The organism is Adlercreutzia sp. (assembly GCF_056795635.1).
In genome coordinates this window covers 115,343-173,013 of sequence record NZ_JBQIIT010000003.1, presented here as the reverse complement: position 1 = coordinate 173,013, position 57,671 = coordinate 115,343, and the positions used below count along the sequence as shown (strand labels likewise).

Annotated in this window: 31 protein-coding genes, 1 tRNA gene and 2 pseudogenes (2 of these 34 running past the window's edge); 24 read left to right on the top strand and 10 right to left on the bottom strand. The window is 65.5% G+C overall.

The window, feature by feature from the left end:
* Nucleotides 1-623, top strand: the 3' portion of a protein-coding gene (locus ACTOXK_RS02910) for a helix-turn-helix domain-containing protein (RefSeq protein WP_482279217.1). It extends 247 nt beyond the left edge of the window; the window shows 623 of its 870 coding nt (coding positions 248-870); the start codon falls outside the window, past its left edge; its stop codon occupies nucleotides 621-623.
* Nucleotides 613-1,545, top strand: a complete 933-nt coding sequence (locus ACTOXK_RS02905) for a DUF4097 family beta strand repeat-containing protein (RefSeq protein ID WP_482277082.1) — start codon at nucleotides 613-615, stop codon at nucleotides 1,543-1,545. Before ACTOXK_RS02910 ends, ACTOXK_RS02905 begins: the two co-directional genes overlap by 11 nt.
* Before the next feature lie 261 nt (nucleotides 1,546-1,806).
* Here the strand turns inward: ACTOXK_RS02905 and ACTOXK_RS02900 are convergent, their stop codons facing one another.
* Nucleotides 1,807-3,216 (bottom strand): S1C family serine protease, encoded by a 1,410-nt coding sequence (locus tag ACTOXK_RS02900; protein ID WP_482277083.1) that lies wholly within the window; start codon nucleotides 3,214-3,216, stop codon nucleotides 1,807-1,809.
* Between the two features lie 267 nt (nucleotides 3,217-3,483).
* Nucleotides 3,484-5,124, bottom strand: a complete 1,641-nt coding sequence (locus ACTOXK_RS02895; protein WP_482277084.1) for a LuxR C-terminal-related transcriptional regulator — start codon at nucleotides 5,122-5,124, stop codon at nucleotides 3,484-3,486.
* Between the two features lie 154 nt (nucleotides 5,125-5,278).
* Between ACTOXK_RS02895 and ACTOXK_RS02890 the strand changes: the two genes are divergently transcribed.
* From ACTOXK_RS02890 to nrfD, 4 genes are read left to right on the top strand one after another with little or no spacing between them, the layout of a single operon-like run.
* Nucleotides 5,279-5,908: a molecular chaperone TorD family protein gene (locus ACTOXK_RS02890; RefSeq protein WP_482277085.1), complete on the top strand. Its 630-nt coding sequence runs from the start codon at nucleotides 5,279-5,281 to the stop codon at nucleotides 5,906-5,908.
* 58 nt (nucleotides 5,909-5,966) lie between these two features.
* Nucleotides 5,967-8,150, top strand: a complete 2,184-nt coding sequence (locus tag ACTOXK_RS02885; protein ID WP_482277086.1) for a molybdopterin-containing oxidoreductase family protein — start codon at nucleotides 5,967-5,969, stop codon at nucleotides 8,148-8,150.
* Nucleotides 8,150-8,686 carry a 4Fe-4S dicluster domain-containing protein gene (locus ACTOXK_RS02880; RefSeq protein ID WP_482277087.1) on the top strand — a complete coding sequence of 179 codons (537 nt, stop codon included), beginning with the start codon at nucleotides 8,150-8,152 and terminating at the stop codon, nucleotides 8,684-8,686. The genes ACTOXK_RS02885 and ACTOXK_RS02880 overlap by 1 nt, the downstream gene beginning before the upstream one ends.
* A gap of 6 nt (nucleotides 8,687-8,692) precedes the next feature.
* On the top strand, nucleotides 8,693-9,559 hold the full coding sequence (nrfD, locus tag ACTOXK_RS02875) for an NrfD/PsrC family molybdoenzyme membrane anchor subunit (protein WP_482277088.1): 867 nt from the start codon (nucleotides 8,693-8,695) through the stop codon (nucleotides 9,557-9,559).
* A 141-nt stretch (nucleotides 9,560-9,700) separates the two neighbouring features.
* Here the strand turns inward: nrfD and ACTOXK_RS02870 are convergent, their stop codons facing one another.
* Complete coding sequence (locus ACTOXK_RS02870; protein ID WP_482277089.1) at nucleotides 9,701-11,224, bottom strand: ATP-binding protein; 1,524 nt, start codon at nucleotides 11,222-11,224, stop codon at nucleotides 9,701-9,703.
* A gap of 13 nt (nucleotides 11,225-11,237) precedes the next feature.
* The gene (locus tag ACTOXK_RS02865; protein ID WP_482277090.1) at nucleotides 11,238-12,779 is read right to left on the bottom strand and encodes a vWA domain-containing protein; all 1,542 of its coding nucleotides are present in this window, start codon (nucleotides 12,777-12,779) and stop codon (nucleotides 11,238-11,240) included.
* Nucleotides 12,780-12,879: 100 nt separating this feature from the next.
* Between ACTOXK_RS02865 and ACTOXK_RS02860 the strand changes: the two genes are divergently transcribed.
* Nucleotides 12,880-15,291: a hypothetical protein gene (locus ACTOXK_RS02860; protein ID WP_482277091.1), complete on the top strand. Its 2,412-nt coding sequence runs from the start codon at nucleotides 12,880-12,882 to the stop codon at nucleotides 15,289-15,291.
* Between the two features lie 32 nt (nucleotides 15,292-15,323).
* Here the strand turns inward: ACTOXK_RS02860 and ACTOXK_RS02855 are convergent, their stop codons facing one another.
* Nucleotides 15,324-16,850, bottom strand: coding sequence for a response regulator transcription factor (locus ACTOXK_RS02855; protein ID WP_482277092.1), 1,527 nt, complete (start codon nucleotides 16,848-16,850; stop codon nucleotides 15,324-15,326).
* A gap of 277 nt (nucleotides 16,851-17,127) precedes the next feature.
* On the opposite strand from ACTOXK_RS02855, the gene ACTOXK_RS02850 reads away from it, so the two are divergent.
* From ACTOXK_RS02850 to ACTOXK_RS02835, 4 genes are all read left to right on the top strand, one after another.
* The gene (locus ACTOXK_RS02850; protein WP_482277093.1) at nucleotides 17,128-18,849 is read left to right on the top strand and encodes an FAD-dependent oxidoreductase; all 1,722 of its coding nucleotides are present in this window, start codon (nucleotides 17,128-17,130) and stop codon (nucleotides 18,847-18,849) included.
* 299 nt (nucleotides 18,850-19,148) lie between these two features.
* A complete protein-coding gene (locus ACTOXK_RS02845; protein ID WP_482277094.1) occupies nucleotides 19,149-20,417 on the top strand; it encodes a chloride channel protein in 1,269 nt (422 codons plus the stop codon).
* 89 nt (nucleotides 20,418-20,506) lie between these two features.
* Nucleotides 20,507-20,857: a DUF6788 family protein gene (locus ACTOXK_RS02840; protein ID WP_482277095.1), complete on the top strand. Its 351-nt coding sequence runs from the start codon at nucleotides 20,507-20,509 to the stop codon at nucleotides 20,855-20,857.
* On the top strand, nucleotides 20,847-21,305 hold the full coding sequence (locus tag ACTOXK_RS02835; RefSeq protein WP_482277096.1) for a GSU2403 family nucleotidyltransferase fold protein: 459 nt from the start codon (nucleotides 20,847-20,849) through the stop codon (nucleotides 21,303-21,305). The genes ACTOXK_RS02840 and ACTOXK_RS02835 overlap by 11 nt, the downstream gene beginning before the upstream one ends.
* Here the strand turns inward: ACTOXK_RS02835 and glsA are convergent.
* On the bottom strand, nucleotides 21,287-22,252 hold the full coding sequence (gene glsA, locus ACTOXK_RS02830) for a glutaminase A (protein WP_482277097.1): 966 nt from the start codon (nucleotides 22,250-22,252) through the stop codon (nucleotides 21,287-21,289). The genes ACTOXK_RS02835 and glsA overlap by 19 nt on opposite strands.
* Before the next feature lie 243 nt (nucleotides 22,253-22,495).
* Here glsA and ACTOXK_RS02825 point away from each other — a divergent pair, with 243 nt between their 5' ends.
* Nucleotides 22,496-23,041, top strand: a complete 546-nt coding sequence (locus ACTOXK_RS02825; RefSeq protein ID WP_482277119.1) for a GNAT family N-acetyltransferase — start codon at nucleotides 22,496-22,498, stop codon at nucleotides 23,039-23,041.
* 45 nt (nucleotides 23,042-23,086) lie between these two features.
* Here the strand turns inward: ACTOXK_RS02825 and ACTOXK_RS02820 are convergent, their stop codons facing one another.
* Together ACTOXK_RS02820 and ACTOXK_RS02815 are read right to left on the bottom strand one after the other, a co-directional pair.
* The gene (locus tag ACTOXK_RS02820) at nucleotides 23,087-23,794 is read right to left on the bottom strand and encodes a response regulator transcription factor (RefSeq protein ID WP_482277098.1); all 708 of its coding nucleotides are present in this window, start codon (nucleotides 23,792-23,794) and stop codon (nucleotides 23,087-23,089) included.
* Nucleotides 23,795-23,881: 87 nt separating this feature from the next.
* On the bottom strand, nucleotides 23,882-25,639 hold the full coding sequence (locus ACTOXK_RS02815; protein WP_482277099.1) for an ATP-binding protein: 1,758 nt from the start codon (nucleotides 25,637-25,639) through the stop codon (nucleotides 23,882-23,884).
* A 304-nt stretch (nucleotides 25,640-25,943) separates the two neighbouring features.
* Here ACTOXK_RS02815 and ACTOXK_RS02810 point away from each other — a divergent pair, with 304 nt between their 5' ends.
* Nucleotides 25,944-28,307: a molybdopterin-containing oxidoreductase family protein gene (locus tag ACTOXK_RS02810; RefSeq protein WP_482277100.1), complete on the top strand. Its 2,364-nt coding sequence runs from the start codon at nucleotides 25,944-25,946 to the stop codon at nucleotides 28,305-28,307.
* Nucleotides 28,308-28,311: 4 nt separating this feature from the next.
* Nucleotides 28,312-28,884 (top strand): 4Fe-4S dicluster domain-containing protein, encoded by a 573-nt coding sequence (locus tag ACTOXK_RS02805; RefSeq protein WP_482277101.1) that lies wholly within the window; start codon nucleotides 28,312-28,314, stop codon nucleotides 28,882-28,884.
* Between the two features lie 119 nt (nucleotides 28,885-29,003).
* Here the strand turns inward: ACTOXK_RS02805 and ACTOXK_RS02800 are convergent.
* Nucleotides 29,004-29,207, bottom strand: a pseudogene (locus tag ACTOXK_RS02800) (helix-turn-helix domain-containing protein); the annotation flags it as partial.
* A 146-nt stretch (nucleotides 29,208-29,353) separates the two neighbouring features.
* Here ACTOXK_RS02800 and ACTOXK_RS02795 point away from each other — a divergent pair.
* The 4 genes and pseudogenes from ACTOXK_RS02795 to ACTOXK_RS02780 all read left to right on the top strand — a co-directional run bounded on the left by ACTOXK_RS02795 (nucleotide 29,354) and on the right by ACTOXK_RS02780 (nucleotide 32,406).
* Nucleotides 29,354-30,280: a molybdopterin dinucleotide binding domain-containing protein gene (locus ACTOXK_RS02795; RefSeq protein ID WP_482279222.1), complete on the top strand. Its 927-nt coding sequence runs from the start codon at nucleotides 29,354-29,356 to the stop codon at nucleotides 30,278-30,280.
* Between the two features lie 598 nt (nucleotides 30,281-30,878).
* Nucleotides 30,879-31,526 (top strand): Tat proofreading chaperone DmsD, encoded by a 648-nt coding sequence (dmsD, locus tag ACTOXK_RS02790; RefSeq protein ID WP_482277104.1) that lies wholly within the window; start codon nucleotides 30,879-30,881, stop codon nucleotides 31,524-31,526.
* A 15-nt stretch (nucleotides 31,527-31,541) separates the two neighbouring features.
* Nucleotides 31,542-31,990, top strand: a pseudogene (locus ACTOXK_RS02785) (dimethyl sulfoxide reductase anchor subunit family protein); the annotation flags it as partial.
* A gap of 107 nt (nucleotides 31,991-32,097) precedes the next feature.
* Entirely contained in the window at nucleotides 32,098-32,406 is a 309-nt protein-coding gene (locus ACTOXK_RS02780) for a hypothetical protein (RefSeq protein ID WP_482277120.1), read from the top strand.
* Nucleotides 32,407-32,411: 5 nt separating this feature from the next.
* On the opposite strand, the gene ACTOXK_RS02775 is transcribed toward ACTOXK_RS02780, so the two are convergent.
* Entirely contained in the window at nucleotides 32,412-32,930 is a 519-nt protein-coding gene (locus ACTOXK_RS02775; RefSeq protein WP_482277105.1) for a metallophosphoesterase family protein, read from the bottom strand.
* Nucleotides 32,931-33,342: 412 nt separating this feature from the next.
* Here ACTOXK_RS02775 and ACTOXK_RS02770 point away from each other — a divergent pair, with 412 nt between their 5' ends.
* From ACTOXK_RS02770 to ACTOXK_RS02745, 6 genes are all read left to right on the top strand, one after another.
* Nucleotides 33,343-33,693 carry a CDP-alcohol phosphatidyltransferase gene (locus tag ACTOXK_RS02770; RefSeq protein WP_482277106.1) on the top strand — a complete coding sequence of 117 codons (351 nt, stop codon included), beginning with the start codon at nucleotides 33,343-33,345 and terminating at the stop codon, nucleotides 33,691-33,693.
* A 38-nt stretch (nucleotides 33,694-33,731) separates the two neighbouring features.
* Nucleotides 33,732-34,049, top strand: coding sequence for a CDP-alcohol phosphatidyltransferase (locus ACTOXK_RS02765; protein WP_482277107.1), 318 nt, complete (start codon nucleotides 33,732-33,734; stop codon nucleotides 34,047-34,049).
* Between the two features lie 238 nt (nucleotides 34,050-34,287).
* Nucleotides 34,288-35,160 (top strand): P-loop NTPase, encoded by an 873-nt coding sequence (locus ACTOXK_RS02760; RefSeq protein WP_482277108.1) that lies wholly within the window; start codon nucleotides 34,288-34,290, stop codon nucleotides 35,158-35,160.
* A gap of 120 nt (nucleotides 35,161-35,280) precedes the next feature.
* Nucleotides 35,281-35,356, top strand: a tRNA-Ala gene (locus ACTOXK_RS02755).
* Between the two features lie 402 nt (nucleotides 35,357-35,758).
* Entirely contained in the window at nucleotides 35,759-37,174 is a 1,416-nt protein-coding gene (locus tag ACTOXK_RS02750) for a peptidylprolyl isomerase (RefSeq protein WP_482277109.1), read from the top strand.
* Between the two features lie 381 nt (nucleotides 37,175-37,555).
* A protein-coding gene (locus ACTOXK_RS02745) for a hypothetical protein (protein ID WP_482279221.1) crosses the window boundary here: on the top strand, nucleotides 37,556-57,671 show its 5' portion. 17,825 nt of this gene lie beyond the right edge of the window; 20,116 of the gene's 37,941 nt are visible here — the first part of the coding sequence; it begins with the start codon at nucleotides 37,556-37,558; its stop codon lies off the right edge, out of view.

Genomic DNA, 57,671 nt, shown 5'->3' with positions numbered 1-57,671 from the left:
CCGAATCGGCCGAGGCCCAGGCGGCGGAAGCGGCCGAGGAAGCGCGCGAGGCTGCGGCCCGTGCCGAAGCGGCGGCCGTGGCGGTGACTGCGCCCGAAGCCTCCCGTCCGGCGAAGGTGGTCGTGGAAGTGAACGCGCCGGCGGCCGCGATGCCGGCGGCCGCAGCAGCCGCGGCGCCGGGAGCGGCGGGGGCTCCCGTGCCGCCAGCGGCGATGCCCGGCCCCGGCGCCCCCGTTCCCCCGATGACGGCTGTTCCCGTAGGTGGAGCTGTTCGGCCGCCCATGCCGGGTGGCGCGCCTGCTGCTCCGGGTTATCCCATCCCGCAGGCTCCGATGGGTGCTCCCGTGCCTATGCCCCCGGCTCCCATGGCGGCTAGTCCCATAGTTCCGCCGCCTCCGGCCAAGCCGAACGATCCTCTGCGGTCGTTTCCCTATGCGGTGCTGTGCGCAGCCATCTACCTGCTCATAGGATTCTGCTTCGGGTGGTGGCATCCGGGCTGGGTCATTTTCTTCACCATTCCGTTCTATTACTGGATTGTGAGCACGCTGGAGGCTGACCCGGCCTACCAGACCTGGCTTGTCGAGCGCGAGCGCAGTGCCCGGGAGGTGCGCGATGAGGCTTAGGACGAATACCTACGTGAAGGTCGCGCTCATCTTGTTGCTCTGCCTGTTGGTGTGCAGCTTCTTCGGCGGCTGTATGCGCACGAGCCTTCCGTTCAACAGCCCGTTGTTCATGCCCGGTGGTGTGGTGAGCTGCATGGGCCAGCAGGCGCTGGAAGACGTGGCCGATGGTATGCGCAGCGGCAGCTACGAGACCACCACCGAGGGGAGCCATTTCGAGGTAGACGCCGACGAGGTGAGCTTCATCGAGCTGAATTGGCTGGCCGGGGAAGTGTCTGTGAATGTGGTGCCCGACGGCGATACGGGCGGAAAGATCCTCGTGGATGAGGTGGTGGAAGGCGGCTCGGCCCCGGTTATGGTGTGCGGTACGGGCGGGGATGTGCTGGCCATCGATTATATGGAAGGGCGGCAGGGTCTTGCCGGCTGTTCGGCCAATCACTTCGGGCACAAGAACCTCACGGTTCAGCTTCCCGCGTCGCTGGCTGATCGCTTGGGGGTCTTCGAGCTGGAGGCCGCATCGGGCCGCTACGACCTGACGGGCCTTGCCTGCGAGGCGTTGGAGCTGGGCGTGGCGTCGGGCGAGGTGAATGTGGCCGGTCTTACGGCCGAGCGCGCTGACCTCAGCGTGGCGAGCGGTCGGGTGCACGTTCAGGGTGCTATTGCCAATAAAATTGGTCTTGACCAGGCATCGGGCGATGTGAGTTTCTCGCTGCCCGATACCGCGCCCGCCGAAGTGATGGGCAGCATGGCTTCGGGCTCTCTTGTCTTGGAGTTGCCTGCCGACACGCGCCTGTCGGTTGATATGGACAAGACGAGCGGTAGCTTCAACAACGAGCTGGCATCTCCCGTGACGGGCGAGGGCCAACCGTGCGACCTTTCCTTCGACATGATCAGCGGCAATTTCACGGCGCGCCCTGCGGCCTAGGGAGGGTGGGGACAGCGATTCGTTCCGGTGCCAGGACGCGCGGGCTCGGATTGCGAGGAAAACGACGGTTCTCGTAGTTCCGGCGAGAGAGATGTGGATGTTTTCCCAGATCGCTTCTTCGACTTGCGACTCTCTCGACGAAAAAAGCTACGAGAAACGGCATTTTCGGCGCATTTCAGCAAGCCGAGCATATGAGGAAGCGCCCTCCGCGGAGGGCGCTTCTGCGTTTCGGCTTTGGTTGGTGAGCGTTGGCTGTGTGGCTTAGCGCTGGCCGAAGAGGTCGTCCAGGTTCAGGCCGCGGCCGTCCTGGCCGTAGGGGTCGCCGTAGCCGTAGCCGTTGCCACCGTCCTGCCCGTAGCCGTAGCCGTCGCCCTGCTCGGGCATCGACTGCTCTCGTTGCTTCTTGGCCTCGGCCGCGGCCTTCTGGCTGGCAGCGTCGTCACCGAGGGTCACGGACACCTCCTGCTCCTGACCGTTGCGGTTCACGGTCAGCGTCACGGTGTCGCCCGGCTTCTCGCCGCGCACGGCCAGCATGAGGTCGCTCGCGCCCTCCACCTTCTCGCCGTTGAGGGCCGTGATGATGTCGCCCTCCTGCAGGCCCGCGGCCTCGGCGCCGGAACCTTGGGCCACGCTGGCCACATAGGCGCCGCTCTCGGCAGGCAGGTTGTAGCTACCGGCCATCTGGTCGTTCACGGTGGACAGGCTCACGCCGAGCTGGGCATGGGTCGGGGTCTCGCCGGCGATGATCTGCTGGGCGAGGTTCACCGCGTAGTTCGCGGGAATGGCGAAGCCGACGCCGGAGTAGTTGCCGGAATAGGAGGTGATGAGCGTGTTGATGCCGATGAGCTTGCCGTCGGAATCAACCATGGCGCCGCCGGAATTGCCCGGGTTGATGGCCGCGTCGGTTTGGATCATGTTCGGGTAGATGGTGGTCTCGCCCGATCCGCCGGCCTGGGCCGAAGTGCTGGCATCCATGATCTGGGAACGGCTCGTGGCCGACACGATGCCCGTGGCCACGGACTGCTCCAGGCCGAAGGGGGCGCCCAGGGTCATGACCCACTCGCCCACGGTGAGGTCGTCGGAATTGCCGATCTCCATGGGGGTCAGGCCGTTGGCATCCTTGGCCTTCAGCACGGCCACATCGGAGGACGGGTCGGCGCCCACCAGTTCGGCGTCGTAGGTCTCACCTTCAATAGTCACCTTGAAAGCCTGGCCGCCATCCACCACATGGTTGTTGGTGATGAGGTAGCCGTCCTGGGTCATGACGACACCGGAACCGGTGCCCATGGCCTGGAGCTGGTCGCCCGCGTTGGCATACGTCTCCACGAACACCACCGACGGCAGGCACTTGGCCGCCACGGCCTCGGCGAGGGTCTCGCCATTCTGGGGCGTGAGGGCGGCCTGGCTGATGGGGGCGGGCTCGTTTGCGGCCTCGGCGGTGGCGGGGTTGATGACAGCGCCGTTGATGCCGAGGGCCAGCATGCAGGCCATGGCCGCACCGGCGAAGCCCGTGAGGAAGGTGCGGCTGCGCTTCGGCTGGACGCCGGGCACGGTCTCAGCCACGGAAGCGGCCACCGAGCGGTCGATGTCGAAGGCGGCGCCGTCCGCGATGAGCTCGGCGGGACGAGCATGGTTGCCGCGAGAAGAGGGATTCGTGTTGAAGTTCGTCATGATGGCTCCTTTTGGAAGGGGTCTGTCTTGTGCTGGGGCGAACTCTAACACGGCACAACACGCCAAAACGGCCATGGCAACCCCGCGTCACCGTTGCGACACGCAGATACACCAACGGGAGTAGTCCGCAGGGATGAGGGGGCCTCCCTTCCCCGGTGAGCATGGTCCACTGTTCCGAAAAAGGGACACCTGATAGCGCAAGGGATCGAGACGCACCTGGGACACCTTACCCGGTAAAAGCGTCCCAGGCCACCCGATGGCGATCGCCTAGTATTTGTCCACGAGGTCGATAAGTTCCTGTTTGGAATGAATGCACGTTTTCTCGAAGATGCGGCGGGTGTGGGTGCGGATAGTGGACTCCGACACGAACAGCGCCTCGGCAATGACCTTGGCGGAGCGGCCGCGGGCCAGGTAGGGGAGCACCTCGGCTTCCCGGCGCGTCAGTCCGTAGTCTTCGGCGATGAGAGCGAAGACGGTCTCATCGGGAGCATCTTCGGCCGGAGGCTCGTCGCCCGCGATGGCTGCCGTGACGGCTTTGGGACTCTCGATGACAGTCTCGGTATTCTCGGTCGAAGGGGTATCCTTGGCTGTGGGAGCGCCGATGGCGTCGCTTCCCTTGTCGGTCTCGCCATGCAGGCTCACGGAGCCGTATATGACGGCGGCAGCGGCGAGGGGCTCGGGCTCCGCGTCGTCATCGTCCTCGGGAACTTCGAAGGGCGGGTGCTTGGCGCTGTGCCAGAGGAACCACAAGAGCATGACCAGGAGATACAGGGCCGCAATGCAGACGCCCACGATGGCACCGCTGGCCACCTCGGGCACGAGCATGACCAAATAGCCGATGCCGATGCCGATGAGTCGCGCCAGAATGGAGAGGGCGCGCACCAGACCGCCCACCACAAAGCCAGACACGGCGAAGTCGTAGGCCGTAGCCGCCACCATATACCAAATAATGACGTCGAAGATACCGTGGATGGCGCTCATGATAGCGTTCAGAATCACCGGATGCACGGTCCAGAAGAAGGGAACGACGGCGAAGAGCACGATGGAAATGGGAATGAGCAGCTGATAGGTCCAGGACAGATTAATGTGGCGCCGTGAGGCGATGACGAAGATAAACAGACCGAGGGCCGCGATCAGGTTCAGTACGAGGGGAAAGCCGTGGGCATCGGTGGCCGAATCCACGCTGAGCACGGCGGTTTCCCACATGAACCCGAACAGGCAGGAGAAAACGAGGGCGGCGATGATAAGCGGTACGAGGGACGTGAGGGCGGTCAGATAGCGCTTGCCCCCTGCTTGGGGTTCGGGCTCGCAGGCGCTATCGGTGCGACAGCGTGTAAGGCAGAGCATCGAGATGACGGGCAGGGGAGCCATGAGCAGTACCGGCGGTACGGCGGCCAGCGATGCCGCCAGGCTGATGCCGAGGAAGAGGACGGTGGTGAGAAGGAACGCTGCGGGCGCGTACAGCACGGTGCGCGAGGGGTGCATGCGCCCGAGCACGTCGGCCCAGCTTCCCCAGAAGTAGCCGTAGCCCACGCCGGTGAGGGCCGATCCGCCCACGAGCACGCCTACGAAGGCCTCGTCCTTAAAGCCCGTGCCCGCAAAGTGTATAAGGGCGATGCCGACGATGATGGCGCCGCAGAATAGCCACGGGGAGAACTTCGCTAGGTTTTCCGGTGTGCGTTCCACGAGGGCCGAGATGCTGAACAAAGTGGTCATGTTCGCGAGGAACGAGACGACCACGACCAGTGTGTTGAATTCCGGTGTGTCGGCGCTGCCGGTCAGCAAAATGGCGCTGCGGAAGGTGAGCATGCTGCACGCCCAGAAGAAGGCGAGTCCGAGATAGCGCAGGCGCAAAGAGCGCGGGGACGAGACATCCCCCGTGCGGGAGAATTCAATCAGCGTTGCCATCGGCCCCCCTCTCCTCATACCACGATCGAACTGGGCATTTGCTGCTGTGTCATCTATTATGACCGACTTGCTTTCAGACAAATCATCAGAAACTGATGATATAGAGCGAGGCCGACGATTCTAGCATGGGTCGCCATCGAGAGGAGGTGCAGTCATGCAGAAGCGAGCAAATTACGTGAGAGCCCTTGGGGCGCTGTTCGCCCTCTGGGGTGCCGACTATCCCGCGGCCTATGAAGAGGCCCGGGCGGGGGCTATCGAAGGGCTTTCCGTTCCCGCAGTCCCTTCGGCGCCAGTGCGCCGTCGGCTTGAGAACGAGGTGCTCACGTTGGGGTCCTTGGCCGCGACCCTTCCCGTGGAATCTCTCTATAAGCCGTGGGCCTCTGCGTCGGGCGGCGACGGGGGCGAGCCGGCCCAGTTCGGCGCTGCGCGGAACCTGCTGCTCGGAGACAGCGCCCAGCACATGCGCGTGCTCTACGATGGACTGGAGCTGGATGTTCCCCCCGCCTACGAGGCCATGCCCGACCATGTGGCCCTGCTGACCGAAGTAGCGTGCCTGTACGCGGAGGCGGGCAACGGCGAGGCGGTGCGCGATCTGGTGGCTGACCACCTCGATTGGCTCGATGCCTACGAGGAAGCCCTGGCAGCCCGACTGGCGGCTTTGGAGGCACGCCCGTTGCCCGGAGCGCAGCACCACGATGAGTTGGCCGCCGCCCTGGCCCACGGCTGCGAACTGGCAGGGGCCCTGACCCGGGCGATTCACGATCTTTCCCAGAGCCTTCGGTAAAACGCCGAAGGGCTTCAGAGACAAGGAGAATGCAGACATGCAAGAGAAGGAGGCTTTAATGCGCTGCAATCCCACCAGGCGGACCTTCCTGAAGGGCACCGCCGCCACCGCTGCGCTGGCTGCTGTGGGCACCTGCTCGGTGACCGCATGGCAGGCCGAGCGGGCCGAGGCTGCCGGGGCGAAGACCCAGGGGGCGTCGCTGTGCAACGGCTGCTCGAGCAAGTGCGGCCTGGTCGCCACCACCCTGGACGGGCGCCTGTGGACCGTGGAGGGCATGGAGGCACACCCCTATTCCAAGGGAACGCTGTGCGGCCGCGGTCACGGTACGGCTCAATGGGCCTATTCCGACGGTCGTTTGACCCAGCCCATGAAGCGGGCCGAGGACGGTAGCTTCGCGCCCATCAGCTGGGACGATGCCTTTGCTGAGATCGGGGCCAAGGTGCAGGAGATTCTGGCCGAGGCAGGACCTGAGGCCCTGGCCATCGTTCAGGATCCCCGTCCCTCGGGCAAGTACTACAGCAAGCGCTTCATGAATGCGCTCGGCTCGGCCAATGTGTACACCCATGCTGCCGCCTGCAACCTGTCCAAGGAAAGTGGCATCCAGGAGGCCACGGGCGCGTCGAACTACTCCGTGGACTTCCCGAATACCAAGATGGTGGTCTTCATCGGCCGCAGCTACGGCGACGGCATCCGCCCCTCTTCGGTGAAGAGCCTGGCCGGCGCCGCCGATAAGGGCGCTCGCGTGGTCATCGTGGACCCGCGTCTGAACAACACCGGCATCTTCGCCACCGATTGGGTGCCCATCAAGCCCGGCACCGACATCGCCCTTCTGCTGGGCATCGCCAACGTGCTGGTGGCGAACGATCTGTACGATCACGAGTTCGTCGAGCAGTTCACCGTGGGCTTCCCGGAGTTCGCGGCCCAGGTGGCCGAGTACACGCCGGCGTGGGCCGAGGGCGTCTGCGACGTGCCGGCCGACACCATTGTGGAGCTGGCCGAGGCCCTGGCCGCCGCGGCGCCGGCCTGCGCCATCGAGCCCTCCTGGCGCGCGGCCTTCGGGTGCGCCTACCAGAACTCCTTCGAGACGGCCCGCGTGGTGTGCGCGGTGAACGCGCTTCTGGGCTGCTGGGGACAGAAGGGCGGCGCGCTCATCACCTCCTCGCCGAAGGTCGGCGACGTGGATCCGGCGAAGTTCCCCGAGGTGCCCAAGCCCACGGCCAAGCGCGTGGGCGATGCCGAGTTCCCTCTGGCGCTATCGGGCACCGGCACCAATTTGGCCGTGCTGAACGGCTGCAACGACGGTACCGTGCAAGGCGTGTTCTTCTACAACTCCAACGCGGTGCAGGGCTATGCCCAGCCGGCGAAGTGGCGCGAGGCCTTGGCCAAGGCCAAGCTCGTGGTGACCATCGACGTGCAGATGAGCGAGACGGCCCTCGCCTCCGATTACGTGCTGCCCGAGTGCACCGTGCTCGAGCGCATGGAGCTGCCCGAGTTCATCGGCGGCAAGAAGCACTATGTGGCGCTGCGCACGCCGGTGATCGATCGCGTGCATCCCGAGACCAAGTCCTGCGACGAGATCTTCGTCGGTTTGGCCGAGGCCTGTGGCGTGGGACAGTACTTCCCCTTCACGGTGGAAGAGTTGGCCGATGCCCAGTTGGCCACGGTGGGCACCTCTCTCGATGCGGTACGCGAGGCCGGCATCGTGGAGCTGGCCGATCCGGGCTTCCAGTTCGGCACGCCCGCGTTCAAGACCCCCACGGAGAAATTCCAGTTCACCTCGGCGAAGGTGGCCGAAGCGGGCCTGAACCCGGTCATCGGCTACGTGCCGCGGCTGGTGGAGCCGGCGGCGGGGGAGTTCTCCCTTATCGGCGGCAAGCAGGGCATTCACTCCCACACTATGACGCTGAATCTGGAGGCTCTGAACGCCATCTCCCGCGAGTACCAGCTCGAGCGCTTGTGGATGGCGGCCTCCGATGCCGCTGAGTTGGGCATTGCCGATGGCGACACGGTGGAACTGTCTTCGAGCGAGGCTTCGGGCCGTGTGGCCGTCAAGGTGACCGAGCGCTTGAAGCCCGGCGTGCTGTTCCTGCCCACGCACTACGGCAGCACCTCGCCCTATCTCACCCGCGCCCAGGGCTTCGGCCTGAACATGATGGATTTCATTCCGCTGCACCTCGAGCCCGCCGTGGGCTCCACCATGAGCCAGGAAGTGGCGGTTACGGTTAGGAAGGTGGAAGACTGATGACTCGCTATGGCATGCTCATCAATACGAAGAAGTGCGTCGGCTGCTATGCCTGCCGCATCGCCTGCCAGATGGTGAACGGCCTCGATCACGAGGAGGCGTTCATCAAGTTCGACGAGGTGGAACAAGGTACGTATCCCAATGTGTACGCGGAAGTGGTGCCGGTGCAGTGCATGCACTGCGAGGACGCTCCCTGCGAGGCCGTGTGCCCCACCCATGCCACCTACACCACCGATTCCGGTGTGGTGCTGGTGGACGAGGGCAAGTGCATCGGCTGCAAGTACTGCATGGCCGCCTGCCCCTACGGCGTGCGCGTGCAGATCGAGCAGACCGGCGTGATCGAGAAGTGCCGCTTCTGCTGGTACGAGGGGGAGCCGGGCAACCCGCCGCGCTGTGTGAACACCTGTGTGTCCGGCGCCCGCATCTTCGGCGACCTGGATGATCCCGAGAGCGAGATCTGTCAGGAGATCGCCCGCACGAACGCTCAGCCCCTGGCGAGCGACTTGACCGCCGCGAAAATCTACTACGTGAGGTGATGACCAATGGTTTGGGGATCTATGATCGCATGGTACCTGTTCTTGGCGGGCGCATCCGCCGGTGCCTTCCTCACTTCGGCCTTTGTGGAGGCGAAGTACCCCGATAGTGTGAAGATGCGCGTCGCGGGCCGCATTATTGCGCCGATCTTTCTCGGCATCGGGCTGCTCATGCTCATGCTGGACGCGGAAGCAGGACTGCACAATCCGCTGCGCTTCTTCTACTTGGTGATGAACCCGGGCTCCGTGATGACCCTCGGCGTGTACTTCATCTGCGTGTTCATGCCGGTGTCGGTGATTGCCGCCCTGCTTGAGGTGCTGCGCCGCCCCGTGCCCAAATGGCTGACGTGGGTGGGTATCGTGTCCGCGTTCTGCGTGGCCGCCTACACGGGCTTCCTGCTGGGCGTGGTGAAAGCCTATCCGCTGTGGAACAACGCCATTCTGCCGGTGCTGTTCGTGGTATCGGCTCTCTCGGCCGGCCTTGCCGCCACGAGTTTGGTGGGCCTGGTGACCGACCGCGAGCGCTTCGAGCGCATGTGGCTCATCAAGAAGAGCCATGTGATTCTGTCGGCCATCGAGATGGTGGTGCTCGTGACCATGCTCATCATCGTGAGTTCGGGCAGCGCCGAGGGCGCCGCGTCGGTGGCCTCGCTGGTGTCGGGCCAGTACGCGCCGATGTTCTGGGGCGGCCTGGTGCTGCTTGGCCTGGTGGCGCCCTTCGCCATCGAGGGCTACCCCGTGTTCATCACGCGCAAGGTGGAAACGTCCACCACGTCCATGGTGGTGAGCGTTATCGGCGAGGGCGGCGTGCTCGTAGGCGGCTTCATGCTGCGCCTGCTGGTCATCCTCGCGGCCCTACCGGTGATGTACCTGTAAGTTGAAGCTCGGGCGCCCGCTTGATGCGGGCGCCTTTCTGGGCCGGGACACTCTTACCGGGTAAGAGTGTCCCGGCCCGCGAATCCTGCACAGTGGGACACCTTACCCGGTAAGGTGTCCCACTTCTATCGGGGTGCGGCTCTATGCCTCTTCCAGGGTGATGCGGTCGATGCGGGCGGCCAGGTCGCTGCCGCGCTCGTAGAACTGGAGGTTCTGGTTGTGGGCGAAGTAGCGGTCGCAGCCGTGGTCGTTGATGAAGGCCATGCCGGCGCGATTGACGGACAGGTCGGTTACCAGCATGAGCATCTCCTGGCCCTCGCCAAAGGCCTCTTCCACGAACTTGAACACGTTGTCCAGGGCAGTTGCGGCGCCGTCGATGCTGCTGTCTAGCGCGTCCAGCCGCTCGTTGAAGCGTTCCCGCAGCAGGTTGAACGTGGGTCCCTCCAGTCGTTCGGTCCCGGTGCGCAGCACCTCGTCCAGCAGGCCGATGGTCCGCTCGAAGGAGCGGTAGCGCTCCTCGGTAAGCAGGCTCGCGGCCCGTTCCGTGTCACGGTCGTGGGCGAGGGCCGTGGAGGTGGCGCGGATGAGTTCGGCGCCGTTGCCGTCCTCGGCCACGCCCGCCGCAGCCAGACGCTCCTTCAGGTCGGCCAGCACGCCGTGGGTGAACGCCGCGGCCTTCTCTTCCATAACGGCCTGGCGCAAACGGCCCACCGTGGCATCCACGATGAGCCCCATGACGGCCACGCGCTCGTCGAAGGGCGCCCGCCGCGCCCGCTCGGCCAGGCCCGTATCGGCCGTGCCCGCGAGGATGCGATCGATCTGGTAATCGCTGCGGTACTTCGTGAACAGGTCGTAGTACATCGCGAATCGCTTTGCGATGTCGCCGTTCTGCACGTACTGTTCCACGAGCAACTCGTCCACGGCTAAGCCCTGGGCCTCGTAGAGCTTGATCATGGCCGACAGGTCGTCCCAGCCGCGGGCCGTGACGAAGGACGCGCCGTCGGGGGTGGCCTCCACGGCGTAGAAATGGTTGCGCTCGATATCGAGGTAGGTGATGACGGCCGGGTGCACCTCGGCCGACAGGGCGAACTCGCGCCACACGTCGTAGTCGGGTTCTACCTCGATGCGCTTCAGGCGGTCCCACGTGGTGATGTCGAAATCGTGGGCCGTGCGGTTGTACTCGGGCGGGTTGCCCGCGGTCACTACAATCCACCCATCGGGCACGGCGTGGCGGCCGAACACCTTGTACTGCAAGAATTGCAGCATGGCCGGGGTGAGGGTCTCCGACACGCAGTTGATCTCGTCCAGAAACAGGATGCCCTCGGGACGGCCCGTGGATTCCATGGCCTCGTAGACCGAGGCGATGATCTCGCTCATGGTGTACTCGGACACCTGATATTCCACGCCGCCGTAGGTCTTCGTGGCGATAAAGGGCAGGCCCAAGGCGCTTTGGCGCGTGTGGTGGGTCATGGAGTAGGACACAAAGCCCACTTCCAGCTCCTGGGCGATCTGCTCCATGATGGCCGTCTTGCCGATGCCCGGGGCACCAAGCAGAAACACGGGGCGCTGGCGCTCGGGTGGCAGCAGGTAGTTGCCGAACTCGTCCTTGGTGAAGTAGGCCACCATGGCGTTCTTGATCTGCTGCTTTGCTTCGCGGATGTTCATAGGGGCTCCTGTCCTAGTATTCCTCTTCTAATACGAAGGTCTCGTCCAAAACGACTTTCATGGCCCACGGAGGCACCGGGGCGCTGGCAGCGGCATCGTCGGAATCGAGGAAGACGAAGGCGGTCTCGTAGGCGGGGCGCCGGGTCGGGTAGGTGCCCTGGCCGTCGGTGAAGTAGATGAGACCGCCCAGGTCGTTCAACTCGCCGGCCATGAGGGCTTCATCGACGTAAGCGAACACGGGGCGGAAATCAGTGCCACCGAGACCCTTGATGACGGGGTTTTCCAGGTAGTCTTCCAAATCGCGCAGGCTCGTGATGCGAGCCACGTCGGTCACGGCGGCGTCGCACTGGATGATGAGCACGTTCATCTTCGAGAAGAAGCTCGTCTCGTCGGCGAGGATGGAATAGGTGCGCTCGATGAAGCGGCGCACGAGGCCGTCTTTGGTGGAGGCCGAGGTGTCGATGGCGATGACGAAATCGCGGATGCGCTTCTCCTCGGCGAATTCCACGGGCTCGACGAGGGGCAGGTTGTCGTACAGCTGGAGGCCGTAGGTGTAGAAGACATAATCGAACTCGTCGTCGTTCACGCGAATCTGCTCGCCCATGCGGGAGAACTTGCGCAGGAAGGCGCGGTAGTCGTGCTTCTCGCGGGTGACCTTGCGCAGGTTCATGGCCAAGTTCGAGCCCTCGATGCCCCACAGCTTCGCATAGGCGTCCAGCTGAATGCCCATTTCCAGAGCGGCGTTCTCCCACTGCTCGCGGGAGCGGTCCAGCTGCACCGTGTCAGCGAAGCGCTCGCCGATGGCTCGGGCGGCGTGCTCGGGGGCCTCCTTCTGGGTGATGTCGGCGGAATCCATGGCCCGGTGGGCCTTGTGGCTATAGGGAACGTCGGCGGCCTCGTCGGGAATATCCATATCGGTGCCGGGGGTATCGGCCGCACCGGCGGCGGCACCGCGCTGGCCCTCGCCCTCAGCGGCCTCACCCTCGGCCCGGGCGCTGTCGCTCCCCTCGGCCACGGTGACGGCATGCCAGGGGCGGTGGTCGTCCACATAGAAGCGGGCGCCAAGGCGAGCGAGCTCCTCGGCGCTCGCGCCCGCGGCACGGCGCTCGCGCAGGGCCGCGTAGACGCGCTCGGCGGTCATGAGGCCGGCCTCTTCGGCCATGCGCTCCAGCTCGGGGCGGGAGGCCGTGGCCGTTGCCGTGCGCGTGGCGGGAAGATCCAGCTGGTCGATGACCGATTCCACCACCATGTCGCAGGCGATGTCCCACAGATCGGGCTCCACGTTCGCGCCCGGGTACAGGTGCAGGAACACGTTGTGCAGCACCACGTGCAGGTAGGCGCGGGTGGCCTCGGCGCTGTCGCGGGCGTAAGCGCGGGCCCAGGTGGCGGGGTCGAAGCGCAGATGGGCGCCATCGGTGGCGAAGGTGGCGCCGGGTGCGGGCAGGGGAGTCAGCCGCGCGAAGGCGGCACTCATGAAGCGCAGATTCACCAGAAGGCCGTTGCGCACCAGATCGAGCGCATCACGGGCCAGCGCCTCCATCTCGCGTTCGTGCACCCTGCCTCCTCTCTTGTGCCCTTCTGGGGCGTAGTGTAGCATGGGGCACACACGGGGTAAACAGCCTGCGAGCATCGGAATTGGGAAGGTGCACAAAACTATGGACGGCAATGCTCTGGTCTTTCGCGACGCAACTTCTTCCATCGACAATCTCATTGCGCGGGCGCAAGAAAACCCGCTGGCGCTCTCGCTGGCCGATGTGATTCTAGAGGAGCCGGGCCACGCCATTGAAGGCGAGAACTGGCGCCCGCAGTTGGCCCCCTACAAGCCCTGGGTACACGATGCGGCCCTGGACGAGACTGACGAGCTGGACGGTACCGACGGCGATCTGCTGATCGTAGGCGCCCTCGGCATGGGCATCTCAGACGAGGAGCGTATGGCGCTGATCGGCGACGCGCTGCGCGGGGCTACGACCGGTGTCGGCGGGGAAGGGTCGTCGGGCCTGGTCGCGAGTGCAGAGGGCGTGGTGTCGCCGGGCGCCGGAACGGTGGTCGCGCCGGCCGTCGTGGCGGGGAACGGAACGGCGGGTGCAGCGGGTGCGGCGGGGGTTGGCATCGCCGGTGCTGCCGAACGGCCGCTCACTCCTCACGAGTTGTGGACGCTCGGGCAGACGCCCCGCTGGATTCCGCCCCATGAGCGTGAAACATCGAGAAACCGTGAAACACTTGAAAGCAACCGTGGAACATCAGAAAGAGACCGTGAAACAAATTTGGCAGCCTGTGAAACACCAGAAGCAGCGCGTGAAACATCGTATGAGGCCGATGAAGCGGCAGGGGGCGCCTGCGGAATGGCGGCCGCCGACTATTTCGCCACCATGGTGCCGGTGCAGGTGCGCCGCGACGGCGACGGCTTCGCCCTGTCGGCCGTGCACCTGTCGGCTCTGGCCGAGCATGGGCTTCCCAGCGACCAGCTCGTCGTGGTGGTGCCGGCGTTCATCGATGGGGTGCCCGTGGTGCGCATCGCGTCGGAGGCCTTCGCCCGGCGCTTCACGAGCGGGGCGTTGGTGCGTCTGCTTGTGGTTCCCGACACGGTGGAGGTGATCGGCGCCCAGGCCTTCGGGTCGGTGTGCGCCGAGGTGGTGTACTTGGGCGCGGGCGTGCGCGTGTACGACCCGGCGCCGCTGGACTTGGCGCTGCCCAACCCGCGGCTGGCGGCCCGGCGCTACCGGGTAAGCCCCGCCAACGAGCGCTTCGCCGTAGAGGAGGGCTGCCTGCTGGAGAAGGTGGGCGACGCGCAGCATCTGTTGTTTGCGGAGGCGCCCTATGAGGAGCGACTTGCCCTGCCCGACGGTGTGCAGATCGCGGGGCAGGCCCTTCTGGCGAAGGGAACGACCCCTCCCCACGTCATCGACGCTCCGGCATCGCTGACCCGCGTTGACGGCGCCGTGCCTCCCGAAACCGTGTGGCGCGGCGACGATCCGGCCGCCCTCGCCCGCGTGGTTGCTCGCTGCGGCGGCCGCGTGACTGACTTCCAGGCGGTGGAAGACGCCCAGTGTTGGTACGGTTTCACTGCACCCGACAACGGCGACGCGGTCGTCGCCGGCTCCCCGTCGGCAGTATTCACGGCCGCTTCGGGTTCTCTTCCGCCAACGCCGACGGCGGCCTCGGCGAGCGTCCGTGAGGCCCATCTGGTGGCCGGGCCTCCGGCGCCCGATTCGGTGTCGCGCCAGTTCTCGTCTGCGGCCCACGCGCGGATGCGCGGCGCGTCCGACGTTTCGGCTCGGGAGGCGGCGGCCAGCGCGGCCAGCGCCATGGTGGCACCCGTGTCGGCGGCCGATCGTCTGGCGCTGCCCCGGACGGTAGAGGGCGCGCCGCTCACGGTCATTGCCGAGCGGGCCCTCATCACGGCGCCTGCTACCCTTTCCCTTCCCGACACCGTGCGCACAGTGCGCGACGGCAACGCCTGCAAGGGCACGCGCAAGCTCATGCTGCCCGAGGGTCTGCGTACCATTGGCGCCCACTGCTTCTGCTCGCGCACGCTGGTGGGGCCCGTGCTCATTCCCGCGAGCGTCACCAGCATCGGCGAGGGCAGCTTCGAGTACGCCGTGGTGCGCCTGGCTGCGGCCGATGCGGTGGTGCACATTACATCCGACCAGCTCATGAGCTGCTTTTTGGCCGCACCGGACGACGACATTCCCTTCGACTTCGCCCGCTACGACGATCAGCTGCTTGCAGGCCGCGGTCTGCCCGACCACCTGGGAGCGCTGCTCCATCGCGTGGCCGCACCCTTCCGTTTGAATCCCGCAATGCGCGACCGCATTGTGGAGGCCCTGCGCGAGCGGGCGGCCGAGGCGTGCCAGTACGTGGCCCGCGAGGGGGACATCGCTATGGTGCGGGCTCTGGCCGATGCCGGCTTCCTCGATGACGGCGATCTCTTCGACCGTCAGATCGAGCGCCTCCGTGCCAGCAACCGCACCGACTGCGTCCTGTTCCTCATGAACTGGCAGCACGACCGCACCGAGGCCGCCCGCGCCACGACCCCGAAACGCGCCCGCGACCGCTTCGCGTTGTAGGGGGGCGTGCAGGCCAGAAGCAAGGAACGTCCCTAGCTGCTCTTCCGTTCTAGAAGGTCGAGCAACTCTTGGCGGCTGCTGACGTTGCACTTGCGATAGATGTGCTTGACGTGGGTTTTCACAGTGCCAGTGGTCACGAACAGCGCATCGGCGATGTAGGGAAGGCTGCGGCCGCGCCCGAGCAGGGTGAGCACCTCCGTTTCCCGAGGCGTGAGGCCGAAGGCGGCGGCGAAGATCTCGGCCTCGTTGGCCGATGCGCTTCCCTCGTCTGCTGGATGACCGTCTCCGCCGGCTGGTTGCGGCGGCCGCCCATTCCCCGCTTCTTCCGAACCGGGAAGCCCCTCGGTTTCCTTTGCCGCCTGATTCGCCATCATGAGGAAGAGGATGAGCACACCTGTCCCGCATGCGGCGTGCAGGACAAAGTCGCTCCCGTCCATCAGGGCCAGCTGTTTGCCGAGGACGTTGCCTGCCAACACGATGGCCGACACGAGGGCCTGCCCGATACCGAAGGAGAGCAGCGGTGCCAGGCCCTCTCGCTGAGTGCTTTGGGCGACTACGACGTAAACGAGCGCCTGGAGGAACATCGCGCACCCCTGGACAAGGGCGCCCCCGGCCGCCATCCCCTGATGTCCGAACACGAGAATGCCCAAGAGCCCCGCGGCGGAGAACGTGACGGTGGTGCGGTACAGCTGGGATACCGAGAAGGCGCCCTCGCCGCCGCTCAGGGGTACCAGGGCCATGGTGACTATGCAGGCGCACACAGCCACCCCGCCTGCGTACAGACTGTCGGCCTGATCGTAGCTAAATCCCATGATAGCTGAGGAAACGAGGTTCCCGATAAGGGCCGCCATCATTATGACCCCCATGGCGCGCCAGGGCATAACGCGGGCCTCCCATGAGCCGGCGAGCAGTTCTCCGGGCATGGTGCTTCCGTCGTGCAGGTGATGCCCCGTGCTCCTGGTAGGGAATACCGACGAGGAGAGGCGGTGGCGCTTGACGGCATCGTCGGCCCAAAAGGCCCAAGACAGTATGGGCAGCGCAGTGACAACGAGAGCGCGGAATGGGAAGGGAATGAGGCAGGAGGTTGCCAGGTACAGGCCGTAGGCCAGCAGGAACGAGAGCAGGATCGTCGCTGGGGCGTGGCTCGACCCGAGGGAGTAGCGGGCTCCCCAGGCAATGCCGCACAGCGAGGCCGCAATGCCTGACACGATGCCGAGCCCGATAAGCAGCCCTAAGGCCTCGGCGGCGATGGCAGCGGGAATGGCGAGGGACACTGTGCTCATGGCGCCGGCGGCCACAAGCAAGGTGCCGCGTCCGAAAGTCACGACGATGCGGCGCGAGATGGCGATGAGGAGGACGGCGCTGACGACGACGGTGGCCTGCGAGGCGAAGAAGCCGATTTCGAGCCCGGTGGTCTCAGCCCCTTTGCCGGCGGGGAAGAGAGCGGGGCTCAGGTAAGCGAGGAAGCCCCAGGCCCATAGGGCGGCGGATCCCGCTACGGTGGCGAGGGAGGGGGTCCAGTGCTCCTTGTGATCGTCGGCCCGTTCTCTTGCCGGCATCCGGTTCCCCTGCGCGATTTTTCCCATCGATCCTCCCTCTCCCGTTGCGGTATATCCTATCGCATTATTGAGGTAAATCGGGGCAGACAACTTTCTTCCACCATCGCACTGAACAGGGAAAATGCCAATATCCCCCCTTTCGGAAGATGCGGTGGGGGCCGTAGTCGTGCCACACTTCGGCTCGAAATGTCCCCGCCGCCACGGAGGGCGGAAGGCGCAGGGGTCCGCTTCGCAGAGTGGATGCCGTCGCCGGGGCAACGTGAGGAGGGAGTGCTCCATGACGAACAATGAATCCCCGATGACCAACGACGCGACGATCGGCCTCAGCCGCCGCGGCTTCCTGTCCGGTGCCGCCCTGGCCGCGGGTGCCGCTGCTGTGGCCGGGCTGGCCGGCTGCGCCCCGAAGGCGACGGGGGAGGCCGCGGCGCCTGCCGCGTCCGGCGGAGACGCCGGCGATATGGCCGCTACCGGGACCATGCAGACCACCGATCCGTCCAAGGCCGTGTGGCCCGTGGTGGAAGAGGTGGAAGTCGGCTCCGCCGGCGAGGGCGAGATCGCCTTTGTGGCCGAGCCCATCGCCGATGATGAGATCGTGGCCACCCATGACGTGGACGTGGTGGTGTGCGGTCTGGGGCCGGCTGGCGACGCGGCGGCTCTGGCCTGCGCCGAGCAGGGTTTGAAGACCGTGGCCGTGGAGAAGCAGAACCGCGGCAACTACAACTCCGCCACCATCGGCGGCACGAATTCCAAGCTGCACGAGCATTGGGGCATGACCTACGACACCGACGCCTGGATCGCCGACGCCATGATGGACAACGCCTTCCAGGGCGACATGACCCTGTTCAAGCACTTCCTGGAGAAGAACGGCGAGGCGGTGGACTGGTACATCAGCCACTTCGATAACCAGAACCTGGACGACTACCCGCTTACCTTCGCCGCAGGCGATTTCCCGGACTTCCGCGACGAGTGGGACAAGACCTCGCTCTCGCGTTCGTGGAATACCTCGCTCAACCTGCCCTATCCTCCCGGCGAGCTGGCTGACATTCTTGCCGGCATCCTCACCGATGCGGGCGTGGAGATCCGCTTCGAGACGCCGGCCTGCCAGCTGGTTGTGGACGAGGCGGGCAAGGTGACCGGCGTTATCGTGAAGAGCGCCGATGGCTACGAGCGCTACAACTGCGCCAAGGGCGTGGTGCTCGCCACGGGCGGCTACGAGTTCAACCAGCAGATGCTGAAGGAGCGCTGCCGTCCCCGCGGGGTGCCGGGCGCCTGGCTCACCGGTGCCTTCGGCAACACCGGCGACGGCCTTCAGATGGGCATTGCCGTCGGTGCGGCGGAGGACGAGTTCCCCCAGTCCATCATGCTGGATCCTGAGCAGCTTATGCCCTATGTGCGTGTGAACAAGCTGGGAAAGCGCTTCACGCCGGAATACGAGCCCTACGGGCATTTGGCCATGGCCATCCAAGCCCAGCCCGGCACCTACGACTTCTACGTGGTCGATGGCGCCATCGCCGAGAAGATCGACAAGATCTGGACGCCCAGTTCCTCGTGCTACGGCCCCAAGGAGGCGTGGGTCGGGGCTGCTACCAGCGAGAACGCCCTGAAGGCCGACACGTTGGAAGAGCTGGCCGAGCTCATGGAGGTGCCCGCCGATGCGTTTGTGGCCACCATCAACCGCTGGAACGAGATGGCGGCGGCTGGCAAGGACGAGGACTTCAACTTCCCCGGCGCGATGATGATGACCATTGATACGCCGCCGTTCTACGCCACCAAGGAGCATGCCGACGGCCTGTGCACGACGGGCGGCCTGCTGGTGGATACGGCCTGCCGCGTGCTCGACAAGGAGCGCCAGCCTATCGAGGGCCTGTTCGCAGCCGGCATCGTGTCGGGCGGCATGTTCTACAACACCTATCCGCACAATCTGAACTGCCTGTCCCATACGCGCAACTGCCTGATGGGCTACACCATCGGCCAGGTGCTTGGCGGCAAGGAGGCCTAAAGGCCGGCTGCTCTCGCTTCCACCCATTGGCGCAAGCTGATCGGTCGCTGCCCTCACCAGTGGCTGCCCTCGCCAGTGCCAACCCGTCGGGCGCTCTCCCTCCCCGCGCCCGATCCTGGGGCCCGCATCTCCTTTTGAGGTGCGGGCCTTTTGGCGGCCTCTGTCTTTAAGTCCGGAACGCGAGGAGGGGCGGAGGGCCAACGGCCCTTTTTCGCGTGCTTGGCCGTCTTCTGCTATAGAATGGGCGGCAAGCAACAAGAGCCAAGCGATGCCTGGCATGGGACGGAAGAGGGGCGGTCATGGGGAAGGTGGCGGCGAAAGCGGGGCACGGGGCGCTGTTCGGGGTGCTCACGGTGGCGCTCGGCGGGTTTGCGGGGGCCTTTGCCTGGGCGTTCTTCTTTCTCATGAACCTCGGTATCGACCTTTTGTGGGTGAAGGCCCCAGCTGCCCTGGAGGCTCAGGGGCTTCCCGCCGTCGTGTATCCGCTGGCGTTCTGCCTGGCGGGCGGTGCGATCATCGGGCTCTTCCAAAAGCGATGCGGATCCTATCCCGAAGACATGAACACGGTGATGGCCCAGGTGAAGGCCACGGGCCGCTACGAGTACCGCCATCTGGGCGCATCGTTCACGGGCGCGCTGCTGCCGCTTCTGTTCGGGGGCTCCATCGGCCCCGAGGCGGGGCTCACGGGCGTGATCGCGGGGCTCGCCACCTGGGTGGGCGACAAGATGCGCTTCATGGGGTCACAGGTGCGCGAGCTGTCGCAGGTGGGCGTGGCAGCGGTGGTGTCGGCCACATTTTCGGCGCCCCTGTTCGGCCTGGCCGCGCCCCTGGCGGGGTATGCCGATGAGTCCTCGGGAACGGATCCGTCGACCATCGAGGTGCCCCGGGCGGCGAAGCTGGTCGCCTACCTGCTCGCCATCGCCGGGGCCCTGGGGGCCATGCTCGGCCTCGGGTCTCTGTTCGGCCAGGGAGGGGGCCTGCCCCACTTCTCCGCCATCGCCATCGGCGCTTCGGAGTTGGCCTGGGCGGTGCCTCTCGCCTTGCTGGGGGCTGCGGCCGGCTGGCTCTTTCACGGCAGTGGCCGGGTCGTGCGCGGGCTCGCTGGCCGCCTGGGGGATCGACCGGTGGCGAAGGCAATGGCGGCTGGCGCGCTCCTCGGCGTGGCCGGCATCCTGCTTCCCTTCACGATGTTCGCCGGCGAGGCCCAAACGGAGCAGCTCGCGGCCACATGGACCGCCTTCAGCGCGGCGGCCCTCATTGCCACGGGGTTCCTGAAGGTGGTCGTCACCCAGGTGTGCCTGGGCCTGGGCTGGCGCGGCGGCCACTTCTTCCCGATCATCTTCGCCGGCATCGCCATCGGCTACGGTGCTGCGGCCCTCACGGACATCGACCCCGTCTTCGCCCTGTGCGCCACCACTGCCGGCCTGACGGGCTGCGTCATGCGCCAACCGCTCATGACGGCGCTGCTGCTTTTTCTGGTGTTCCCCGTGAAAGCCGTCTTCGTGCTGCTGGCCGCCGCGGCCATCGGCGCCCTCATCCCCGTGCCGAAGCATTGGCTTGGGCGGTAGCGGCTGTCTCTCTGCGAGAGATGGTCATGGGCACTCGAGTAGGAGTCTTTGCGGGGAAGACAAAGTTGCCCCACAAATGATTGACAAGTATGGTTTTGTGGGGCAACATTCGTGTCATGGATGAAACAAACATCATACGAGATACTCTTGTCGAGGAACTGGAGCGAAACGAGCGCTCTCAGGCTTTGTACGAGCGCGAGATTAGCGCTTTGCCCCGAGGCAGTGTTTCTGTGAGAATGCGCAGGGGTCGTTCCTATTGCTACCTTAAATTCCGCGACGGCGATAAAGTGGTCACAAAATACGTGGGTCCCGAGGACAAGGTGGGCGATGATCTGCGCCGCAGCGTGGAACGCCGGCGATCGCTGCAAGATGTTCTTCGGAGATTGAAGCGCGAGCATGCCTTTATCGAAAGGGCTTTAGGGAGGCAGCATGAGGCATGAGGACGTCTTTTGGGACTTGATGCGCACCTTGGAAGCCTCTCATTTACTGCCTCATGTGATGATTGTGGGAAGTTGGGCGGAATACCTCTATACGTTTTATTTTGACGAAAGCTATCTACCGAACCTGAAATCTCACGACATCGACGTGCTCTACGGCAATCCCTATCTTGAGGTTGACGGCAGCGAATGCTTGACGATGGAAATGGAGCAGGCGGGTTTTCTTGCTCCCACCGAGGGCGGTTGTCTTCGGGCGTTCTACAAAGAGGGTATCGAAGTCGAATTCCTCACTAACCAGCTTGGCATGGGGCCTGGTCTGGTAAGAATTCCAAACACCGAGGTGGTTGCCGAGAAACTTGCCAACATGGATATGCTGCGGCCCGTTTTCGTATCGGCGAACGGCTATGAGGTGAAAGTGCCCTCTCCCGCTTCCTATGCTGCCAGCTCGTAGTGGGTGTTGCTGAAGACGTTGAGGTCGAGGGCTCCCATGATGTGCTTCAGGGCTGCCTGGGCCTTCACGGAGTTACCAGCGTCGTCGAGCGGCGGGGCGAAGGCGCACAGGCCGCACAGGCCCGGCACCACGCCGATGACGGCACCGCCCACGCCGGTCTTTGCCGGCAGGCCCGCGGTGTAGAGCCAGTCGCCGGAGTGCTGGTAGAAGCCCACAGTGGCCATGAGCGATACGATCTTCGGCGCCAGGGCAGCGTCGAACACCGCCTTGCCGGTGACGGGGTTCACACCGTCGGCGGCGATGGTGGCCGCCGATATGGCCAGCTGTTCGGCGGTCACGCCCAGGGAGCACTGGCGCGTGTACAGGTCGAGCGCCATGGCCGGGTCGTCGTAAAGGCGGTCGTAGTCGCGCAAGAGCCACGCGATGGAACGGTTCTCGAAGTTAGTGGCGCTTTCCGACTGGTACAGCTCGTCGATGAGCTGCGGCGCACTGCCCAAAAGGTCGGTCATGTTGTCCACGATAGCCTTCCACTTGGCCTCGGCATTGCCCACGGGCTCCACGAGCGAGCAGGCGGCGATGGCTCCGGCGTTCACGAGCGGCGTGGAGGGATGGTCGTTTTCCAGCAGAATGGCGAAGATGGAGTTGAAGGGCAGGCCCGTGGCGTCGGCGCCGATCTTGTCCAGCAGCTGCTGGGCGCCGAGTTGGCGCAGTACGAGGATGGCCGTGTGCACCTTCGATACCGATTCGATGCCGAGACGGTAGTCGGTGTCGCCCACGGAGATGACGCGCCCGTCGGGCAGGCAAACGCTGATGCCGAACAGGTTGGAATCCACGTTGGCCAGGTAGGGAATGTAATGGGCGTTCTGGCCGCCGGCGAGGTCCTTGCACGCGGCATAGGCATCTTCGACGGCGGCTTGTATCTGGTCGTAGGTGAGCGTCTTGACCATGGCGGGCTCCTTGGAGGCGGCGTGGGGCTGGCATGCGGCAGCCGATATTGTGCTTTCGATTGCCGACAGGCCGCGAGCTTTCAGCAGACACATCATAGGCCGCCGGAGCGGTGCGCATTCTGCTGGTGCAGCCCCCGTTGGCGAACCGTTTCGGAGGGACGGGGTCGGTGCGGGCCGGCGGAGCAGGGAGGCCGTGGTAGGGTAGGAGGAAGACTTTCGTTGAGGTGAAGGAAGGGTGGCGTGATGCTGGAAGTGCGCAAGGCGCGGGTCGATGAACTGGATGCGGTGTTCGACTTCTACGGGCAGATGGCTGACCAGATGGAGGGCACCGATTTCGACGTGCAATGGCGTCGCGGCGGCCATCCGTCCGCAGAGCTTCTGCGAGAGTCGGTGGAAGCCGGCCAGATGATCATCGGCGTGCTCATCGAGGATGCCGAGGGCTCCCATCCCGTCATTGCGAGCGCCATGGTGGTGAACCACGAGGGGTCGCCCGGCTACGAGGCGGTGCCCTGGGCTGTGGATGCGGAACCCGAGTCTGTGGGCGTGCTGCACGTGGTGGCTACGCTGCCGGCCTATCACGGCCGCGGTTTCGCGCGGCAGCTCCTGACCCGGGGCATCGAGATTTCCCGCGCCGACGGGCTCGCGGTTCTGCGCCTGGACACCTTCCCCCACAACAAACGGGCCCGCAGCCTCTACGAATCCTGCGGCTTCGAGGATCGGGGCGACTGGACCGTGTACTACCCGGCTCTCGGCGACATTCAAGTGTCCATGTACGAACGGGCGCTGTAGGCGCTGTAGGTCTAGCAAGGCGGCGCGGGCCCGGGGCCGTACCGCCTACCCGCAGGCCTCGGGGTCCAGGCGGTAGCCGATGCCCCAGACGGTCTCGATGATGCGGGGCTCGGTGGGGTCGGCCTCTATCTTGGCGCGCAGCTTCTTGATAAACACGGTGATGGAACTGGTCTCGCCCACGAACTCCGGTCCCCAGGCGGCTTCCACCAGCTGCTCGCGGGAGAGCACGGTGCCGGGGCTCGCGGCCAGGGTGGCCAGGATCTTGAACTCCTTCGGGGTGAGCGCCACGGGCGTGCCGCCGAGGGCGGCACGGTGCTGGGCCATATCCAGCGAGAGGCGGCCCACGGCGATGGTGCCGGTGGAAGGCATGGCCGTGCTCGGGCGCATGGCCGCGCGGCGCAGGTGGGCCTCGATGTGCATCATAAGCTCGCGCGGGTCGAAGGGCTTCACCATGTAGTCGTCGCCTCCGGCGGCAAACCCCACCCCCTTGTCCACGATGTCGCCCTTGGCCGACAGGAAGATGACCGGCACCGTGATGCCGCGGGCCCGCAGCTCGCGGCAGGCGGTGAAGCCGTCCATCTTCGGCATCATCACGTCCATGATGATGAGGTCGGGCCCGTCGATGCCGACCCGGGCCAGCGCGTCCGCACCGTTCTCGGCGTAGGCGAACTCGTAACCGGCGCCCTCTACCATGTCCCGCACCAGCTTCTCGATGCGCGGCTCGTCGTCAACGAGCAGAATCTTCGCCATCATCGTCCTCCTTCGTCGCGGTCCGCTGCTGTCGGGCGGCAAGGGCCCGGCCCTTGCCCTACCGTGGTCTTGCCCCTGCATCTCGCGTGCCTACGCATCCTCTTCATCCCCGGCCTCCGCCACGGGTATATGGGGAATGCGCACGGTGAAGGTGCTGCCCTCCTTCACGCGGCTCTCCACGGCAACGGTGCCTCCGTGCAGCTCGGTTAGGTCCCGCACCACGGCGAGCCCGAGCCCCGTGCCCCGGTAGCGGCGGTTGGCCGACTGGCCCGCTTGCTTGTACAGCTCGAATATCTGATCCAGGTCCTCGGCGGCAATGCCCATGCCGTCGTCGCTCACGCGCATCACGATCTCGCCGCCCCTCGCGCCGTCTCCCGCACCGCCCTCGCCGGCTTCGCCATCTGCGGGCTTAAACGTGATGGCCAGGTCGACGAAGCCGCCGCGGTGGGTGTATTTGATGGCATTGTCCACGAGGTTCTCCAGCACGCGGCGCAGCTTCTCCCAGTCGGCCATGGCCAGGGGCACGTCGGGGGCCACCGAGCAGGTGAGCCGCACGTCCTTAGCCGCGGCGATGGGGGCCAGAGCCTTGCGCACGAACTGGGCCAAGTCCACGAAGTCCACGGGCTCGGGCAAAAGCTCGTCCTTCTGGGCGGCATGTTTGGAAATGACGAGGATGTTGTTCACCATGTTCAGCAGCAGGGTGGCGTTCGACTCTATCTCGGCCACGGCCTCGCGGGTCTTGGGCGCCAGGCTCTCGTCGCCGTTCAGGATGCGGGCGTAGGCCAAAATGCTCGTGAGCGGCGTGCGCAGCTCGTGGCTCACAATGGCGAAGAACTCGTTCTTGTAGGCCACCTCCTCGCCGAGGCGGTCGAGTGCCGCCTTCAGTTCCCGTTTCTGGTAGTTGAGCAGGTCGTTCAACACCATGAGATCGTCGGTCTTCGATCGCACCTGGCCTTCCAGATCGGCATAGAGCGCCTCCAGGTCGCGGGCCATGCGGTCGAAGTCGCCCGTGAGCTCGGTAATCTCGTCGCGGGGCCTGGCGCAGGGGTCGGGCACCGCGAGCGTGTAGTCGAAGTCGCCCTCGCCGACCGATTTCGCCGCCGTGCGCAGGGCGTCGATGGGTTGCAGCACCAGCCGGCTCGTGACGAAGTAGAGCCCGGCGAAGGCGGCCACCATCATGAACAGCACCATGACCACCTGCTGCACCATGCTGTTCTGGATGCCGTCGGCGTAAATGTCCATGGGCTCGGTGATGGACATGGCGCCGCCCACCTGCCCCACGGCCATGCCCTCTTTCGAATAGCCGTACTGGTCCGGCTCGCCGACCGGCTCGCCGTGGCATTCCAGGCACGATTCGGTCACGTACAGGGGTTCGAGATAGCGGAACACCCGCTCGCCGTCGGCGCCGGCCATGACGCGCCAGTAGGCCTTCAGCTCCGGGTCGGCGTTGAAGGCGGCCAGGGCCTCCTGCTCGAAGGCGTCCGGGGCGTTGGCCGCCTGGCGGGGCGTGTCGTTGGTGAAGCGGATGGAGTAGTCGGTTTCCGTGGTGAACAGCATGGAGATGGACTTCGCCGCCACCACGCACACGAGGTGCTTCGTGCGGAAGCTGCCGTCCTCGGCGCGGTTGATGACGTTCTGGTTCCTGTCGACGAAGTCCCAGGCGGCCCGCATCTCGGCGGCCAGGACCTCGGCCTTCTCCCGGGCCTCGTTCTCGGCCTGGGCGTTTTGCAGCGACAGGTTCCACAGGATATCGATGCCCATGAGCGCAACCATGATAACGCCGATGGATACGGCGATTTTGAAGCGTATGCCGAAGCGGAACGAGCGTTCCGACGGGTGTCGCGCCATGGATCCCCTCCTTGCCAACCACCCTATTATGCCCGATGGGAAGGGGTGCGGGAATAGCTGATGGGGAAGGTAATTCTTTTTTAATATTTGTCCCGAATTCTTAATGAAAAGTTCCCTTCCCGACCATTGCGGCCGGCCCCCGGCAGCGGCACAATGGGCCTGTGCGCTGGGGTCTCGGTCGAGGAGGGCCGCATTCCCGCAGACGGCGCCCTTCCGCGACGTGCACCGCAATCGGTGCGACGGACGGCGAAGGGGCTGTCGGCACAGCGCCGCGAGGAAATCCTATCTGAGGGAGGAGAGTTCTATGACGAAGAACAGCGAACGCGCCGCAGACGCCACGCTCACCCGTCGCGCCTTCGTGGGGGCCGCAGCCGCCACGGCCGCCGCTGCGGGCCTGGCCGGGTGCGCCCCGGCGGCCACCGACGACGCGCCCGCCGACGAGGAGGGGCTGCCCGCGACGGGCGAGGATCCCTACGAGGGCGCGGAGATCTTCTATTCCACCTGCCCGCCGGAGTGCCAGCACCACAACCTCAAGGGCTATGTGGTGGATGGCAAGCTGGTGAAGGTGGAGTCCTCCGAGCTGAACGACTGCGCCGCCTGCGCCCGCGGCATCGCCCGCGCCTACATGACCAACGACCCGGAGCGCCTGACGGTGCCGCTGCTGCGCGACGGCGACAAGGGCTCGGGGAAGTTCAAGGAGATCACCTGGGACGAGGCCTTTGACCTTATCCAGCAGAAGTTCGACGAGGCCATCGCCGCCGACGGCGTGGAATCCATCTGCTACGTGACCGGCTCCGGCAACTTCGGGGCCATGCACGGCCCGGTGGCCAACGCCTTCTTCGCCCATCTCGGCGGCGCCTCCACCACGGTGGGCAGCCTCTGCTGTGCGGGCACCACGGCGTCCATCGTGCCCATCTACGGCCAGCGCTTCCTCGATTGCCGCAATCAGATCGAGAACTCCACCTACTGCGTGATCTGGGGCAACAATCCGGCCATTTCCAAGCAGGGCTACTTCCAGCGCTTCGAGAAGGTGGTGGAGAACGGCGGCAAGCTCGTGGTCATCGACCCCATCTACACCGAATCGGCCGCCAAGGCCACCGACTGGATCGCCCCGTGGCCCGGGACGGACGCGGCCCTGGGGCTGGCCATGCTGAAGACCATCGTGGACGAGAAGCTCTACGATGAGGAGTTCCTGCTGGCCCACACCTGCGCTCCCTGCCTCGTGGACAAGGCCACGGGCACGCCGGTGCTTGAAGCGGAAGACGATCCGGCCTCGTTCATGGTGCTTGATGCGGCCACCGGCACCGTGGTGCGCCACGACGCCCCCAACATCACGGCCGCCCTCACCCTGGAGGGCACGCCCCAGGCCGAGCAGTACAGCACCGAGTTCGAGCTCATCTACGCCAACGCCGCGCCCTGGACCGCCGAGGCGGCCGAGACGGAGTGCGGCGTGCCCGCGGCCGACATCCAGCGCATCGCCCGCGAGTACGCGGCCGCCGAGCACGCCATGATCGTGCAGAACATGGGCGGGTTCATGCGCACCGAGAACGGCACCTACGCCACGGCCATCGGCGCGTACCTGGCGGCCTTCTGCGGCCAGGTGGGGCACATCGGCGACGGCGTGTCCGACGCCGGCGGCATGAACGAGGTGAAGACCGGCGCCCCCATTCCCGTGCCCGAGCTTGACCACAAGGTCCCCGCCATTCCCCGCTTCAAGTTCGGCGAGGCGGTGCTGGCCCAGGATCCGCTGAAGGTGAACGTGCTGTGGTCCATGACCGGCAGCCCCATGACCCAGTGGCCCAACACCAATATGGTGAAGGCGGCCCTGGAGGCCATCCCCTTCGTGGTCACCGTGGAGCACTACCTCACCTCGACGGCCCTCTACTCCGACCTGGTGCTGCCCTGCACCGGCATGTTCGAGATGGAGGGCGTGCTGGCCAATGCCCGCTCCCACTGGGTGCAGCTGGTGGAGAAGGCCGTGGACGGCCCCGGCCAGTGCAAGTCCGACCTGGAGATCTTCACCGAGCTCGCGAAGCGCTACGGCTTCGGCGACGCCTTCGACGTGCCCATGGACACCCTCATCAGCAACGTCATCGAGCCGACGGGCGTCACCCTGGAGGAGCTGAAGGAGAAGAAGGCCATCGACGTGGTGGGCCCCGACTACATCCCCTATAAGGACGGCGAGTTCCTCACCCCCTCCAAGAAGGCCGAGTTCTGGGTGGCCGCGTGGAAGGAAGAGGGCTTCGATCCCATCGTCACCTACGCCCGCTCCGAGGAGGACGCTCGCAACGACAACGAGCTGGCGGGCAAGTACCCGTTGTTCGCCGTGCAGCAGAAGACCTATCGCGGCGTGCACTCCACCTTCCATGCCCTGCCGTGGATGGACGAGATCTGCGACACCGAGCCGCACATCCTCATGCACGCCGACGACGCGGCTGCCCGCGGCATTGCCGACGGGGACGCCGTGGTGGTGTTCAACGATCGCGGCGAGCACCGGGGCATCGCGCGGGTGAACAAGCTGCTGAAGCCCGGCGTGATCGGCCTGCAGAACGGTTGGTGGGAGCAGCAGGGCGGCTCGTCCAGCTACGTGACCAACGACAAGTGGAAGACCCTCGGCGGCACCCACTGCTGCAACCAGACCCTCGTCGACGTGAAGAAGGAGGCGTAAAGCCATGGCCATCGGATTTTGGATGAACAACAAGAACTGCTACGGCTGCAAGACCTGCTCCATCGCCTGCAAGAGCGAGAAGCAGCTGGGCCCCGGCGTGCTGCTGCGCACCGTGACCGAGATTCGCCAGGACGACCCGGCGGCCTTCGCCTTCCTCTCCATGGCCTGCAACCACTGCGAGGAGCCGGCCTGCGTGGAGAACTGCCCCGTGGGCGCCTACAGCAAGCTGGAAGACGGCACGGTCATGCAGGATCACACCGTGTGCATCGGCTGCAAGACCTGCATCTCGGCCTGCCCCTATGGCGCTCCCAGCTATGATGAGGCGACGAGTACCACCTTCAAGTGCGACGGCTGCTACGACCGCCGCCAGCGCGGCGAGCTGCCCGCCTGCGTGGCCGCCTGCCCCGGTGCGAACCTGGCCCTCGACGAGATGGACGCACTGCAGAGCGCCCACGCAGCCGACATCGTGTCCGACGAGAACTCCGGCACCAAGCCCAACTTCGTCATCACCGTGGACGCGGCCCTGACCGAAGAGCCCGACGACATCGCCGTCGCCGCAGCCGCCGAGAAAGCCTAAGGCTGCCCCGCCGGCACGCCCGCACCAAGCAAGCCCTCCCAACGGTGCCCCGACCCTCCGTCGGGGCACCGGTTTTTCGAGGCACGATTCTCTGTGGGGGCAAGCCAGCGGAAGGTCGGCTAGCGTCCCTCGGGCTCGAAGCTCTCGACGAGGGCGATGAGCTCCTGGCGCTTGTGGATGTCCAGCTTCACGTAGATGTGCTTGGAATGGGTGCGCACGGTGTTCTCGGACACGAAGAGCGGCTCGGCGATGTGGGCCACGGTATGGCCGCGGGCGATGAGCTCGGCCACCTCGGCCTCGCGGGCCGACAGGCCGTAGAACTCCCGCACCGCCGCCATGGTCACCAGGGCCAGGGCCGGCCGCCAAATGGTGGACAGCACGTGGCGGTAGGTGCGCGGGTGCTCGCCAGGAAGGTGGCCGCGAAGGTGAGCGATTCGGCTCCGAAGAACCACAGCATCACATCGGGGGTTTGGAAGGCCGGGGGCAGGAAGGGGAACACGCCGCCCCAGACGCTCGCGGCGTTGATGGCGAGGAACAGCCCGTAACCGAGCGAGGCCACGTTGGGCCGCAGCGCCGCACCAACGGCGAGACCGCGGCCCGCGCCATCGCCCTTCTGCCCCAGCTCGTGGGTCAGGTGGGCCTGCCCTCCACGAACTCCGGCCTGCGCGAGGGCAACGGCGGCTTCAGTCTGAACTCGCTGCCCACGGGCGACAACCCCATCACGGCTAAGTTCCCGAACTACCTGTGGCCCGAGGCCATCAAGGACGGCACGAAGCTCACGGCCCTGAATGCCGGCATCCAGGGCGCCGATGCGCTGCCCGCCCCCATCAAGATGATGATCAACTACGGCAACAACATGCCGGCCAACCAGAATGGCGACATCAACTTCACCACCGACATCCTGCGCGACGACAGCCTCTGCGAGTTCATCGTCTGCTACGACGTGGTCATGACCGATTCCGCCAAGTACGCCGCCACCTGGGAGCTGCCCGAGGGCGACGTCATCTACCCGATCCCGGTCTACGTGCCCGGCTTCGACGGCCCCGATGCCAACACCGACGAGTACCCGATGCAGTTCACCGGCTACCACACCAAGGCCCACACCCATTCCAGCTATGCCAACAACCAGATCATCCAGGACGCCCATCGCCACAACATCTGGATCAACCCGCTCGATGCTGCCGCGCGCAACATCGAGACCGGCGACTTGGTCCGCGTGTTCAACGACCACGGCGAGATCCTCATCGAGGCGAAGGTGACCGACCGCATCATGCCCGGCGTGGGGGCCATCCCCCAGGGCATGTGGCACGACGCCGACATGGACGGCGACCGGGTGGACAAGGGCGGCTGCATCAACACACTCACGAGCCGTCACTGCACGCTGGAGATTATGTAGGTACTTGGGTTCCGTTCGTCCTGGCGGGACGAACGAACCGGCCGACGCTGAGGCTCCGACAGGCACCTGCCTCTGCGCTTCACCGCTTGCCCTCACGTACCCAGTACGCTCGGCCGCGGTTCAGCACAGATCCAGGCACCTGTCGGAGCCTCGCTGACTTCCTTGGGCGCACCTGGGTGGGGTAGAATGGAAGGGGTGGTTTCAGGGAGGAGAATGGAAGGAGGGCGCGGTGCAGTACGGGTTCCACTTCAACGGCCGGCGGTGCACCGGGTGCAAGACCTGCGTGCTCGCCTGCAAGGACTTCCACGACCTGCCGTCCTCCATCGCCTTCCGCCAGGTGTACGAGTACGGCGGCGGAACGTGGCAGCGCGCCGACGACGGTCACCGCGCCGCATCTGGCCATCACCCTGCCCGCCTGCGCCGAGACCGACTTCGACCGCATCCGCGCCGAGGGCCGCGTGCAGAACGGCCACGAGATCGTGTAGGGAAAGGGGCGTCGTGCTCTGCCCGGGGAAGGGGCGCGGTGCCGCCGAGACAAGGGGCCCGAGCCCGGCCGGAGTGGCCGGGGCCGCGGGCAAGCACAAGAGAGAGGGAAGCCATGACCGAACCCACAGAACCCATGGACGCCATCGTTTTCGCGGGGGCGAGCCTGGCGCCGTTCTTCCTGAACGACCCCCGCACCGGCGATGCCGCCGATGCCTTCGCCGCCCTGGCCGAGCTGGACGTGGCCGCCGCTGCTGCGGAGTGGCCCTTCGTTGGCGACGAGGTTGCCGAGGCTGAGGAGGCCCTGGCCGCCATGAAGGAGGGCCTGGCCGCCGGCGCCGACCACGATGACGTGGTGTGGGAATACCGCCGCCTGTTCGTGGGGCCGGGGCATCTGCCCGCGCCGCCCTGGGGCTCGGTGTACACCGATCGCGAGTGTGTCGTCTTCGGCGAGAGCACCCTGGCCCTGCGGGCGTGGATGCGCGCCGTGGGCGTGGAGCGCCTGACCGACGAGCGCACCCCCGAGGATCACATCGGCCTCATGCTGGCCCTTTTGTCCTTCCTCGCCGCCGAGCGGCCCGAGCTGGTGGACGACTACCTGCGCGACCACCTGCTTACCTGGGCGCCCCACTATCTGGAAGCTCTGGAAGAGGCCGCTGAGCAGCCCTTCTACGCCGGCCTTGCCCGCCTGGCGCGCCTCACCCTGGCCGGCATTCAGCGGGAGCGCGGCCTGACGGTCGAGCTGCCGCGCTTCTACCGCTAGGGGGACCGGCGTTCCATGGACGGCTTCGCCATTGCCCTAAGCGAGATCACCCTGGTGCTCTTCACCACTCTGGCCCCGTCGGGGGCGGTGGCCTACCTGCTCACGAGCCTGCCCGTGCTGACGGGCCGCGCCACGGGGGAGGAGGCCCGCCGCCTCAACCAGCTGACGTTTCTGCCCCTGGTCATCGCCATGGTGGGGCTCATCGCCTCGGCCACCCATCTGGGGAACCCGTCCAACGCCCTCTATGTGTTCACCGGCGTGGGCCGCTCGCCGCTGTCCACGAGGTGTTCTGCGCCGTCATCTTCCTGGCCCTGGCGGGGGTGTTCTGGCTGTACTCCTTCGCCGAGCATCCGCGCACGGGCCTGCAGCGGGTGCTGCTGGCCGTCATCGACGGCGCCATCGTCGCCTTCGTGACGGCCGTGGCCTTCGCCTACGACGTGGATACCATCATCACCTGGAGCCTGCCCCTCGTGCCCGTGGCCCTCATGCTGAACGCCCTGGTGGGCGGCCCGCTTATTGCCCTGGTGGGCTTCGCGGCTGCCGGGCGCCTGCCGTTGCCGGGTGCGCTCTTGTGCACGGTGGCAGCGGGGCCCTGGTGGCCAACGGGGTCGTCTACGGGGTGCTGGCCGGCCAGTTGGAGCTCCTGGCCAACGAGTTGGCCTCGGTGGCCCAGCTCGTGCCGTCGCTTCCGGCGTGCGTTGCCGCCTTCGCCGTACTGGGTCTCGCCGGCGAGGTCGCGGCCTTCTGCGGGGTGCGTGCCCGCAACTCCCGCCGACGTCTGGCATTGCTGATAGCCGGGGCGACGCTCGCCCTCGCGGGCATCTTCGTCATGCGCTTCGTCTTCTACATGACGCACCTCGCCGCTGGTCTCGGGGTATAGCGCCGCTACACCTCCAGCAGCACTTTGCCGTCGAGGTTCTCGACCCACGCGTGCAACACGCGACCGTCTTCCACGTCCATCTTCGCGATGGTGCGGCCAAAGTCGCTGCGGGGGCGGAACACCGCGCCGGGACACATATATATAGCCGCCGGCCGCGCCTCGGGTCCCACGATCAGCTCCGGCACATGGGTGTGGCCGTGCACGATAACGTCGGGAATGGGGTCGCCGGGGCCGAGGCCCCGCGAGGCACCCCCGCAGTTCACGCGCACGTCGCCGGGCTTGTGGCCCACGAGGAACTTCACGCCCCCGATCACGGGCCGGGCGAAATGGTCCACGGCGCTGCCGTATTCCGCGAAGTCGTTGTTGCCGAGCACGGCGGTCACGGGCGCCAGGGTTTCCAGCTCTCGCAGAATGGCCGGGCCGCCGATGTCGCCGGCGTGGATGATGTGGTCGCAGTCCGCCAGGGCCGCGTAGGCCGCCGGGCTCAAGGAGCCGTGGGTGTCCGAGATGATGCCGATGCGCATGGGGCCTCCTGTTTTTTGGGAGCGTTCGTTCTCGCAACGATAATAGCCGTTTTTGTGCAACAAACTCCAGTAAGTAGACATGTCCCTGTGCAAAAGAGGTCGCGAACCCGTCTTTTTATCGTAATTCGCCTCAATTTCCGCCCGTTTTTCTTGAAAACGGGGAAGGGGTGTCTATTTACTGGAGTTTGCTGCACAAAAGGAGGAGATAGCCGAACCAGCCGGCCCCCGAACCAACCGACCCCCTCCGATCCGCCCTTGCCCGCGGCCTCTGCAAATTCGAAGCAAAACGCTTATAGATTATCGGCCGCGCGCCCTCGTTGACGCAGCGTCCCTGCTATGATGGTCTCACCAGGCGGGGAGTACCGTCGATGGGCGGCGCCCCCGCGCGAATCCGCTCGAGAGAGGACGTCCCATGGGTAAGAAAATCGACGAGGCGCTCGACATCGCATATGAGGATATGCCCACCTACCTGCACGCCAACCACTCCGTGTACATGGAGACGCCCACCGGGCTGTACTATCTCACCGACGTGAACGACCGCTACTGGCGCGTTCAGGACACCGAGCGTTTCAACGAGAAGGGCCATTACCTGGATTGCAGCCCGCTGGTGCCCACTATCGGCGAGTTTCTGGAGCTGCCCTACAACGACGAGGGCCACACCATCAAGGCCGTCTTCGCCGAGGCCACCTTCTACCCGTCGGGCGATGGGAAGGAAATCGTGGAAGTGGAAAACGCCGCCGATGCCGAGGCCGCCGAGGAGTAGAATCAGCGGCATCCATCCGCGCGAGAACAGGAGCACCCATGGGAAAGAAAGACGTTGAGGCCCTAGACATCACCTTCGACGAGCTGCCCACCTACCTGCACACGAACCACTCCCTGTACATGGAAGTGGCCGACGGCCTGTACTACCTCACCGACGTGAACGACCAGTACTGGCGCGCGCAGGACACCAACCAGTTCAACGAGAAGGGCCACTACGTCGATTGCAGCCCGCTCGTGCCCACCATCGCCGAGTTCTTGGCGTTGCCCTTCCACGAGGGGAAATCCGTGCGCGACCTGGCCGGCGAGGCCACCTTCTACGCCTCCGGCGACGGCAAGGACATGCCGGAGGACTTCTAGGGATTGCCCTGGGCGAACCCCGGGGCAGTCTTACCGGGTAACCCTGTCCCCGTGCAAAGGTGGGGCGGCTTAACAGGACAACGTTACCCGGTAAGACTGCCCCGGTAGCGCCGCTCCGTTGGTCCCTTCGCGAACCCCGAGGATGCCCTGCGCACCCTCGGGGTTTGTGCTATGATGCCCCACGAGCTATCTTGGTTGCGAATAATGCAACCGCCTGAGAAGAGAGAAAGAAGGAATCATGGCAGAAGAATGCTCCCACGAGTGCTCCAGCTGCGGCGTGTCCGGCTGCGGAGACCGCACGGCCGCGTCCGGCCCCTCTACCCTGGAGGCCAACAAGCGCTCCAACATCAAGCACGTGGTGGGCGTGGTGTCCGGCAAGGGCGGCGTGGGGAAGTCCCTCGTCACGAGCCTGCTGGCCTCTGAGATGAACAAGCGCGGCTACAAGGTGGCCATCCTGGACGCCGACATCACCGGCCCCTCCATCCCGAAGTCCTTCGGCGTGGATGCCCGCCTGACTGGGGACGCCGACGGCATCAACCCCGCCGCCTCCGCCAGCGGCATCAAGCTCATGTCCGTGAACCTCATGCTGCCCGAGGGCGACATGCCCGTGGCCTGGCGCGGCCCGGTGGTCTCCGGCGCCATCAAGCAGTTCTGGCAGGAAGTGAACTGGGGCGATGTGGACTACATGTTCGTGGACATGCCTCCGGGAACCTCGGACGTGTTCCTCACCGTGTTCCAGTCGCTGCCCGTGGACGGCATCGTCACCGTGTCGGCTCCCCAGGAGCTGGTGGCCATGATCGTGGGCAAGGCCGTGAACTTGGCCCGCTCCCTGGAGGTGCCCGTGGTGGGTCTCGTGGAGAACATGGCCTACTTCAAGTGCGACGACTGCGGCAAGGAGCACCACATCTTCGGCGAGCCCCAGGGCGCGGCCGTGGCCGAGAAGTACGCCATCCCCGCCGTGGCCACTCTGCCCATGGACCCGAACTTCGCCCGTCTGGTGGACGAGGGTCGCGTGGAGGCCTACGACGTGGAAGGCGCGCTGGACGGCATCATCGAGCAGGTGGAGAAGGCCGCTGCCGAGGCTGCCGAGAAGGCCGAGGCTGCGGAATAGCCGCCAGCGGGGTGCGGCGGGGCAGGCGCATTTCGGGCCAATTTTCGGGGGCGCGAAATTTTTTCAAAAAAATACTTGCGCCCCCGACCCGTTGTGCTATTATATTCCTCGCACTTTTACGGGGCCTTAGCTCAGCTGGGAGAGCGCATGGCTGGCAGCCATGAGGTCAGGGGTTCGATCCCCCTAGGCTCCACCAAGACTTGTCGAGCGTCTACTTCGGTAGGCGCTCGTTTTCGTATATCGCGCAGGGGATCGAACTCCGCGAGGGGCGAACAGCCCGCAGGGCTATGAGCAACCACGTGTTTTGGCTGGTGAAGTTCACTTTTAAGGAAACCTTTCAGGTTGCTTTCAGGTGTGTGTGGGTTTCGTTTCCGGGGTGTGCGGTATTCGTGATTCGCTTTCGCCCCGTCAGCAGGATTGAAATAATAACGCCCTGACCACAGTGGGGAATACTATCTCAACTGCCTTTTCCGGCGGAACACAGGGCCCGGTTGGGAGGGCCGTGCGCTGTGGGATGAGAAAGAGCGCGTCGGCGTGAGCCGCGCGGCAGAGATGCCCGGCATACGGGCTGGGCAGCGAATGAAAGGTTGAGGGATTCATGAAATTCACCTCGTTTATGAAGAGCTCTGCTCTGAAGGGTGCCGGCGCCATGGTGCTGACCGTGGCCCTGGGCGCAGGTCTGGTCGGCTGCGGTGGCGGCGGCATCGGTGGTGCCGTGGCTGCTACGGTGAACGGCCAGGAGATTATGGAGCAGACCGTGACCGACTACGTCGCGCAGTTCCGCACCGATAGCGGCCTGGAGTCCGATGAGGAGTGGGGCAAGTGGATGGTGGCCAACGGCTATACTCCCGAGACCGTGCGCCAGGAAGTCATCGACTACTACATCAACCAGGATCTCTACGATCAGGCTGCCACTGAGTACAATGTGACCGTGGAGCAGGCCGATATCGACGAGGCCCTGAGCCAGACCAAGAGCATGTTCGAGAGCGACGAGGCCTTCAATGAGGCTCTTGAGGCGAGCCAGATGACCGAGGAGGATTACATCAACGAGGTGATCCGCCCGAATCTGCTCCAGACCAAGCTGGCCGATGCCGTGGCTGCCGCTGAGGGCGAGGGTGACGGCGAGGGCGACGATGCCCTGCTCGCCCAGGCCCAGTCCATGGCCGATCAGCTGAACGGTGCGAAGCGCTCCAGCCACATCCTGCTCACCGCCGAGGGCGATGAGACCGACGAGGCCCTGCTGGCCCGCGCTCAGGAGCTGCTGGATCAGATCAACAACGGCGACATCTCCTTCGAGGACGCCGCCGCCCAGTATTCCCAGGATTCCGGTAGCGCTGCCCAGGGCGGCGACGTGAATTGGGACAAGCTCGGCACCGGTTTCGTGACCGAGTACCAGGAGGCCCTGGACGGTCTTGAGAAGGACCAGATCGTGGCTGCTCCCGTGAAGAGCGAGTACGGCTATCACATCATCAAGTGCACCGATGTCTTCACCGTGCCCGAGGGCGGCATCACCTCCACCGATCAGCTGCCGGCCGAGTTCCTCGACACGCTGAGCTACATGCAGGAGGCCAACACGAGCCAGAACTTCGCTACCTGGTTCGAGGAGTACCGCAACAACGCCCAGATCGAGATCAACCCGATGCCCGAGGGCCTGCCCTACGCCATCGACCTGACCCCCTACGAGGAGCAGGCCGCTGCCGACCAGGCGACCCCCGAGGGCGATACCTCCGATCCCACCGCTCAGGACCAGGCCGACGAGCAGGCTCCGGCCGCCGACGGCGAGGGCACTGAGGGCGCCGATGCCGCGGCTGCCGACGATCAGGCTGCCGCCGAGGGCGATCAGGGTGCTGCCGAGGGCGACGCGACGAGCGACGGTGCCGCTGAGGGTTCCGCCGAGGGCGCCGACGCTCCTGCCACTGGCGATCAGACCGATGCGGCCGGCGAGCAGGACGCTGCCGCTGGCGACCAGGGTGCTGATGCCGGTGCCGCCGACGGGGCCGGCCAGGCTCAGTAAGCGTTCCATAGTCGCGGAACCGTTCCCTATTCACGGTCCCATTCGGGGAGCCCGCTTCGGCGGGCTCCCTTTTTGTGTGCAAAGATGAAAACTGACTCAACGTTTAGTTTTACACTCATCAAAAGGCCAGATGAAGCCGTTAAAGTAACAAATTGGCAACATGACCGTTAGCAAGCCGTTACCCCTTTGACAACAACGGGCGAAGTTCTACAATTCTTTACTAAGTGTTACTGTACCCAAACTCTATTCTCGCAGCGATCTACGTTGTTTGAGGACGGGGGGGGGGGCACTTCAAAAGAGCCTTTTGATCTGGTGATTTGAAGGTCGAGAGACGCAGAAGGTAGAGCGAGAGCAGATAACAGGGTTACTGAGGGTATGGCAATGAGCGAATATAAGCAAAATCATCATAATTCTGAGAACGTTGACTGCGGCGTGCAGGTGGAGCCGCTGCCGAATTCTCCGCGCTGTGCAGGCCGTCCCGCTGAGGTCGATAGCGGTGCCCATTGGCGCACGCGCGTGCCTGCCAACGCGACGGCGGCGGTGCGCCTGGCCGAGGGGCATCCGCCTGTGAACCTTTTCACCACCAAGACCTGGGTGCGTGTGCTCTCGGTGCTGCTCTCGCTGCTGCTGGCCTTCACCATGTTCGATGCAACGGCGCTCGTTTCCTATGCCGATGAGCTGCCCGGCGACGAAGTGTCCGCGACTGATGGCGGCGGGGCGGGTGACGCGGAAGAGGAAGCCCACCAGGCGGCTTTGGCTTGGGCCTCAAGTGTTCAGTCCCAAGATCTCGACCCCGATGCCCTGGAAGCCCTGCTTCCCGAAGGGCTGGTGGAGCCGACTGAGGTGCTTCCCCAGGTGACCGTGGCCACCGAGTGGGGCGACTCCGAGGAGGTCCAGCAGGCTGCCGAGGAGGCGGCCATCGCGGCGCGGCTGCGTCCGAACCTCGTGGCCTCCGGGGCACCCTTCAGTGCCGAGGCGGGCTTCTACGCGAAGGGCCGCCGCGTGCAGGCCGCCTTCGAGCTGGGTGATCTGGGCAAGAGCTTGGAAGGGGGCTACCTGGCCGGCTCCAAGCCCGGCGACCGTTTTGTGTTCACCCTGGAAGCTCCCTACCTGTACACCGATGATGCGGGGGATGTGGCCACGACCTATGCCGAGGAGGAATGGCGCTTGCGCCACGCCCTGGCCGATCAGGCCGATCGCGTGACGGCTGGGGCCGAGAGCGCCCCTGCCACGCTGGACGAGGCGCGGGCCGCAGCGGCGGAGGCTGCCCTCGATGCCGAGGCCACTGCGGGCGCTATGCGGGCGGCCGTGTTTGCCGAGGCCCTGCCCGAGGGATGGTCGCTGTGGCAGGAGCACTACGGGATGTACCGCGCCGTGACCGATGGGGAATTGGCTGCGGGCGTGTCAGGCAAGCTCGTGCTGCGCTACGACGGCAACGACGGCAAGCTGGATGCCGCGACGGAACTGCCCTCTCTTGAGTTCGGCTTCGTCGGCGGAGTGCCTGAAGGCACTCCCGTATCCATATATTATGGATACGAACTCCATTCCTTCACCGCCGCACCCGACGATGCCGAAGACGCCGAAGGCGTCCAGCCCGAGCCTCAGTACGATGATGTGAAGCGCGGGGCGGTGGGAACCTACACCCTCACCAATGAGCGCAGCAGCATCGCGGCGAACCTGAGCGCAGAAGTGGTGCGGGCCGAGATGCCCCGCACCAGCGATGTCTCCGGTGCCGGTTATCTGGCCCATCTCGTGCGTTACGAGGTGCCCGAGGATGCGCCCGCGGCGCGGGCCATCGCCCTGGGGGCATTCTACCCCTCTGACAGCGCCGGCCGCGGCGGTTTGGGTCTCGAGACCCTTATGGCCTACCGGGCCGACGATGAGGGCAATGCCGTGGCGAACCGAATAAACGGCGTCGTGAACACGGCCGATGAGGTGCGCGAGGCGGAGCGTTTCGTGGGCGTGCCCGGCGAAGACGGCCTTCTCGTGCTGGATGTGACCGGCCTGTCCGAAGAAGAGCTGGCGAGCCTCAATCCCATGAAGGCCTCGTCCCTGGAGGCCCTGGGCCTGGCACCGGTGTCCTATGCCGTTACCGAGGACGGTCGCGTACAGCTGTCTCGCACCGGCGAGGACGGCGCGATCGCTCCCGGAGAGGGCCGCACCCTGTACGTGGCGGCTCCCTTCCATGAGGCGGCGGTGACCTTTGCCGAGGGGGCGCGGGAGTCCTTCCCGGTCGCGGCGGTGTTCGACGTGCAGGTGGCGGCAGTCGGCGACGGGGTCGACGGGGTGTATTCCCAGTGCCTCACCACCGAGACGCCCTTTGCCGCTACGGCCATGGGCGACAGCTTCCTCACCGATGAGCAGTCTGAGGCGGCCAACCAGACCAGCGGCGCCATTGTGCCCACGGCTCCCGAGCTGGTGGTGCCCGAGCCCGACGAGGATGCCGAGGCCGATGACCCCTCACCCGCCCCGGCCCCCGAGCCTGAAGCCCCGGTGATCGCGAAGGATCCCGACGACGGCGATGTCCCCGAGAACTATCGGGAGTGTCCGGAGCTGGCCCCGCGCCAGCTGCTCTCGGCCTTCACCGGTTCCACCTACTTGACGCGCACCATGCTCGAATCGCCGGGCATCCGCCCCTTCGCCAGCGAGACCGTGGAGCGCCTGCCCACCACCTACCTGGATCCGAACCTGCACATCGGCAACGGCACCGCCGTGCCCGGTCAGACCAACACCGTCATGATCAAGACCGGCGATACCATCTATATGACCTTGCAGCCGAACCCCACGTATAAGGACGGCTACCTCGGCCGTTCCGACGGCTACGATATGATCGATCGTCGCGCGGCCGCAGTCATATTCACCCTGGACATCCCCTATCTGTACTTCGATGCCAAAGGTCCCAAGGAGACCGTGGACCGCGCCGAGTGGGAGAAGGGCCAGCAGATCGCGAACCCGAAGTACCCGAACCAGTTCCAGCGCCTGTCCTACAGGCCCGACTCCGATGCGGTGAACCGCTACGACTTCTCCCAGGACGGCGTGAACTGGTACACGTCCCAGGAAATGACCGATCCCGAGAACGGCCTGATCAAGCAGGGCCTGTCGGGTCGGTGGTACCTGCGCTACAAGTCCACCAGCAACGACAAGCAGTACCAGCTGCACAGCGGCGCCCAAACGCTAACCGGCGAGATCAAGTTCGAGGGCTCGGTGCCTGACAACACCGGCGCCACGGCGAAGCTCGGCTATTCCTACAACAACTACACCAACGCCGACGGCACCGAGAAGAGCGCCTCGTGGCCCACTGAGGTAGCGCCGGGCACGGGTCGCGCCCCCGGTGCCGCCAACGTGCTCGTGGCTACCTTCATCCAGACCAACCTGCGCTGGAGCCTGCACAACGAGAGCCTGAACACGCCAGTGCTGTGGAACAAGTACAACTACGCCGTCTACAAGGTGCAGGTGGAGAACACCTCCGATACCCGCGAGTCCGAGATCGACTTCTTGAACTACGTGCTGTTCTTCAAGGCGGGCTCGGCGGCCACCTCGGGCATCCGCCTCCAGGACCTGCTCACCTGGAAGCGCGATGGCAGCGGTGCCTATGTGCCCAACGAGAGCTTCAACGCCACCGAGAAGGGCGCGAGCTACATCGGCGTGCCCGGCCAGGGCGGTGCCCTCGTCTACGATGTGTCCACCCTGACCGACGAGGAAATCGCCTCCATCGACCTGATGGAATTCTCCAATGTGGACGATCTGGGTCTCGAAGAGCTCGCCTACGGTACCGGCGGCAAGGAGGGCCAAATCACCGTTGACATCCACGAGGACGACATGCCCTACGGCAAGCACCTCATCTCCCATACGCCCGAGGCCGACAAGAACCTCGAGGGGGCGCCGCGGCCCGAGGATGAGTCGGATGTGCACACGCTGCTGGTGGCCATGCCCTATACCACGAACTACGGCAGCATATCCGGCGGGGTGGAGAAGGCCTATCTGGATGCCTATGCGACGGTGAACTTCGGCAACCGTGGCTACGATAAGGACGGCAACTCCAACGACTACCAATGGATGAAGAACCTGCGCGTGGATTCTTCGTTCGCTACGCCGACGCGGGGTCCGTCGCTGACTAAGCTGGCCCAGAACCCCGAGAATGCCGATAACTGGGAAAGCGCCCAGAGTGCCCCCCTCGGCGAGATGGTCACCTATCGCATCGGCAATATGCAGAACAAGGGCAATACGCCGCTGTTCGGCCAAAATCCCGATACGTCCTATGGTGTGGAGCTGTCCGATCAGCTCCCGAGCGGTTTTCAGCTATCGGGCATTACCATTCGCGTGGACGAGAGCGATGAATCCGAGGTCGTGCGCACCGAGACCCCCGGCGAACCCGGGGAAGACGGCGAGCCCGGCGAGCCCATTGTGACCGAGACGCGCAACCCCCAGCTGTCGGACTGGTACGATACGACCGATGGCACCCAGGCCAATGTGACCGAGGGCGGCAGCGCCCAGCAGAAGACCAACGTGGTGCAGTTCCAAACCACGGATATGAACGGCAAGAACCCCCAGTGGGTCTCGCTGACGCTGCCTCAGAAAGTGGAAGAGGGAACCGGTCCTGACGGAAAGTACGCACTCTACCGCCTCGGCGACGACGAGCGCGCCAGCCAGGGCATTGCCGAAATGCTCGAGGCTCAGGGTATCGCGGCGGTGCCAGGCCGACGCTACGAAGCCGGTGCTGCGCCGACCCGTAAGTTCACCGGTCTGTTCCGTGTGCTGTTCAAGCACACCTTGCCCCAGCCGGCGGTGGGCGAGTCCACTATGCGCATTGCCAGTTCGGTGGATGTGCACGGCGTCATGATGGAGGCCACGTCCGACGGCGCGAACGGCTACTATGACAACAAGGCCGACCTCACCTACGGCGAGCGCTTGTGGACCCCGAGCGGCGTGGGTCCCGATTACGGCTCCTTCTCCCAGCCGAAGAAGACGACCGAGGCGGCCAAGGCCACGTTCCGCCAGGTGCAGACCGATCCGCGGATCACGGCGAAGGTCTTCTCCATGTACGACGGGTCTGGCACGACCGACTCGGCCATGGTGAAGGAGGCCGAAAAGCGCAACGCATTGGTGAACGAGTCCAATGCCGGATGGCGCTTCCGCTTCGGCAACACCTCCGCTTCGCGCATGGCCCCGGCCCTCATCAACATCGGCCCTATTCCCGATGGCTTCAAGTACATCAAGGATCCCGCCACGGGCAATATGGTGCTTGATCCCACATCGTCGAAGAAGTCGCAGTTCGTGGCCAGCGCGGTGAAGCTGGGCCCTGCTTATATGGGCACCTACGACCCCGATACGAACACCTATGCCGACGATGCCGGGGCCAAGGTGGAGAAGGTCACCCTCACCTATTACGCCACCAAGGACGCGAGCGACGTGACCAAGCGCACGCTGGAGATTCCGGGGAGCAAGCTGCTGGACTACTTCAAGCCCGAGACGAAGAAGAACCCGGCGACTGGCGCCATGGAGCGCACGGGCAACTACGTGCTCACCTGCGCGAGCTTCAACATCGGGTACCTCCTGAACGTCGATATCGAGCTGGAACAGTTCACGAAGAACAAGACCGTGGATGCCGCCCGGGCCATGGTGGAGATCATCGGCACTCCCGAGAGCGTCGGCGAGCTGACGGTAGCCGCCCGCTTCGGCACCGACTATGAGAATACGGCCGGCAACAAGTCGGTGAGCGGCCAGGCTACGCTGAATTCCATGTTCGTGCCCATCAAGCCCGCTGTGGCCGCCTCCTACGGCTATGTGGACAACACGGGGGCGCGCAAGAGCAACGCCGCCGTGCCCTATCGCTGGGGCGACAAGGCCGATGAGATCGCGTACTTCCGCTATGACCTGTCGAACAATTCCCCCTACGATATCAGTAGCTTCGACGTGGATATGGTGATCAACGGCACGAAGCAAGAGGCCCTTTCCGATGAGGCTGGCGCGCCGTCGGTGTGGCGGGGCTTCCTGGCTCGCTCCCTCGTGGTGCCCGGCTTCGCCTACGGGGCGGTGCCCGTACTGGATGCCGACGGCAATCCCACCTACGATGAGACGAGCGGAGATCCCATCACAAAAACCTGCTGGTACTACCGCTACGGCGAGATCTCCTCGGTGGATGTGCTGGACGTGCTGAACCCCACGGCCACTATCCTCCATACCGAGGAGGGGCTGCGTCCGAACGCCTCTTACGACATAGCCGCGGCTCTGGACACTCTGGGTGCCGCTGGCGGCACGGTGGCTCTCGGCGACGGCGCGACCCTGACCATGGACAGTGCCACGGGCATGCTCACGCTGAATGTGGCCGCCAACGGGTCGGGGGGCGACATCGTCACCGATGGCCTGGTGAGTGGGGCGGTCTCCGACGGAGCCACGGAGAAGGCGCCCGTGAAGATGCTGCGCGTGCGCTTCGCGAAGATCAACAAAGGGGCCGTCACCTCGGATTCCGGGGCCATTGCGCCCCCGGCGGCCAACACGGCCCCGGTGATGTACGTCTTCGGTCGGGCCGACAGCCACGACAACGCCGCCGTGACCACCGAGGTGCGCGCCTTCGCCACCAAGTCGGCCTACGGGCCCGACATGATGCTTCCCGACGCGGTGCGCCTCGAGGGCAACGTGAACAAGCTGCGGGCCACGGCCAAGATGCAGTTCGGCACCTTTGCCGCTACCCTGGATTGGTCAGCCGTGAAGCCTGCCGGCGTGCGCCCGAATCCGGGCGCGGCCGCCGAGGGCAAGAACGTGGAGGTGGCGAACTTCGCCGATGGCACCGGCTACAACTTCACGGTGCGCAACAACAACCTGAATCGCGCCGACGATGCCGTGGTGACCATTCGCACCGATCAGGACTTGAGCGGCTTTCTGAAAGATCCCGTGAACGACGTGCGCGGCTTCAAGACCAAGGAGGTCACCTTCGGCGAGGAGCTCTTCAACTTCGGTTCCACGGTGCGCAAGGACAACACCGTGGGCGCCACCGACAACAGCTCGCTGGAGAACGTCACGTTCTACTTCCGCCGCGTCGTGGAGACCGGCTCGGGCGCTTCCGCGTCCTACGAGACGGTTTCGGACGGCACCTTTGCCGACCAGGGCTATTCGGTGCGCTACGACCGCGACGAGCTGTTGGCGATGTTGGAGGCAGCCAAGGCCGCCGATAGCGCGGCCACGGGCTTCACTGTGGATGTGACCTCGGACAATCCAGATTTCGCCGCCCTGCATTTCCTCTTCGACCGGCCTCTGGCCGCCGGGGGGACTGCAACGGAGAAGCGCGATTTCTACCTAGAGCGCATCGAGATCCGCTACAGTGAGATCGACCCCTATGTGAGCGCCGACAAGCAGTTCGCCGTGAAACTGCGGGGCCAGACGAATTCCTGGTACAACAATGTGAACAGCGACAGCTCCGGCCAGTTCGCCAAGGTGAACGCCCAGGCCAAGGTGAACGTCACGGCCAAGCTGGACAACCCTGGCGAGAAGGGGAAGGCCGATGCCTTCCTGAAGGTGTACTTCCCGGCCATGGCCGTGCACACCTTCGGCCAGTACGGCGCCACGTTCAACAAGTACATGAACCATCATACCTTTGCCGATGCGGCCAACTGCTCCGATGGCTCCTTCACGCGTACCGGCGTGCCCTACGACCGCGATTTCAAGATGTGGGCGAACCTGGCCAACGAGCACGCCACCTCAACCCTCGATGATGTGGACGTGACTGTCGATCTGCAGATGAACTATGAGAAAGTCTTGCAGCTGGACGCGAACGACAAGCACAAGGATGGCGGCACGGTGTCCGACTACACCGGCTTCCACACCACGAAGGTGACGGTCAACCACGAGCTGTTCGACACCTTCCGTCACGGTACGGTGGGTACTATCACGTTCACGGGCCGCAAAGAGGGGGCCGGGGCCGATGCGGCCGCGGCTGTGTCGTGGACCATTCGGCCCGACGGGGTCTACCGGGCTTTGGATCGCGTGGCCATTCCCGCCGCTGATGCCCTGCCCGACCATTTCGAGGATGCGACGGATGCGACCCAAACCTACGAGTTCACGGCCGAGGGCGACCTGATCATCACCGAGGAGATGCTGCGAAATCACGGTATCGAGAACCTGACCCAGGTGAAGCTGACCTCGTGGCAGGATATGGCCGAGGATGCCGCACCTGGCGCCAATAACACCACGGCGCCGGCGACAGTGAGCTGGGATGACGGCCAGAACATCGTGTTCGACGGCTTCGCCGACCATAACTTCGATACGGAGCGCCTGTTCAGCGCCAAGACGGAAAACTACCTCTTGAAGCTGCGCGGCGACGCCATGATTCCCGGCATGAAGAACACGCCGGTCACGCGCACCGACCGTTCCTGGATCTATATGTCGAAGATGTACTTCGACACGCTGAACCGCGCCGGTCTCTACGACTCCAACGCCGGCGGCGTCGCGAGCGCCCCCACCAACGGCAACCGCTTCTCCCAGTACAGCTGGGGCTCGTGGGACAGCTGCCATATCGCCCACAACAGCTCCTACGCCTCCGATGCCGAGCGCAACTTCGCCCTGGACGTGGGCTATAAGTCCCAGGTGTCGCTGCTGGCCGACTTCCGCCAGGTGAACACCCAGTATAACGAGTACGGCCCCGAGCGCACCTGCCATACGGAGCAGGGGCCCTGGACCTCCTACAACTTCAGCGGCCGCAACCTCTATTGGGTGGGGGCGGAAACCTACAACTCTGGCATGGTCCTGCACATGGTGCAGGATCTGAAGGATCCCTCCCAGTACTTCGATGCCTATTACTTGAAGATTCGCCGTCAGGCCGCTGAGTACGTGGACAACCTGAAGGTCACCTACTCTGACGGCAAGACCTTGACGCTGACGGGCGACGAGATCAAGCAGCAGCTGGCGGGCACGGCCGCCGACGCGGTGCAGAGCGACTACGATGGCGCGAAGTACTTCCGCCTGAATCTGCTGGCCCGCGATGGGGCCGGCGAGCCCGAGGCCAGCTTCGGCACGGGGGCCGATCGCAGCGATTCCTACCGCGATCCGGTCGACGACTACTATCTCCAGAACCTCACCCGCCCCGGGGCCCCGCGCTTCACGGTGACGCGCATCGAGTACGACATCCGCATCAACCAGAACCAGTACGCCTCGGGCGATAACCGCTACATCACCGGCGACTGGACCGAGAGCGACAGTGACATCACCACCCTGAACCAGCCCGATTACGGCCAGTGGTTCGGCAAGGTGAACAACAGCTACGCCGACATCGTGAACCAGATGTCCTTCGAGGTGAACGGCCGTATGTACGCCGAGACTCCGACGAGCGGCATGAATATGTACACCGATGTGACCCTGGAAGTGGGCGGCACGAATTCCGGCAACAACCGCCCGGGCCACCAGGCTATCGTGCGTTCCGACACCAAGGACTCCCGGGCCAACACGAACGACGGCAAGAACGGCAACCAGCAGGCCGATAAGAACCGCTTCTGCAGCGCGTGGTCCTATCAGGACTACCACCGCACCGGTGATTACTGGCACCATTACGACGGCGTGGCCTACATGCGCCACCTGCGCAGCCGCACCAACGTGGTGGCCCGCAACGACGGCAACTACACCATGCAGGGCATCAACTGGAACGGCAAGGACGCCACGCGGTTGGGCGATACGGCCGATGCATGGAATTCCAACCCCTACAACATGACCGAGCACGGGCTGTTCGGCGGCGACACGAACTTCGCCATCGCTTTCTATCGCCAAACGATTTACCGGGGCATTTACGCGGGCGACGCCAGCTATTCCAGCACGTGGGGCAGCGATCAGTACTACCCCAACGACTGGGGCTGGAACTACACGTCCTTTACGGACAAGGTGAAGTTGACCGATCGTTTGCCCTGGTGCCAGCCTGACGACGACCTTTCCTTCTACGGGTTCTTGTCCACGGGCCTCCACTTCCAAAACGGCGTGCTCGATCATCTGCGCGACTACGAGGACGCCACCATCACCTTCACCACGCGCCAGTGGAAGGCCTCCGACGAGTTGAACGACGAGGGCTTTACCATCTATGAAGAGGACACTGCCGGCGCCCATACCTACCAGGTGCGCCGCGATGGCGTCTACGACATCACCGGCGGCAAGGACGATCGCGTGGGAGATCTCGGCATCGATCATTTGACCCGCGGCAAGGCCGACGTGGCCTATCTGGAGTTCGCCCGTCCCGGCGAGGATTCCCATAGCGCTATCGTGGATCTGAAGAAGACCGGCGATGTGGTGGCGCTGCCCTTGGCCACCAACGAGTTCGTGGTCAGCTACGAGATCGACTTGGGTCCCTACTCCGGCAACGGTGACATCACCGCCGAGGGCGCGGGCCATAATGTGGATCGGGATGCCAATGAGAGCACGGTGGACATCCAGCTGCTCGGCCGTCCCTACATATATAAGGGGCAGAAGCACCCGGCATTCAAGGGGGCGGCCCATGACAGCTGCGGCGACAAGAAGGACGCTCTCAACTACGCCTACGCCTGGGGCTACAGCTTCGCCAAGCTGGGCACCTCCAAGGGCGACAACGCGCCCTTCAACCAGAGCCTGTCCCTGAACAGCGACGGTGCCCATCCCGGGGCGAGCAACTGGAAGAGCAGCTCGAGCGCCGGGGTGACCCATCGCAACGAGGATACGGCCTACTTCCTCGGCTACCTCATTCCCTTCGGTTACAATTCCCGCCTCTCCCTGGAGGCCAACGGCACGGCCCATCCCTCCATGGCCGATTACGGCGATGACAACCTGACGCCGAATGTGGCCACCTTCGAGACCCGCTTCTGGAATAACATCGATAAGGACGAGACCAAAGACGACGAGAATCGTGTGGCCCATATCAGCGCGGTCACGTTGAACAGCCACTGGTCGCCCTGGTTCACCGGGAACAACAATGGGGATCCGAATCCCGACGGCATCCGTTTGCAGAAGGTGTACGTGCCGGCCCAGTTCGTGCCCGCCACTGTGGCCGGTAACGACGGCTTCGCCGCCCGCGACGACGACTGGTTCCAGGCCGACGGCTTCCAGTTCACCGTTTACAACACCACGACCCAGACCACCTCGGCCCCCGTGACCCTCAGCTGGGCCGACTTGGTGAACCTGGGGCTTTTGTCGGGCACCGTGGCCGGCGCGGGCACCGCCCAGACGTTCACGGGCAATCCGCGCATCGGCGAGGCTCGCTACGGCGGCTGCTACGTCATCGACGTGGAGAGGTACCTGCGCATGACCGAGGCGAAGCGCGCGCTGAAGGCGGACAACCCCGCCATCACCACCGCAGAGCTGTTCGCGGCCCTGGCGGCCGACTACGGCGTGAACCTGGCCGGCTACGACTTCGCCACGGCGGGCCTGACCGAGGCCGCTGCTCAGCAGCAGGTGGTGGATGCCGTGCGTGACGGCATCGTGGGCTACTACACTGCCGTGCAGAAGACCAATACGCTGCCCGGTTCCGGTTGGGCGGCCGACCAGACGGTGAACCGCACCTACGCCGCGCCCTACGTGACCAGCGTCCAGTTCACCTTCTCCTCGCCCAATGCCACGCGCGAGCGCCCCGAGACCATGCTCGATTCCGGTCAGGTGCTCGGTGCCAACCGCAATGCGAGCAAGGCCAACTACCGCGAGCACAGCGACGGCGCGATCTACTACAACGACAACGACGCGGACAACGCCACCGTGCCGGGGGCGGCCAACAGCGACAACTTCGCCTTCGCCTATGACGGCGTGTACGCCGACCGTCCCGTGGAGGACTTCCGCACCGCCCGGGCCACGGGCACCGATCTGGCCGCTGGCAATTGGAACTATTGGAGCACGCCCACCTTCGACAAGCAGGGCAACGCCTTCGGCGGCATGCACATGAACGAGCACCTGACGGTGTCGAACGTGGTGACTCGCGACCCGAACAAGAAGAGCCTCACCAAGCGCGAGGCCAACGATCGGGGCTACGACCTGTTCCATCGTCTGGGCTCGCTGGTCACCGACATGCAGCGCGGCAAGAAGGTGGAGATGAACGGGACGACCCAGTCCATATTCGCCTACGACTTCGACGACCGCTCGGTGTCCTCGCCCGTGAGCTACGACCCCGCCGCAACCCAGGGCGGCAACGGCAATGGCATCCCCAACGGCGACCTGTACGCCGGCGATTACGTGGAGTACCGCCTCTACGTGGGGGCCGGCTCGGGGAACATCGGCACCGATCGGGGCACGCTGCAGGGAAGCCACAGCGGTGCCTTCAGCCAGAAGGCCCTGCCCCTTGAGCATGTGGACGCCCGCTTCGAGGTGCCCCGCGGTCAGCGCATCGTCGGCTGGGAAGTGGAGAAGACCAAGACCGGTGCTCGGTGGGCCGACAACAACACCACGGGCCATGGAGTGACGGCCGAATTGTCGGCTGCCGACGGCACGGACGCGGTGGCCGTCGATGAGCAAACGGATCTCTCGAAGGCCACGGTGGACGGCGCCTCGCGCACCTTCGGTGACGGGCCGAATGCCACCGAGCAGTACGACGGCAATCGCGTGCTGCGCCTTTCGGTGGGCCAGGCCTACGAAGCCGATGAGGACAACGGCAACGCCACGAGCCAGATCCAGCCGGGCCAGGGCGTCTGGGTGCGCGTCATCACCCAGGTGACCGATGAGCTGGAAGAGGATCCGGCCTACAACGACGAGGCCAACGGCTCCGATGGCTCCGATCATCCGAGCTATCGCGGCCAGCATCTCCAGGCCAACTTCTACGCCACGGCCGCGCCGCTGCATGGCTATGCCCAGTATCGGGTGACGAACAAAAGCGGCACCGGCTCCAGCAACAGCGCCGGCCAACCCTACGGCTCTGATGCCGCCGAGCTCGGTCACATCGCCGGCGCCCACACGGTGGCCGCCGGCGGGCAGACGACGGACAACTGCGGATCGGCGGACATGGCCGGCGCCCGCGATGCCTCGCTGCTGCGCTATTCCTGGTCCCACGGCGCGCCAGCGGCAGGGGCCGAAGACGGTTCCACGACGGACTTGGCCTTCGGCGACAAGGAGCAGCTGACGGCTCGCAACTACTCGAGCGTGGCCTTCCATCGCCATCGTACCGACCGTATCGACATCACGCCGGAGTACTGGAACCCCGACACCCAGACTCTCGACCCGGTATCCTCTTCCGGGGAGGCTGCCAACGCCGACGGCAACCGCATGCGCCTGCGCATTTCCAATATCCGCAACACCACCTGGCACGAGTCTACGATGACCGTGACCGTGTCCTTCATGCGGTCCGTGAACGGCACCGGCATCGTCCAGGGCGCCGACGGCGACGGCACGGCGGGCTTCGACGCCAACGGCAATCCTGCCGGCAAGCGCTACTTCGAGCTGACGCGCAAGCCCACCTATGTGGCCGACGAGACCATCGATGAGTTGGGCTATCCCACTGCCGACGGCGCCCTCGGCCAGGACGTGACCGCCCAGGCTGCTTGGAGCCAGACCACGCCGGCCCAGGTGCTCGGCTTGAGCCACACCTCCTCGGCTGCCGATCGGGCTCAGGCGCTGCTGCCCGACAGCCAGGCGGGTCCCGATCTGGATGACCCGGGCCGTCCCGCCGTGGCCATCGAGTACTACGTGCCCGACTGGAACACCCCGGCTACCTCACTGGCCGCGGCCTACGACGAGCGCGCCTCCATCACCCCGCTCGCCACGAATGCGGCCAGCGGCGAGGGAGCCTGGGTCACCTACGAGGAGCTGGCGGCCCGCTACGACGTGGGCGGCGACCGCTACGGCTCTGACGCCACCGACGAGGGGCACACTGCCAACGGCAACCTGTTCCGCGATGTCACCGGCGTGCGCTGGACCTATTACGACGTGCCCGCCGTGGCCCGTGCCAACAACTCCGGCGCCGACGTGGTGGCCTTCCCCCTCGACGACGTGTCGCTGCTCGGCGTGGCCCGCTACCAGGACACGCGCCAAGACAGCACGGCGGTGAGCCATGCCGGCGGCGAGCAGGAGAACCTGTGGAAGCCCTACGGCTCGGTGGATGTGGGCTTTACCCACAGCGACAACCAGGCCACGGTTCTCGACTTCGTGGATGTGGCTGCCAGCAACGGCTCGGGCACGACGGTGCTTGCGGCCAATGACCCCGTGACCCACGGCACCCTGCTCACCAAGCAGGATGAGGCTAAGAAGAAGGTGACCACTGTGTGGCGCCGCACGCCGGTCATGCGCTTCCAGTCCCAGGTGTTCCAGACCGAGGCCCAGGCCGCTGCCTCCTACGACCCCGAGGCCACCCAGAAGACCGGGTACGTTGCAGGCGAGCGGTTCTGGTACAAAAACACCCTCAAGAACGTGCCGAAGCGCACGAACGCCGGCATCACCAAGCTCGAGGGCGAGCTGTACAACCCCGTCTTCTACGAGCTCATTCCGACGAAGTACCTGAAGAACGAGGCCAATGGCGTCCTCGATGCCCAGTACCTGGCCGATCATCTCCAGGTGAAGTGGCTTGAGAACCGCACCGATATGACCGACCCGAACAATCCGGTCACGGTGAAGGATAAGGACGTCTACAACGCCCGCACCCACGGTATGAAGCTCATCGTTGTTCCCGTGGACAGCTATGAGATGCCTGATTATGGCGGGGCCATGATCTACGACAACGGCTTCTCCAACGTCTTCGGTGGCCATGGCGACTACTTCGCCGATATGGACCCGCGGGCTGCCGGCGTGAGCCGCGACACGGAGTTCACCCTGTTCAAGATCGCCTGGATCGCCGACGATGAGGCGCTGCCCGCAGGGGCGGCAGAAGTGACGCGCTCCATGTCGAGCGTGCCGGCGCCGGGCGCGGGGGCGCAGACAGGCTCCATCATCGATGATGGCCTGGCCTACGACCGTCCCGTCGACCTCGTGCAGGCCGGCTCCACTCGCATGGAGGTGGGTGATGTCATCGAGCTGTACTTCGACGTATACGCCTCGGTGGACAACCTGCCCCAGGTGTACCAGCGCAACAACATCACGGGCGCTCAGGATTTGACTGGCGGTGGCACGGCGGGTCTCGAGCCGGCCTACTTCCCGCGGGTGGGCGAGTACTACTACGCCGACTGGCATCCGAACTACGGCAGCAATTGGCCGGGCCATGTGAGCCCGCTCGGGGGCACCGGCTCGGGGGCGTGGAACATCGGCGCCAGCTATTACCGCAACTACAATCTGAACACGCCCGGGGCGAGTTACCACATGCAGCACGTGGGCGAGAGCCAGGCGGCTTGGCAGGTGGTCACCAACGACGTGCTCATGGACATGGACTACCTGATGCTGGACTCGGCCTTCTCTGGCGACAAGCCCGAGAATACCGATACGTGGGAGATGTTCGACGGCTCCTATACCTACATTCCCGGCGAGGGCCTGTCCTACGGCCACTACAACGGTCTGGATGTGAACGGTTGGGGTACCAACGGCATGACCCCCTACGAGGACGGCTACCTGCGCACGGCCAACGGCAACGCCGACAGCTACAAGGCGGGCTACCTGCTGGATACCGATATGAAGGTGTCCAACAACCGCCAGGTGGTACGCTATACGCCGCGTCCGCGCCAGTCCACCAAGGACGAGGCCGCCTCCGAGCTGCCCAACGACGTGCACTACCTGTGGTGGTACTACGGCCATAATGACTTCAACACGGGGTACCAGGCCCAGATTGCCGAGAACAACCTGGAGAACGGCGCCGGCGCCCTGCGCAACGCCGACCGCTACGTGCGCGACTGGTACCACTATGTGACCAAGGCCCGCACCCTCGGCTCCGCATCGCTGGACACCGTTCCCGGCACCGACGGGGAGACGGGCGAGCCCATCGAGGTTCCCACGGGCACGCGCTGGCATTCCTCCACGCCGCTCGTGTGGTCGGAGACGCGCCTGCACATGCAGAAGGCCTGGCTCGCCACTTCGAGCCGCTTCATCTCCGGCTCCCTGGCTACCGAGGGCTCCGGCGTGTCCAACTACGAGACCCAGCGCTTCTACCAGACCGAGGACACCTATGCGGGCTGGAGGACGGCCAACTACGACTACGCCGACGAGTACCGTCAGGCCCATCGCGGCGTGCTGCGGGGCCAGTACACGACGGCCCTCCAGTACAACCAGGACTTCATCAGCGAGTTGACGGCCTACAACTACGGCGACCGCAACTTGGACGGCGTGGAGTTCACCTACGTCATGCCTCGTGGCGTGGAACCGATGCTCGACGGCTCCATCACCGTGGTGCCCGGTCCGGGCGAGGATCTGGATGCCGACGAGGTGTCCTATTCCGGCCAGGTGTCCCTCACGGTGAACGCCGAGGGCTTGGAGGACCCCATCATCGTGGATGTGGTGAGTGCCACGGGGGCGGTAGTGGTGGAGAACTTCAAGCTGACCCCCAACAAGAAGATGACCCTCGGCGGCGACGACATGGAGCTGCCCCAGGGCGATTACTGGATCGTCGTGAAGTCGGTGGGCACCACTCCGGAGGGGCTGCCCTTCGAGGAGGGCTCCTACACCTACCGGGTGCTCGTCGACGGCAAGGTGGAGGAGCGCACGACCGCCTTCAAGCCGCTGAGCTTCCATATCGTGGCCCACGACGCCATGGCCGAGAAGAACCCCTCCTTCACGACCGGCGAGAACAATGAGCAGATTCCCACGGGCATCACCGTGGATGTGAGCGGTGCCCTGAAGGCCGAGAAGCGCAAGGTGTACGCCGAGGACGGCCAGCCGGTGCGCCTCACGAAGCTGGAGGGCGTGCCGGGCGAGAACGACGAAGTGGTCACCATCGGCACCAAGACCTACGTGAAGGATCCCAACGGCAAGTACGTGACCTGCGCCGAGGACGGGCGCTTCGTCGAGATCGACGACTATGATGCCGCTGTGCCCTCCCAGGTGAGCGGCGAGCTGACCCTGAATCGCATCGAGAAGGAGAGCGCGGTCTCCGTGACCGTGAACGCCGAGGGCGCCAGCCCCGACTTCCCGGCCAAGGCCCAGATCGTGGCCATGGAGGAGAAGCGCGAGACCCGTCCGGTGGTGGGCGAGGACGGCAAACCGGTGGTGGGCGAGGACGGCGAGGCCCTGACCGAGGAAGTGGTGACCTACGAGGAGACCGGCGAGGTGGTGGCCGAGGTGGAGATCGTGGCCAACGCGCCGGCGGTCATCGCCACGCTGCCCCGCGGCCACTACGGCCTGAAGTTCACCGCCTCGCCTCAGATGCCCCCCGAGGCGGGCCAGGGCGGCCTGGGCTACACCCTGCCTGCCGAGGTGCAGCACTTCTACGTGGTGGGCCTCGGGGATGCGGTGGAGCTTTCCCCCTACACTCTGGAGCACGTATGGGATGCCAGCCCCGTCCAGGTGGCCGTGGATGCCCCCTACGCCGATGACGATGCCCCCACCTTCGTGATCATTCGCAACGAGAACGGGGATGTCATCGATGGCGCCACCGGTCTGCCGGTGCTGCCCGCCGAGGGCGAGGATGCGGTGGACGAGGAGTCCTACCGCATCGCCGTGGCGCCCCATGGCACCACCCAGCTGCCCACGCCGCTGCCCCGCGGCTCCTACACCGTGGCGCTCGTACAGGCGCCGGTGGTGTCCTATACCTATACCGTGGTGGAGCAGGACGGCTCCGGCGCGAACGTGACCGTGGAGAAGACGGGCACGTGGGAGTACCGGGCGCCCAAGGACGCCGTGCCGATTACCGCCGACGGCCATGGGGCCGTCATCGAAGTGCCGCTTCCCTGCGAGCTGGGCGACGCGCCCTCCGTGGTAGCGGGCACCTCCGTGGTGCGCGCCCTCATCGGCGCAGAGGGTGCCGGTACCGATGCCGAGGCGAAGTACCGCCTGGTGAGCGTTGCCGTCACCGGCGAGGGGGACGACGCGGTGGAAAGCGAGACCACGGTGGCCGAGAACCAGGTGGTGAGCTTGAACCATCCGGTGCTCCTGCGCAACCTGGAACCGGGCACCTACCGGCTGTACTTCACCGAGTCGCCGCTGCTGCCCGACGGGGGCACCTTCGCTCTGCCTGCTGCGCCGGTGGAGTTCACCGTGCCCGAGGGCGGCACCCACGTCGATGTGGCCACGACCCTGGAGCCGGGCGCCAACCCGAGCCCGGTGACGGTGACGGTGGGGGCCGCGCCCTCGGGCGCCGCCTTCCCGGCCGGCGCCACCTTCACCTTCCATGTGGAAGATGCCGAGGGCAATCGCGTTCCCATCAACGACGCCTCCGGCACCCCCGCCGACGAGCGCACGGCCGGCGTGAGCGAGGAAATGGTCCTCGGCTCTCTGGCTGCGGGCGCTTACACCCTGGTCATCGACGAGCAGTCCTGGTCCGGCGCCCCCTACCTGTGGAGCACGGCCCTCACGGTGAACGGCACGGCGGCTCCGGTGCGCCAGGCCATCGATGTGCGCGCGGCCGCCGAGCCGGCCGCGGCCGGCTTCGGCCTCGGCGTTCTGGCGGCCCTGGCCGACGAGGCCGCTCGCGAGGTGGCCCGGGCCGTGGCGCCCTTGGCCGCCCTCGCGGCCGACGATGCCCCCGGCACCGCCGCGGCAGCGTCTGCCGACGGCGCCGCCGCTGGCGACGGCGCGGCGCTGCCCGTGTCGGCCCCCGCCACCGTCACGCCCCAGGGGCGGGTGACGAGCAAGCCCTCCGCCTGGGCGGCGCTCTCCTCGGCCCTGGCCGAGCCCGATGCGACGGCCCCGGGTCCCGAGGGCGACGAGGCGTTCCTCGCGTCCCTCACCGCCTTGGAGGAGACCGTGGGCGCCGACGTGTCCACGGCCGACCCCGCCCTTCCCGCCGATGCCTTTACGGCCGACGAGAACGACACGGCCTTCTTCACCATGGCCCGTGCCGGCGAGGAGGGGACGGCGCCCTCCGAGGGCGAGGTGGACACCACCGACCTGGAGAAGCTGGCACGGCAGATCAAGCCCGAGGCCTACCTGCTGAAGAAGACCACGACGGTGGCCGGCAACTACTCCCAGGATCCCCAGGTGGGGTCCGAGTGGATCGACATCTCCGACCTCATGGAGGTGGAGGTGATCCAGACGCCCACGGCCAAGGCCGACGACGGCGTGACCTACTATGCCCCCGCCTCCCACCAGGATCCCATCCGCTCCACGGTGGAGGCGACCACCCATAGCGAGAAGAGCAGCTACACCGCCGTGGCCGCCCAGGACGTGGATGCGGCGGCGGGCACCTCGAACCAGTCCGTGGGCTATCGTGACAGTTCCCAGCCTTGGGTGCTCAAGATCACGGTGAAGCAGGATCTGGCCAAGTGGTACGGCCGTACCATCGACGGCACCGCCACCGATGCGGCCGACCCCGACTACGTGCACGCGGGCCAGGCGGCCAAGTACGCTGCCCTGGCCGCCGAGATCAAGGCGGCCCTGGACGGGGGCGGCGGCTACCAGATCAAGGTGAACATCCCCTCCCACGTCTTCGGCAACAACGAGAGCGGTGCCTGGTACGACCGCGTGCTCACCCGTCCCTGGGAGCGCACCGAGGCGTCTTCGCCCGAGGCCTCTGCCTTCACGACGAGCGCCGAGCGGGCGGTGAACCTGTACCGGGAGGGCCAGAACACGGCCGCCGGCGAGGAGCCGAGCCGCTCGAGCGCCTACTACCAGATCTTCGACATCGACCATTACGAGGGCCTGGCTCGCGACCGCACCCGCCACATGCAGCCCTACGGCATGGACTACAAGTACACGCTCCAGCGCTACCATCTGCGCAACGGCGAGATGCAGCTGGCCGGTTCCCCCAACATGCCGGCGGTCAACGGCTGGACGGTGCAGAACAACACCGTGCGCACCACCAACGCGGCCAAGACCGACGAGATCGTGGACGTCATGGGCACCGCCGCGCCCAACCTCGATTTCTGGAAGCGGGCCTACAAGGGCGCCACTACTACCGGGCCGGTGCTCTACGCCCAGACGGGTACGAGCGCCGTGATGCGCAAGCCCGTGGTGCGCGTGTGGAATTCCATCAGCCTGCCCGATGTGCTGGAGGCCGCGACCGATGACGTCGGATCGCTGACCGACGGCGTGGGCGTGACCTCGGGCAACTACTACATGGAAGCGGAGACCGACACGCGCCAGGTGAACGTGCACGTGGAGAACCGCTTCTGGTGGGACGCCTTCACGCGCGTCTATGCCGACAACAACTATCGCGGCTACGTCATCAACGAGAACCGCTGGGCCACCTATTCCAAGATCGGCGGCCAGATGGGCGACTTGGTGCTGCCCGTGGTGACCGTGGTGCTGCCCTACGGCATCGCGCCGGTGCACCGCACGACCCGCCAGCCCTACGGCCTGTGGCCCGACCAGGTGCAGGAGTTCCTCTACGAGGACTGGGACATCGCCCAGTCGACCAACGCCCAGTGGGGCGCAGCCGGCGAGGTGAACCGCAACGAGACCCGGGCGTGGCTCGAGGAGAACTTCCGGGCCACGGTGACCTACGAGAAGGTGGAGGCCGATCCGGAGGAGTACCCGGCTGCCGACATCAACAACGACAACTACC

Bases quoted from the DNA above. Each gene is read 5' to 3' on its own strand.
- ACTOXK_RS02905 (WP_482277082.1), top strand. From the start codon at position 613: ATGAGGCTTAGGACGAATACCTACGTGAAGGTCGCGCTCATCTTGTTG.
- ACTOXK_RS02900 (WP_482277083.1), bottom strand. From the start codon at position 3,216: ATGACGAACTTCAACACGAATCCCTCTTCTCGCGGCAACCATGCTCGT.
- ACTOXK_RS02895 (WP_482277084.1), bottom strand. From the start codon at position 5,124: ATGGCAACGCTGATTGAATTCTCCCGCACGGGGGATGTCTCGTCCCCG.
- ACTOXK_RS02890 (WP_482277085.1), top strand. From the start codon at position 5,279: ATGCAGAAGCGAGCAAATTACGTGAGAGCCCTTGGGGCGCTGTTCGCC.
- ACTOXK_RS02885 (WP_482277086.1), top strand. From the start codon at position 5,967: ATGCGCTGCAATCCCACCAGGCGGACCTTCCTGAAGGGCACCGCCGCC.
- ACTOXK_RS02880 (WP_482277087.1), top strand. From the start codon at position 8,150: ATGACTCGCTATGGCATGCTCATCAATACGAAGAAGTGCGTCGGCTGC.
- nrfD (WP_482277088.1), top strand. From the start codon at position 8,693: ATGGTTTGGGGATCTATGATCGCATGGTACCTGTTCTTGGCGGGCGCA.
- ACTOXK_RS02870 (WP_482277089.1), bottom strand. From the start codon at position 11,224: ATGAACATCCGCGAAGCAAAGCAGCAGATCAAGAACGCCATGGTGGCC.
- ACTOXK_RS02860 (WP_482277091.1), top strand. From the start codon at position 12,880: ATGGACGGCAATGCTCTGGTCTTTCGCGACGCAACTTCTTCCATCGAC.
- ACTOXK_RS02855 (WP_482277092.1), bottom strand. From the start codon at position 16,850: ATGCCGGCAAGAGAACGGGCCGACGATCACAAGGAGCACTGGACCCCC.
- ACTOXK_RS02850 (WP_482277093.1), top strand. From the start codon at position 17,128: ATGACGAACAATGAATCCCCGATGACCAACGACGCGACGATCGGCCTC.
- ACTOXK_RS02845 (WP_482277094.1), top strand. From the start codon at position 19,149: ATGGGGAAGGTGGCGGCGAAAGCGGGGCACGGGGCGCTGTTCGGGGTG.
- ACTOXK_RS02840 (WP_482277095.1), top strand. From the start codon at position 20,507: ATGGTTTTGTGGGGCAACATTCGTGTCATGGATGAAACAAACATCATA.
- ACTOXK_RS02835 (WP_482277096.1), top strand. From the start codon at position 20,847: ATGAGGCATGAGGACGTCTTTTGGGACTTGATGCGCACCTTGGAAGCC.
- glsA (WP_482277097.1), bottom strand. From the start codon at position 22,252: ATGGTCAAGACGCTCACCTACGACCAGATACAAGCCGCCGTCGAAGAT.
- ACTOXK_RS02825 (WP_482277119.1), top strand. From the start codon at position 22,496: ATGCTGGAAGTGCGCAAGGCGCGGGTCGATGAACTGGATGCGGTGTTC.
- ACTOXK_RS02820 (WP_482277098.1), bottom strand. From the start codon at position 23,794: ATGATGGCGAAGATTCTGCTCGTTGACGACGAGCCGCGCATCGAGAAG.
- ACTOXK_RS02815 (WP_482277099.1), bottom strand. From the start codon at position 25,639: ATGGCGCGACACCCGTCGGAACGCTCGTTCCGCTTCGGCATACGCTTC.
- ACTOXK_RS02810 (WP_482277100.1), top strand. From the start codon at position 25,944: ATGACGAAGAACAGCGAACGCGCCGCAGACGCCACGCTCACCCGTCGC.
- ACTOXK_RS02805 (WP_482277101.1), top strand. From the start codon at position 28,312: ATGGCCATCGGATTTTGGATGAACAACAAGAACTGCTACGGCTGCAAG.
- dmsD (WP_482277104.1), top strand. From the start codon at position 30,879: ATGACCGAACCCACAGAACCCATGGACGCCATCGTTTTCGCGGGGGCG.
- ACTOXK_RS02775 (WP_482277105.1), bottom strand. From the start codon at position 32,930: ATGCGCATCGGCATCATCTCGGACACCCACGGCTCCTTGAGCCCGGCG.
- ACTOXK_RS02770 (WP_482277106.1), top strand. From the start codon at position 33,343: ATGGGTAAGAAAATCGACGAGGCGCTCGACATCGCATATGAGGATATG.
- ACTOXK_RS02765 (WP_482277107.1), top strand. From the start codon at position 33,732: ATGGGAAAGAAAGACGTTGAGGCCCTAGACATCACCTTCGACGAGCTG.
- ACTOXK_RS02760 (WP_482277108.1), top strand. From the start codon at position 34,288: ATGGCAGAAGAATGCTCCCACGAGTGCTCCAGCTGCGGCGTGTCCGGC.
- ACTOXK_RS02750 (WP_482277109.1), top strand. From the start codon at position 35,759: ATGAAATTCACCTCGTTTATGAAGAGCTCTGCTCTGAAGGGTGCCGGC.